Here is a 57,671-nt window from a genome sequence, read left to right on the forward strand (position 1 = left end):
AAGGAAAATCTTTTGACCTATTGAGCCAGGAAGCTATAACATTACTGCAGAATCATATCAATAGCGAAGCAAGAGACAGTCTAAATGGCTGTACGCCTTATAAACTGTCTACTCTTCTTCTGGATCAAGAACTTCATAAGTATTTAAAATTGATAGAAATAGAACCTGATGAAGTGACTTTGAAACCAGAACTACTTAAATAAAATAGATGTCGCACAGGCAGATTTCACTGTATAGAAGTTAGTCTTACACGAAGGCATGTGGAATTTAGTCTCGCACACTATTTTCAGATGCCTCTTGGTCATGCATAAAAGTCTATTGGTTAATGCCTGTAATATAAGTATAGACTAAAATTAGCCTTTTGATAAGGGTCAAAAAAGGAAGTTAATCCTGCATAAAAGAGTAACTTCCGTGTAACTGGAATTTAGTTTTTCATTCAACGCAGATTATTTAAATAATAAACATAAACTAACCTAAAATGAAAACTAAAATGAAATTTTAAACTAGGTCTACTAACACCAAGATCATAACAGCAACAGATTAATTTAACCCTTCTGTTGCTGTTATGATCCTATTCTTTTTTATTTATTCTTTTTTATTTATTCTTTTTTATTTATTCTTTTTTATTTATTCTTTTTATTTATTCTTTTTTATTTATTCTTTTTTATTTATTCTTTTTCAATAAATGCCATCTTTGGTTGATTACATGTAGGGCATTTCCAGTCATCGGGTAGTTCATCAAAACTGGTATTTGCTTTAATATCATGGGTCCAATCTCCTTTGGCTGGTCTATAAACATAACCACAAACGGTACACTTGTAATCCTTCATCTAAATGATCCTCTCCTCTATCGGTGTTATATTAGTAGTGTTTTATAACGTTTCCTACTTTAAATTGAATTATACCCAAAAAACCAGTGCTCTTACCATTTAAAAGTAATAGTACATAGTGTCTTTAACATATACTCTATGGGGATTTTAAGGAGGGTTATAAATGTTTATATTAGTTAAATTAAAGAAAATTAAATTGATCATAATGACTCTTGTTTTTTTACTTATTCTAAGTTTGGGACTTGGCTTCATTTATTGGAGAAATTATTATCTTACTGCTGAAGTCTCCATCAATGAAGATTTAAAGATGCAACTTACAAATAAAATAGAAGAAATTTTAAATATTCGAAATCAGGCCTATTTAGATATGGATATTGACACCATTAGTAATCTTTATAATAAAGAAATTAGAAATAGTCTATGGGCCTTTGAATACGAAGAAAGAAAAATGAATAACATACAAAAATGGTCTCATCAACAATCTGTGGAGTTTAAGAAGATTAACTCGCAAGTTGTTGTAAAAAGCGGAAAAGAAAAGGGCGAAGGCTATAGTGTTTATATGCTGGTAAATACAGAATACATCTATACCTATACCGATGAACCAGAAACTATTAACTCTTTTAGATTAGGTAGCTATCATACGATTGATATCTCTCCAATGAAAGAGGACTGGGTTATTATCAAGGAATGGTATGCCGATCCCTTCATGGTTACATTTAATTCCTTAAGTGAAGAAAAAATAGCCACCATCAATGGGATTATTCTAGATGGTAAAGAAAAGGACTTTTCAGAACTCAATGAAAGAAGGGTTAATGCTGTAGCCTATGCCGACAAGTATTCTGGAGCAGCAAGCCTACCTGAATATGGCTTTCAATATAACACTAAGTATCGAGATTATAACCCTCTAGGGGGTGATTGTGCTAATTTTGCATCTCAAATTTTATTTGAAGGTGGTGGCTTCAAGAAAAATCGTACTTGGAATTATGAGCGGGGAGCTGGTAGCAGATCATGGCTTAATGCCCATGCCTTTAACAATTATATGGTTAATAGTGGCAGAGCTTCGGTTATTATAAGGGGTAGCTATGAACAAGTTTTAAAAGAATCATATAAGCTATTACCGGGAGACTATGTAGCCTATGAAAAAAAAGGAGAAGTAGTTCATATCTCCGTTGTAACAGGTACAGATTCAAAAGGATTTCCCCTAGTTAATTCTCATAATGCCGACCGACACAGAACCCCCTTCGATATTGGTTGGAATACCAACGGAATTAAATTCTGGTTAGTACGGGTTCATTACTAAATAAAAAAATGTATCTAATCTAAAAAAACAGCCTACCTCTTTTTAAAATGTCCTTAACATAACTTAGGGTTCACTTAATTATAGAAAGAAGGGAAGCTGTTTTTTTATTTTCATTACTTTAGATTGCGTAATCAGTATTGGTTATTTATATACTTTGATCAACTTCATCAATGGTTTCCTCTTTAAAATTATTTAAAGATAGTTTTCTAGATAAAATATAGGTTAAGACGAAGGCGGCTACTAATCTAGTCCCTAAGAGCAGGTACCCATTGGCTCCAACTGCTACAAATAACAAGGTATCTTCGAAAACAGCATGGCAAGTAGCTAAAAATACTGTAATGAGAAAAAGATCCCGCTTATTAAGGTTTCCTTCCTTAGCACTCTGTATAATTACGCCAGCCCCATAGGATAAACCAAAAATAATCCCCACCAAAAGTGGCAAGACTGTTTCATTAGAGGTTTTAAATAGCTTTGCTAAAAAATGAAAAGGCCCAGTAATTTTATCTAAAATCTTATAGTCCTTTAAAATTTGAAGAATTAGCATGATAGGAATAATGATAATAGCGATTGAGTAAACAGATTCAATGCTACCAATTGTTGCTTCCTTTAAAATTTCTATCATATCAATGCACCAATCCTTCCTATAATCATACCCGATATAACTGCTAAACCAATTCTAATTAAAATGACCTGTAGTCCGCTAATTCCCAGCTTCTTAGACACCGCTGTTTCTACCAATAAGGAGTGGGAGAAGGAAAGCATCATTGCAATCGTTGTAATCTCTAGAGATGTTAACTCTATAGCAGTAATCGCACCTATGGCTGCATATAGATTTAAAACATTTCCTAAAACTAGTATTATAGCTGCCTCTCCCGGAAGGTTGAATATAGCCATTACAGGTCTAAAAATAACGGCAATCCCATCTATAATGGGAGTATATTTCAGAAATGTTACTACAAAATAAACTGGAATAATTATTTTTGCCAACATCCAAGTCGTCTCAAAACCTTTTTTTAAACCTGTCTTTACTGAATTGATTAGCATCATTACTGTATTCTCCCTTTCTTTAAGTCATTATTCAAGGTTATGAACATTAGGGTTAGACCTAAACCTATGGTATTTTTTACCTTTAAATAAATAGAGTGATATTAATGAAATTACTGGAGCAATATAACATAATATAGCATACGGCCCATAGGCAACTGCTGATATACCAGAGATCATTCCTATAATTAGGGCATTAACATTCCAGGGTATTATTGGAGCAATAATTGTTCCAGTATCTGAAATTGTCCTAGCAAGGGTTGTCGCTTCTACCCCAAATTCCTCATACTTTTCTTTAAACAGCCTGCCTGGGAGGATAATTCCAACGGATTGATCACAAGTAACAATAGTTAAGATACTACTAATTAGTCCTGTTTTAAAGATCAACTGCCCTTCAGTTTTAATTGAAGCTATTGTTTTACTAATCATTGGTTTGATTAATCCCGAACTTTCCAACAGACTACTTAAACAGACGGCTCCTGCCACAATTAAAACCACCTCTATCATAGAAACTACTCCACCGCTCACTAAAATATCATTTAGTTGTTGAGATTCTGTCGTTCCTTTAAATCCCCAAAACATAGCATGTAAAACCGAAGCAAAGGCCACCTTCTGCAAAAAAACACTAACCACAATTCCTCCAACTAAACCAAGGGAAATTGTTTTAATGGTTTTAAATCCTAATATTGATAAACTTAAAATGCCAACAGGTAAAAGAAATAACCACGGCGAAATATAAAACCCACCTAAAATTGCCTCTTGATATTCTCCAATACTTGGGGAATTTAAAGAAACGATATAATTTCTACCTATATAATAATATACAAGTGAAGTAACTAACATGGTTGGTATTAGGGTTATGATCATGGCCTTAAAGGCATCTTGATACTTCAGTTTTGTAGCTTCCAAAGTTAAATTTAGCAAACCAGATATTGGTGAAATTTTATCAGCAATGAAGGCTCCCGAAATAACTGCCCCTAACAAAATATGGGCTGGTATACCAAAGCCCCTTCCGATCCCCAACAAAGCCAACCCGATTGTACTAATTGTTCCGATTGCTGTTCCCATAAAAACTGCCATTAATGAGGTAATCAAAAAGGCTGCTAATAAAAAGTTCATTCCCCTCATATATTCGAGTCCATAAAAGATCATGGTCGGTACAACGCCCGAAGACAACCAGACCGATACAGTAGCCCCTATCAGCAAAATTAGTAAATAGATAGTTTTACATTCTAATATACCTTCACAAATTAGCTCCTTTAACTTTTTTACACCCATTCCCCTCTTGATTAGAATGTAAGAGGTTAATGAAATGCTCCCTAAAAATCCAAAGAGCAAAGATATATTTAATAATATACAAATTAAAATAAAAGAGACTATCATCATTAATAAAATAGGCGTATCCTTTGGCTTGATTCGTAAATGCTCCATAAGCTTCCCTACCCTTTGTTTTGATTTAAGAAAATTCAGCTCTACTAATTATTATACAGTAAACAACCACCCCTTTACAATAAAGAGGATATTTTTAAATGAAGAGATTATTCCACATTCTTCCTCCATTTGCAGTAGATAGTCAATCCTTTCGTTTTAGGATATAATGGATATAGATTAGAGGTGTTTTATTGGATTAGGGGGTGATGACTTGAAGCATTTCTCAGAAGAACTGAAGAAAATTAAAGTTTTGCAAAAGGTTGATCTTGTAGGCTTAAGGCTTTATATTAAGCATAATCACCCTGAATACGATCAAAGAAAACGGGCTATTGCCTTGGCTACTAGCATTCGGTCAATTATTAGTCAGCATCTAGAGGGCCTACCGCAAAGTCATCAGCAAGCCCTATTAAAACAGATTATTACTGGCTCACTACTAACAAAAGAAGAAGGTCTATTTTTAAGTGATGTCCTTGAAACCGCCCTCTCTCTTGACATAGAAGAAACAGATTACATAGAAGGGTTGTGTCATTGGGTAAATGGCCATATTTCTAACCCTATAGCCCTAGAAGACATGTTGGAATACCAACAAACAGTAAAGATCCTCCAAAAAGAAACTACAATAAAAGAGATCCAAACCCCTAATAAGACCGAAGAAGATGCCACTCCCGATGAAATTAAAGGTAAGATAGTTAAAGATGATTTAATTAAAAATGAGATAGTAGAAGATAAGATAATTGAAAATAAGAACAGCGATGATTTCACAGTTGTTAGGGAAGAAGTAACGGAAGATAAAACTACTAAGGATAACTTCATTAATTTAATTAAGATTGAAGAAATAAAAGAAGTGTTAGGAGTCCTTACAAGTAAATTTAAGTTAATAGTAGCAGATCTTCGAATAAAAGAAGTAATAGATCATATAAAAGATAAATGTTTACACTTAAATAAAAAATTACAGCTAACAAAACAAAAACTATTACTGATTCCGCTTCTGGCAATACTTCTTGCAGTATCCTTCTTTTTTCCTAAAGAAATGAAACCAAAAGAACCGGCAGTTATCTTTTTAGATTTACCTATATCCTACGAATATCCCGTTTTTCCTGCTGTTTTTCAGTACCGAGATATTAACGAAGATAAATTAAAGGCTTATTTAAATAGTAGAAATTCTATTCTTGAAGAAGAACCTTATTTTTCTGCAATAATAAGTACTGCTGAAGAATTTCAATTGAACCCCTTAGTTTTGTTTGCTATTGCAGGCCACGAACAAGGATTTGTTCCCAAGGATCACCCTAGAGCAACAGAAATAGCTAATAACCCCTTCAATGTTTTTTATAGCTGGCAGCATTATAATACCGACATTGTCGATACTTCTAGAATAGCTGCCCGTACTGTAATTAATCTGTCTAAAGACAGACCCGTTGGTAAAGACCCTTTTAAATGGATAAATCGACGTTATGCTGAAGACCAAAACTGGTACAAGGGTGTTGGAGCAATTTATAATCGTTTAGAATTAGAAGTAGAAGAAGGCCCTCCATAAAGTAGAGAACCTTCTTTTTTTGCCTGTGAGTTATTTTATTTAATCCTTTTTATTACTTTTTTGGATTAGCTTTTTTATTAGCTTTTTTATTAGCTTTTTTATTAGCTTTTTATTACTATGTATAATAGGTTTATTTGATAAGATTCAATAATACACTAAGTTCTTTATTAGTCAAATTTCGCCACTGTCCTGTCTTCAAACCATTTAAGTGAATATTCATAATCCTAATCCGCTTTAATTTCATTACTTGATAGCCAAAAACCTGACACATTCTCCTTATTTGTCGGTTAAGACCTTGAGTCAGAATAATATTAAAGGTCTTATCATTAATTTTCCTTACTTTACAGGGCTTAGTTTTGGTTCCGAGGATCCTAACCCCTTTAGACATTCCTTCTAAAAATGAATTGTTAATCGGCTTGTTTACAGTAACAATATATTCTTTTTCATGATTGTTCTCTGCCCGTAATATTTTATTTACTATATCTCCATCATTGGTTAGTAGTATTAGTCCTTCAGAGTCTTTATCTAAACGACCTATTGGAAAAATCCGTTCTGGATGATTAACAAAATCTACAATATTCTCCTTAACCTGTTTCTCTGTTGTTGAGGTAATACCAACCGGTTTATTAAGAGCAATGTAGACTGGCTTTTTTTTAGTACCAATAGGTTTTCCATTAACTTTAACCACATCACCTTCCTTTACAGTACTTCCTAATTCAGCCACAATTCCATTAATTGTAACACGTTTGTCGGAAATCCATTGGTCAGCTTCCCTTCGAGAACATACTCCAGTTTCACTAATAAATTTATTAATACGCATTGATAAGTCCCTTCTTTTCAAATGTTTTATGTTGTTCCTTCAAATTATTATACACTATCAGCCCTCAACTATACAGTAGAAACCATCAAGAAAGGATATCTAAAAAAAAATGACCAATACTCATATAATGAACATGGCCATTTATTACATTAAAACTGCTGATAAGTTTTGTATATAATTGTTGACTTAAAAGGGCTATACTAAAATAATTCATTGTTTATCTTTGTTTACTTTTTGATTTAGACCCTACTTTACTTGCCTTACTTTTTTTACTCTCTATATACAAGATCTCCCTTTGAAGCTTTTTGTAACTCTCAAATCTAGCTTTAGTCAAAACCCCTTCTAAGATGGCTTCTTTTACAGCACAGCCCGGCTCTTTGTCATGACTACAATCATTGAATCGGCATTCTTCTGCTAGTTCTTCAATATCACTAAAGGTTTCATGAACACCATCTTTTCCATCCCATACTTGAAACTCCCTCATTCCCGGAGTATCGATAATAATTCCCCCCTCTTTTAATGGTACCAATTGTCTATGGGTGGTAGTATGCTTCCCCTTATCATCTGCTCCTCTGATTTCCTGTACCTCTAAAATTGTTTCTTCTGACAGTTGGTTGATTAAGGTGGATTTACCAACCCCAGATGATCCTAAAATTGCTACGGTCTTACCAAAGGTTAAGTATTTTTTAACTTCATCTAACCCTGTCCCCTCCAATGAACTAATTACATGGATAGGTACCCCTACAGCAATAGCCTCTAGCTCTGCAACCTTTTCCTCTATATCTTTGCACAAATCAGCTTTACTCAAAATAATTACAGGATTTCCTCCACTTTCCCAAGCCATAGTTAAATATCTTTCTATTCTTCTAGGATTAAAATCTTTATTGAGGGAACTGACAATAAATACTGTATCAAAATTAGCCGCAATTATTTGCTCAACTAACTCCTTCCCTGCAACCTTTCTAGAAAACTTACTTTTTCTAGGTAAAATTGCTTGAATTGTTGCCTTTTGCTCATCCTCTCTAAGGGAAATCACAACCCAGTCTCCTACTGCTGGAAAATCGTCATTCCCAATAGTTTGATATCTTAGTTTTCCAGAAACTTCACCTAAAACCTCACCTACCCTTGTGATTATTCTATAGATATGTTTATGCTCAATCACAATTCTTCCAACATCATATCCTTTATTTTTATAGTTTTGAAATTCTTCTTCTAATTGATTATTCCAACCATATTTAGCTAATTCCATCAAAAGGCATTCCTTCTTTCTTTTATTTTTAATATATCAATCATTTCTTCTCTACGAATTTTTATTTACTACTCTAAATTTTATTTACTACTCTAGTCTTTAACTTGCATTTATGCTCTGAAAAAGGGCATAAAAATACCGCATAAAGAGTAACTTTCTGCGGATAACTTAAATTTGGGCATAAAAAAAACACGCTAACCTATACCGTGTATTTGCCACTTATTATTAAGGCTGAAGGTTATACTCATTAATTTTGCAAGAGATAATAATTAAGCAGTAATATCCTATCATAATATTATCTAATGCACTCTATTTAGTTAGTTTAAAATCACCTCATATACTTTTCTCATCATACAACGCTCCTTTCATCCTTAAACTTCATTAATTAGGTTCTATCAAGATTATACTGTATAATTTTGGGATAGTCAATCATAATTATGAAAATTTCTAAAACTTCTACAACTATTATACCCTTTTTTAAGAAATACATTAATTTATTAGAATTTTTTTTATCTCTTAAATTCCAATATAAAAATTAAAACTTATGCCAAATTACCATATCAAATTATATTAATTTAAAAAGAATCTTCAAAAAGTCTCAAATCAAAAATTAGACCATTGTTTAAAAGAATTTTGTATATTATAATATTGATTATACTTATTTAATCGAGTTTGATTGAGAAAATTGCATAATACCTTAACCCATGAATTTATCTTTGGCTGTTTTAATCCCAGAGTATAAAATTAATTATGTAGTTTTCATAAGTATCTATTTTACTTATTAATTAAAACAAAAGGAGAATTAATCTATGTCTAACCTAGAGAATAATTCTAAAGACCAACAATCAGAAGAGAAAAAAAAGCTCAGTCTACAAGAAGCTATGAAACAAGCCTTAGCTAATAAAAAGCAAGGGAACAAAGGTGGAAAGGCTAGTGGCGGTGCAATTGTTACTAATACTAGTAGACAGAGTCAGGCAACAAAAAAAGTTTCAAACCAACGTAGAAAAACAGGTGGTTCATAAAAAGCTGAAAAACCAGCATTTTAACGATAAGTTCCGTAAAAATGCTGGTTTTAATATGTCTAATTCCAAAGCTATTATTTTATGTTATCATGATGGTGGCATTTTCTCACGTATTTATAATAAAACCCTCACGACATTTGGGACAAGTAACTTTAAGTTTTCCTTTATTCTTAGGAATACGCATACGCCCTTTACAATTTCCACAACTAAATATTTTATAATCTAAAAGGGACTCTATACGATTAATATCCAAGCCTACAATTGTATGATCGCCAACGATAAAAGCTGGTACCCCCTGTAGTTTGCGCCTAGTAAATTCTGCCCTAGCAAAAGGGTCTTCATTAATATCCTTCGATTCAAAGCTTATACCTTTTTTGGAAAGAACCTCCTTCGCTGTATGACAATGGGGTCATGTCTTACTTGTAAACATGATCACTTTAGTCATGATGTTACCTCCCTCTTTAACTTTTATAACTCAAACTCTACCTTAACACATTTACCGATCAATTTAATTTTGTTTAAATCCATTACAGTTGCTTCTAATCCTTTAGCTCCTGTTAACAAGCTTACCTTATTATTGGCTTCTTTTCTTAATTGTCTAATAATACGCTTTTGATTTACCTCTAATAAGTAGATACTATTATTATGAATTTCATTTGTCCTACAAATCATTAGAATATCTTCTTTTTTTATTCTTAAAGCCTCTAACTCATTATTGTTAGACTTCACAAATAAGATCTTATCCCAATGATACCCATCAATCTTCTTATTTAATACTGGTAACTCTTTATATCCTACTATTTTATTTGATTCCACTTCATAAATTGGGAATTTTTTAATTATATTTGCCAGGGCATCTGCCCACTGCTCTGTTGGCTGAATTGTATAGAATTCCTCTTTCTTAGGCGCCTGTGGCTTTTCAACTTTAGATTTCGAGGTTTTTTCCTCACCAAAAGCTTCCTCCCCTAAAAACTCCACCTTTGCACCTAGCACCTTAAGTATATTTTCAGCAGCTTTTTCATTAATCACTTTTTTGCCAGATTCAACCTGAATAATGTAACCTACGGATAACCCGCATTTTTTAGCTAATTCCTTTTCAGACATTTTAGCCTTTTGTCTAGCTTCTTTGATCTTTAATGCTAAACGGTTCATACTTTCACCTCTATTTCTTTATACTGACCTAAAAAGGTTATCTCTATTATAGCAGGACTTTCTTTTCTTTCCAATAGTATACACTTCTAGCTATTTATCAAAACCAAGCTCCTTTTATAGCTGATATTTTAACAATGCTAATTTAATGATAAAATAATAGTACATCCAAATTAAAGGAGACAAATTTATGAAGAAAGTTATTTTTCTCGTAGATATGAATGCCTTTTTCATATCCTGCGAGATGACAAGATATTCCCATCTAATTGGAAAACCTGCAGCAGTTGCAGGAGATCCTAAAAAGCGTACTGGGATCATTTTGGCGGCAAATTATGAGGCAAGAAACTTTGGTGTTAAAACAGCTATGGTACTTCACAGAGCTTTAGAGCTTTGTCCTGATTTACTTTTAGTTCCCCCAGATCATCAATTCTATCAAAAGAAATCTAATGAAGTTATGGAAATTTTATCAAACTATACGCCGGTAGTCGAAAAGAATAGTATTGATGAAGCCTGGCTAGATATGACGGGCACTGAAGGTTTATTTGGCCCACCCACCAAAGCTGCAGAAAAGATTATGAATGATCTTAAAGACCAGTTAGGATTATGGTGTTCTGTAGGTATTTCTGAAAATAAATTTCTCTCTAAAATGGCATCTGAGTTTAAAAAACCTTTAGGTATTACAGAACTTTGGAGGAAGGATATGAAAAAAAAGATGTGGCCCCTCCCTATTAATATGATGTATGGCGTTGGCGAAAAGACGGCTACCCGCTTAAATAGAATGGGAATCAAAACCATAGGCGATTTAGCTTTATTTGATCGTAACTATTTAATTAAAAACTTAGGAAAAAGTGGACTAGATCTTTATGAAAAAGCTAATGGGATAGACCCATCCCCCATTGTAGCCAATTCACCTGAAGAAATAAAGTCTATTGGCAGGTCCACTACTCTTTCAGAAGACACCTCCGACTTAGAAACTTTAAAAGACATACTTATGGAACTTTCAGAAGATGTAGGAATTACAGCTAGAAAGCATCAAAAAAAAGGACGTACAGTTCAAATTACCCTCAAGTTTTCAGATTTTCAAGTAATTACAAGACAAACTCCTGTTGCTCCAACTTGCTTTACAAAGGAGATCTATCGGGCAGGATATCAACTATTAAAAAGCAATTTAAAAGACGCTAAAAAAGTAAGATTAATCGGTATTACCCTTGGTGGCTTTGATGATTATGATCAGCTTGAACAACTTTCCTTTTTTGACACTACTAAAAATACTAAACACGAAAAAATTGATGAAGTAATGGATAAAATTCGTGGAAAATATGGATTTAAGAAAATTAATCGTGCCTCTTTACTCAAAGATAGACTTAAAGACAGAGAGTAAATCTAAATTAGATAAAAAAACTAAATGATATTATTTTTCATTTACAAATCATTTTCATCGTGATAAAATAAGGCTATAAAAATTCTACCGCGGCTATTAATATTAAGTGTATAATATTAGGAGGTAAAATTTTGGCTAAAATGATGGAACCTAGATTTAAACTTAGTCGTAGATTAGGAGTCAATGTATATGGACATCCTAAGGCTATGAATCGAGCAAGTAATGAATTTTACAGAGGTAGCAGAAAACTATCTAATTACGGAATTCAATTACTGGAAAAGCAAAAACTAAGAGCTTATTATGGTGTTTTAGAAAGGCAATTTAGAGGATATGTAGCTAAAGCTATGAAATCTAACAAAATTGCTGGTGAAGCTTTAATTCAGCTGCTAGAATGTAGATTAGACAATATGGTATACCGTATGGGGTTTGGAAAATCAATTCGAGAAGCCAGACAAATGGTAAACCATGGCCACATATTGGTTAATGGTAATAAGGTAGATATCCCCTCTTATGGCATTAAGATTGGAGATATCATTTCTTTAAGAGAAAAATCTAAAAGGGTTGAAAAATTTGTCACTCAGTTTATAGATTCGGGGCAAGCTCAGTTTAGTTATATTGAGAAGAATCTTGAAACATTAACAGGGACATTAACTACCCTTCCTAATAGAGACTTGGTACCTATTGAGGTAAATGAACAATTAGTTATTGAATTTTACTCTCGTAGATAAAGAAAATCCTTAGACGGCATAGGCTGTCTAAGGATTTTTTATTACCATTATTTCTTTCTTACCTTATTTTTATATTACTATTAAGAATATTAATCTGCTTTGCTTAAGATAAAGTATTCAAGCGTTTCGAAGAGCTTTTAAAAATACTTTCTTATATTATGCAACAGACTCTAATATCTCTATATACTGTATTTCAGTAGCTTTAATATATTCTAAAATTAATTCATAAGCACCTTGGGATAGATTACCATTTCTAAATTCTCTTTCTAAATCCCTGTTAAGTTTTTCAATTGCCCGATATAAATTATTTTCATGGGCTTCTGCCGCCCTTGGATTGTTTGCTTCTTTCACCTTTTCTAAGTGGTTCTCGATGGTATTAATTTGGTTAACAATAACATTATAGGTGCTATTTTTATATATTTCCTTACTATTATGAAGTTCTACCACTACTTGCTTCACACTACCGATTACATCAACAGTTTCAGTTGGTTTAACAACATATCCAGCTGCTATTGCATCTTCTTCACTGTTAAAGAACACTCTATATTCTGGTTCAACCGTTCTCCATTCATTTGCCTCTACATAATACTTAGTTCTAATATCTCCAACTGGTCTATAAAGCTCGTCGCCTCTTTCCCTTGCCCTAAACTCGAAAGGGTATTCTAGCATTGGGTCTTCAGGGTTCCAAATTGCCAACTGATTTTGTCTAGCAATTTGAAGGGCCTCTCCATAATGTAATACTGCATCATCCTCAAAAGGCCAGATAAAATAAGTAACCGCATGACCCGCTAAAACCATCTCGTAGTTGGTGTTTATCCCATCTAGGGTAAATACTTCTGCCAATAATCTACCATATCCATCAAGAGGTTCGTCTCCTAACTTTAATATCACTTCATCTCCGTCAGAAAGCATAGTTCTTAAGTACTCCCCGGCCCTTAACCCATGCATCATTTGATTTTCGTCAAGTTCATTTCTCACGGTATGGTATGTCTCTAAAGTATCAATATTTAAGTAACGTACATTTCTAGCACCAAATACAGGATCAACTAAACGAATTGTATCTCCATCAACCACTCGTTCAACTGTTGCTCTAATCTCTTTACCACTTCCAAAAGGCTTATCTTTTTGTACTGCCGAAACAACAAAATCAGCATTGCTTCTTGGTAGAATTTGATATGTTCCTCTATATTCACTGGATATAGCCGTTATTTCGTACCACTTATTAGCTTCAATTTGAGATAAATCAATTCCCGTACTTTCCCATGCTCTAATAATTAAAACATTGAGATCTTCATCAACTATCGTAATATTTGTACCACCATAGTCGTAGCCTGGCACTGTAAAAATATATCCTTCTAAGGTAATCAACTGCCCTTCATAGGCCTCTGCTACATTACGATCTACATATTCAGCAATTGTTACTTCTTTTACTTCAACTACTTGCCCCCTCTCTTGAAGGGTTAATTCGTCTACAACAATTTGAGTAACTCCATTATATTCTCCAACTCTACCTTGAACTTTAACACTGTCACCTTCCTTTATTTCAGGGAAAATACCAGCGCTATAGTTAAATAATTGAATACCAGCATCTCCATCTTGAGTGTATACAGATAACCTTCCAGGTTGTAGTAGTCCGTTATCTACATTAACAATTCCTTCAGTAATAACGATTCGCCCAATCATGTTTCTTGCTTCTGCAATGGTAACCGTTGGTATATCTGGGGTTGGAACTTCTCCACCATCTACAAACTCGTAGGCAGATGCATTTCTTAGTCCAGGGGCAGAAAAATATGCAGATAAGTCTCCAGTAATCTTAACAAGCTTTCCAAGATTATCTGGATGGTCTACAAGATTTAAACCATTTCGAACATTACCAATTGGCAATTGTATTGGCAGGGTCTTTGCAAGATCTCTTTCAAAGGGACTATCGGCAATTTGAATGTTTGTATTAACCGTAAAGGGACCATCAAACACATTTCTGGTTCCTACAATGTACCCTAAAACGGTGGCATTACCAGTATTGTTTTCAATAGCTTCTGCAACAGTGACATAATCCCTTACTTCTTCTTGGAACTCGTAGGCAGTCAGCGTCTTTAAACCTGCAACCCCAAAATAAGCTTCAAGAGTTCCAGTAAACCTAATTTTTTTCCCAAGATGATCAGGGTGATCTACTAAATTGGTAGCAGTTCTAATTTCATTATTAGGAAGCTGAACTGGCAACACTTTCGTAATATCCCTTTCATCGGGGCTATCGGCAATAAGGAGATTGGTTCTAATTGTAAAAGGCCCATCAAAATTGCCATTACCAATAACACTTGATGTTTGGGTTGTTCCAACAATGTATCCTTCTACAACGGCATTGCCACTATTATTTAATATGGCTTCTGCAACGGTTATATAGTCTCTATCAATTGGGTCTTCATCAATTGGACCTGATGCAACAAATTGATAGCCTGTCAGGTTTCTAAGCCCTGGGACAGAAAAATATGCAGCTAAATCACCAGTAACTTTAATTTTCTTCCCAAGATTATCAGGATGATCCACTAAATTAACAGCTGTTCTAATGGCGTTATTTGGAAGTTGTACCGGCATAATTTTAGACATATCCCGCTCATCAGGGTTATCTGCTATTAGAACATTCGTTGTTACGGTAAAGGGCCCTTCAAAAATACCACTTCCCAAAACACTTTGAGTTTGAGTTGTTCCAACTATGTATCCTTCTACAGTTCCACTGCCTGTATTATTAGCAATGGCTTCAGCTACGGTAAGGGTGTTTTCTGAGTTTGCAAATACACTTCCCATCGGAATCAACAAATTAAAAACCATTAAAAAAGTAATTAAAAAGGAAAAAAACTTGTTCTTTTTAAACATAACCATCCTCCTCTTAAATTGTTTTCACTGTTAGCAACAACCTCAAAGCTTTACAATAAAAAACTTCCCTCCTTTTTCTTTTTATAGAACTTAATTTTTAATTTCTTTAATTTCTTAGTTGTTAGTATATGTTTTAACATTAGTGCATCAATAAGTGTATGTTATACAATAGAATAAAAGTCTTTATCAATGGATAAACAAACCCTATTCTAGTTATACCTAAAGATTTTTTTCTTTAATCATTCTTTCCCTCCAATATATGTACTTTCATTCTACTAATATAATTACATTTTCGATATACGACTGTAAAACACCTTCTATTTTTTTGCAAATTAACAATGATTTTACAAAATATCATCTAACTTCAAAAAAGAACAAAGTCATGGATAAAGGCTATGTTGACAGCTTAGTTTTTGAATGACATTTTAAGTAACACCAAAATATTAGGGAATACCTAAGAGAATAGAGTTCCTGCTATGAGTAAAGGAATTGGGAGTGTCAATGATGACATGCAACCTCAGAAAGATGAAATAACATATGGTTGGTTATCTAATATCAATATAGTATAATGATTTCATCAACTAACTTGAATTTGCGATTCCTTGTTTAGATTAAGGCCTCAAGCATCATTAAATAGTTAATTTTGACAAAACTTTCAACCTACCCTTTGATACTATAATAATAGAAGGAGGGATTGAATTGGATTATACAGATATTGTGAAAAAATCCATAGCATATATTCATTGCCAGTACAGCGAACCTATTACTGTCTCCGATGTTGCTAGCCATGTATATCTTTCGTCGTCGCATTTATCAACTGTGTTCAGGACACTAACCAGCTACACAATGAAAGATTATATACTTCGATATCGGTTATATCAAACAGCATTAGAACTCAAAGGAACTAATAAACGGATTATTGAGATCGCCTATGAGAAGGGATTCTCTTCTCAGCAAGCCCTCACTAAGAGCTTTTCACAATTCTATGGGATTTCGCCGGCAAAATTCCGTCAATTAAATCCAAATATCAAACCATTCCCTCTAAATCTTGAAAATTTATTAAAGGAAAGAGGTATATCTATGGAATTAAAGAAAGTGTTTGAGAAGGTTCAGTTTGTTAAGAAAGACAGTTTTTTTGTAATTGGTATAGAAACCGATATAAATTATCACAGTAGTGAGGGAACTCAAGGTATAAGTGATTTATACAAACAATGGGAAAATGAGAATCTAATAGAGAACATTCCTAATCAGGTTCACGATCAACTTTGTTATGGCATGACTCATAGTGAAACAGAGAATGATACGGCAAAATATATAGTTGCTGTTGAAGTTTCAACTCTTGAAAACATCCCGACTGGCTTAATTGGACGTCGTTTCGATGCCACTGAATATGCAGTATTTGACTGCACATTGGAAGACGAAACCAGCGGGAAATTTTTTCAATATTTCTTCAAAACTTTTTTAAAAGAAAACAACCTCAGTTTACCTGATGCAGTAATCACAAAGAATGGCAACACATACTCACGTTATCCTCTCTTTGAAGTGTATAACAGGCACTTTAAAAATAAAACTGACCCTATTCAAATCTATGCACCGATTAAAAGAAGATAATATTCAAATATTAAACCAGAAGATTGTTGCTGTGAGAATAGAAACAAGTGACAGACTAGCTAATTAAGTAGTCTGTCTTTTGCTATCTAAAGGAGACAAAAAAGCTGACACCCTTTCAAAAGAATGTCAGCTTTCATTTATTTCTATTTCTAATTCTATTTGATTATTTAATTATTTTTTTCATTTTACCGACAAGTAACCTAAGCTTCTATAATAATGGGATTCCTGCTTCTTCACAAACTGTTATCATTTCTTGAGACCAAATTGAAGCTTGTACTTCTCCGATGTGGGCCTTCTGTAGGAAGAACATACAGATTCTTGATTGACCTATCCCACCGCCTATTGTATAGGGCAGTTTTTTTTCTAATAGCATTTTATGAAAAGCCAATTCTCTTTTTTCTTCAGTATTGGATGCCACCAGCTGTCTTTCTAGGGCATCCTCATCAACACGGATTCCCATAGAAGATAATTCAAGAGCAATCCCCAATACTGGATACCAAAAGATTATATCACCATTTAGTGTCCAATCATCATAATCTGGGGCTCTACCATCGTGCTTAGTTCCAGATGCCAAGAGGTCTCCAATTTGCATAATAAATACTGCTCCTTTTTCCTTTGCAATCGCATCTTCTCTTTCTTTAGGTGTTAGAGTTGGAAAACGATCCTCTAATTCTTGTGTTGTAATAAAATAAATATCTTGTGGAAGAAATTTTTCAAAGCCAGCATGTATCTTGCTAACAAAATCTTCGGTTTCTTTAAAAACCCGATAAATTTTATTTACAATTCCTTTTAGGGTATCGGTTGTTCGCTCTTCCTTTAATAACACCCTTTCCCAATCCCACTGATCAACATAAATAGAATGGATATTATCTAAATCTTCATCCCTTCTAATGGCATTCATATCCGTATATAGACCTTCTCCTTTGCAAAATCCGTAACGTTGAAGGGCTAATCGCTTCCATTTAGCAAGAGAGTGAACAATTTCCACTTCTGACCCATCGACTCCCTTTACATCGAAGGCCACAGGACGCTCTACACCATTTAAATTATCATTTAAACCAGTTTCCCTTTGTACAAATAAAGGAGCGGATACCCTTGTTAAATTTAGCTCTTTTGCTAGTGATCCTTCAAAAAAATCTTTTAATTGTTTAATAGCTACTTCCGTTTCTCTAATTCCCAAAATTGGTCTATAACCATCTGGAATCATTAGTCCTTTTTTAATGTTTGTCATATAATAACCTCCTTTTTTCATACAAAAAAACCCTCCATCCCTTATAGAAAGGGACGAAAGGTTTAACTTCCGCGGTACCACCCAAATTAGTATACACTCACTTTAATCAGTACGGAAACATTATGCTTCGATACCTACCAATGATAACGGTTTGGCTCCGTCTAAGTCTACTCTCCTTTAAAGGATTTCAATTAGCAACTCCGAGATGTTCTTCAAAATAGGCTTCGTACTGGACTTTCACTATCACCAGCTCGCTGAAACTACTTCCTAAGTCTACTCTTCTCTTCTTCGTTTTTAAATAATTATACATAGCATATCTTTATTTTTTATAATTATAAGTTAATTTAGAAGTTACGTCAATACCTTTTTGAATATTTATTAATTTTTATGTATTATTTCCACAATGTAATAATCTAACCAAATTATAACATAAAAAAATTAATTAATATCAATTATGCAATTTCCTCAACTACTAAATTACTGGAAAATAAATTCTAGCCACATAAATGATAAATACTAGACTGATTCCACTAAATAATGTAGAAGTCATTACAACTTGGGAGGCAAAGTCTGGATAGTTATCATATTCGACTGCAATTAATGCTGAATTTACTGCTGTTGGCAATGCTGCAGCAATTACTAGTACTTGTGCCATTATTCCATCTAATCTTAATAAATATACTGCCAGTAATGCTAAAATAGGTCCAATAAAATGTCTTACCAGCACTGCCAAATAGACTTCTTTATTATTAAATTCAAATTTTGTTCTAGATAACTGAATCCCAAGGGCTAATAGGGCAATCGGTACCAATGCATTTCTTGAATAATTTAGGGCTGGCCAAATAAAAGCTTTTGTTAGGTCATAGGAGGGCACTAGCTTTAAAAGAAATGCTAAAGGAATTGCATAAATAGTTGGCATTTTAAACACCTTTATTAAACAAGTCTTCCAATGGGTTTTAGCACGCCCTGCATTTATAAACCCAATTGTATTGGTGGTGATATTCTGCACAACTAAAACCATTATTTGAGCAGTTAATGCAATACTTAGATAGGGGGTCTCTCCATTGACAACAAAGGGTGGACTACTAAAAACCAATGTTATTAAGGGAATCCCTATGTTTCCAGCATTATAAAACATAATAGAATTGGAAAAAGCACTTTGCATTCCTTGATCATAGTTTCTCATCTTAGATAGAATTATGGAAATGAATGAGTTGATAACCATGATTAAAAGAGCACCTAATATTACTTTTGTCATCTCCAAAGGTATTGTTGTGGTATAAATATTTACAAAAGTAAAAGATGGGACAAAGATATAAAAATTTAATTTTGTTAAAGTGTAAATATTCAAATCAAATTTTTTATTCATTAAATAGCCTAATAAAATCAGGGCAAAAATCGGTAGAATATTATTAGTTAAAATAAATAAAAAGACACTCATTGCTTATTCCCCCTTTCGTCCCCTATTAATTTACGCTGAAGCAAAGTCTTCCTTTGGAAGATTAATATAAGTGTAATATTAATTATGCAATTTCCTCTATTATAAATTCAACCTTTAGAAAGTCAAATTATTCACTCAACTATTATATCAGTTAATAATATGCATTTCTACTTTTGTCCATTTTGTTCATTAATATTTTCTATTATTTAATATTATTTACTGGTGAAATAGAAGATGGCTTTACGACATTAACAGGGTTCCCTGATAAATACTTCTCTAAATTATCGATGGCAATCTCCATTAACCTGCTTCTTGCCTCCTTGGGAGCCCATGCAATATGGGGGGTAATAATACAATTTTTTGACTTTAGCAGTGGATTGCTTTCTTTAATTGGTTCAGTTGTAACAACATCCACTGCTGCTCCCCCAATTTTGCCTCGATTTAAAGCCCCAGCTAAGTCTTCTTCATCAATTAAAGGTCCTCTAGAAGTGTTTATAATTAAGACGCCATCCTTCATCTTTTCAATCGTTTCCTTATTAATCATTCCCTTTGTATCTTCAAATAGAGGGCAGTGAAGGCTGATTACATCGGATTTTTTGTACAATTCATCTAAATCAACAAAAGTAACTACATCTCCATCTAGCGCTTTAGGGCGATGATTAAAGGCTATTACTTTCATACCAAATCCATGGGCAATTCTAGCAACCCGCTGGCCTATTCTACCATAACCAATAATCCCCATCGTTTTACCTTCAAGTTCTATTAAGGGATGATTCCAAAAACACCAATCTTGACTATTAGTCCATTTACCTTTATATACAGCCTCACTGTGGTTTCCAACATGGTGACATAATTCTAACAAGAGGGCAAAGGTAAATTGCGCAACTGCTGCTGTACCATAGGTGGGGATATTGGTTACCGTTATTCCTCTTTCTTTTGCTGCCTCGACATCTACTACATTATAGCCGGTAGCTAAAACCCCTATATATTTTAATTTTGGTAGGTTTTCAATTATTTCTCTATTTAAGGGGGTTTTATTAGTAAATACGATTTCAGCATCCCCTATACGTTTTATAATTTCTTCCTTGCCTGAAAGATCAAAAGCTGTACGGTCATATACAGTCAATTCTCCGATTTTTCCCAACGATTCCCACGATAGATCTCCAGGGTTTAATGTATATCCGTCTAACACAACAATTTTCATAGTAATTCCCTTCCTCTCTCTTGGCTAAGATCATAATCAAAGTGTAAATTCTTAGCCAGTTAATTTTGATATGATATTTGCATAAAACCTATATAATTTATAGTTATGTTATTATGCAATTTCCTCAAGTATATAATATACAGAACATGGTACAAGATACAATATAGGATGTCATTTATTTTTATAAATATAATTAAAGTAGAACTTTCCTATTCGTTAGAACAAAGTCTTCCTACGAAATATTTAGTGGTATGCTTGTGTTGAAATACATTACGGAAAGCTATGACGATTGTAACCTTTAAAAGAGCATAATTTCCTATATATTAAACCAAGTCTTCCTTCGGTAGATTCAAAGGATAACTTTGTTGAAACTCATTACGTAAAGTTCTCTTATTTTAATAATAATTAAAGTCAAACTTTCCTATTCGTTATAAAAAAAACCTCTCAACAGAAAATATCTGTGGGAGGTATAACATGGAATAGTTTTCTATATTCCTTTAGATCGATAGTGTCTACTATTCCTCTAACAATAGATCAATAAATTTTGATGGATTATTTAGAAAATCTTTAGTAATTTGGTAATGGTCTGTTTCATCATATTTAACCTCTCTATATCCTGCATCTACATCATAAATTTTACAATTTGGATAAGCCATAATAATTGGCGAGTGGGTGGCAATGATAAATTGAGACTTTTCCTGAATTAATTGATGCATCCTTGTTATTAATGCCAATTGCCTAGTAGGTGATAAAGCCGCCTCTGGCTCATCTAGTATATAGACTCCATTACCTCTAAACCGCTCCATCACTAGAGACATAAAGGACTCGCCGTGGGATTGCCCATGGAGAGATATTCCACCATAAGAAGCGTAAAGGTCACTTCCAAGTTCATCAACCTTTGTAGCTACATTGTAAAAACTTTCTGCTCTTAAGAAAAACCCATCTTTAGGTTGTTTCACACCTTTAATAAGCTTCATGTGTTGATGTAAAGTAGAATGGGTAGCCTTTGTAGTAAAGTTAAAATTTCTAGACCCACCTTCTGGATTAAAACCATATAAGGTAGCTATCGCTTCTAATAGGGTTGATTTTCCACTACCATTTTCTCCAATAATAAAGGTGACATTTGGATGAAACTTTAAATTTGTTAGTTTTTCTATGGACGGTATATTAAAGGGATATTGTGTTATAGGGGGAAGTTGCTCTTTCAACAACTCAACTTCCCTTATATATTGATTAAGGTTAGGTTTATCCATACTGAGGCCCCCATCTACTTCCTATCTTTATTTTCTTCTTTAATTAATCTTCTTTAATTATCTTCTTTAATTCTCTTCTTTAATTATCTTCTTTAATTATCTTCTTTTCATCCTTGAGGTAATTGCATAAGCTGCTTAGTGTTTAATGAACAATGTTAATATATAATATATTATATTATCAAAGAAATAATCCTTACTCGTTTAATATGACTTTTCTTTCCATCTATTCAATTAATCTTGTTTTAGGGACCTAACAGGTCTTGCTTCAATATATCCCCGCTCACCTAAAGGCACTAATTGAAATCTTGGTCCATCTTCATCAGCCCATTTAAAACCATACAATTCGGGGTTATATTCCTTCATAGCCTCCCATAATTCAGCTATCGCATCACCAAATTCTTCATTATTAAAAGGAGCCCCTTGAAACACCATTACTTTACAAGGAGAAAGTTCTATTATTTCAAAACCCGCTGGCACTTCTCCTTTATAATTGATTGGAACCTCTACTCCTTGAGCATATACCGATGTGCCTTTTTTTCTAAGGTTTTCTGGTAACCACATTCCGATGGGTTCATATAGAGCTTCTTTTATACTACACAAAATTCCCCAAACATCACACCCAACCTCTTCACAGTAATCAAAATAGTTGTCTGCTTTAATCCCTCTTTTTAATATAAGCTTTCTTGCTGGCCGTTCTACAACTTGAGTGAAAATAATATTATTTTTTGTTTTTTCCATTTTCTTCACTTCTCCCTTCTTTATTATGAGGTAATACTCTCGAATGGAGCTAGGCATAAATAAAGGAATGGGCGGGGTCCCCTTCTGATAATGCTTGGGTGTCATACCAAATTGCTGTGAAAAAGCCCTCGTAAATCCTTCATGGGAATTAAAGGCAAATTCTAATGCAACATCTACTACTTTAATCTTCTCATCCCTTAATTTTAAGGCTGCATGGCTTAGTCGAAGGGCCCTTATATATTCTAAAGGAGGTTTTCCCACCAATTCTTTAAAAATGCGGGATGTATACCAAGGTGAATAACCTGCAACTTGTGCCAACCCATGTAGGGTTATTTCCTCGGTAATATGCTTCACAATATAATCCTGTACCCGTTGTACTGCATTTATATTTTCCCAGTTCTCCATTTTTTCACCTCCTGAATAAAGAATAACACACCAACAATAAGCATTTCTTGACTTTCCTTGTCTAAATGAGGTTGTTATATTTCTAATATTTTTCCTATTTTATTGTTTATTCTATTGATTATTTATTCTATTGATTGTTTATTCTGTTGATTGTTTGTTTATTTTATTGATTGTCTATTCTATTGATTGCTTATCCTTTTTTTGCTTTCTCTTATTTTCCCTAAAGTTTACTTACAATCAAATTCCCCGATTCATACTTTCTAAGACCTCGCCTGAAGAAATAATAGGTAAAAATTAGCCAAGCTACTACAGCCCCTATCAATAGACTAAACCACCCCCAAGAAAAGTTATTAATTAACCTTGCAGGAACTAAAGAGATAAAAGCCGCTGGTAAAAATGTGTATATTATTAATTTCGTATATCCCCTATAAATTCCTTCTGGATAAATCGAAAAGGTAATCATAAATTCCATAAATAGGCTAGCAATCCCCTGAGAATTGCCCATATAAAAGGTTAGGGAGTTAGCAAAGATTAACAAACTGGCAAACACCATTGCACCTGTAAAGGAGAAGAAAATAAACATCCCTAAGCCTATCAAGCTAAATCTATAAACCCCCATAAATAGAATTAATCCGTAGAAGATATCTCCCCAAGCTGAAATAACTGTCCCAGAGGCAATAATATTAATTAATACATCTTTAGGTTGTAATAGGTAACTATCTAACTCCCCATTAACAATCATTTGGGAGATTCGTCTGATATTACCAAACAGAACAAAGGTTATGCCAAAGGAAGTAGAAGAAATGGCCCAGATCATCATTACCTCTCTAAAACCATAGCCTCCTATTGTTTCAATGTTTTCAAACAATATCCACCAAAAGAAGATAAAGGTGCTATTGTTTAAAATCATCCCAAAAGTTTGGGTTAAAAAGCTTGCTCTATATTCCATACTGGACGATAAATTAAATTTAAAATACATTGCAATCAAATTTAGGTGTTTCTTAACCTCCATTAACATTGAGCTCCTTTACCCCCCTTCGATATACAAAAATTGAAATAAATATAAAAACAGTTAAGTAGAAAACTTGAAAACTAATGATACTAAAGAACTCTGACAAACTGAATTTTACGCCTAATCTTGCTGGCCCATAGGTGACATAGGCAAAGGGTAAATACCTTGCAACTTTCTCTAACCAACCAGGAAACATTTCTATTGGAATAAGCATACCTCCTAATGTAAAAACTAACTTAGAATAAATCCACATAAAAGCCGTATTCTCCTCAAACCAAAAAGCGGTTAAAGCTAAATTGATATAGATGAAAAAATTCAAAAACATCCCTAGAAGAAGCGAAATCAAAATTAAGGGTAAATGTACTAAATTTAAGTTCATCAGGGGGCCTACATATACCAACCCCATAATCATCCCAATGATCATATTACTAGTGAGCTTAACCCCACTTTCACCTAGGGAGTTAGAAAAACAATAAAATATATAATGATAAGGTTTATTGATTAAATAGGCAATCTGCCCTTTCTTAACATCCTCTGAAACCTCTGTAAAAACATTTGACCTCGAAAGGGTAACCATTTCTGTGATGATTAAATACCAAATCATTTGATTTAGGGTATACCCTGCTATCATGTTCCCCTGATGGCTATAAATGTTTTGCCAAAGTAAAAGCATGACATAAACAATAAAAACAAAAAACATATTTCTTGCAATAAAATTTGAAACATATACTAAGTTGTTGGATAGACTAATTTTAAAAATATAAAAATATTTATTTAGCGCCTTCAAGAGAATCACCACCAATAGCTTTTTCTTGATAGATCCCCGAGATAATTTCTTCCAGCGGTGGATCTGAAATGGTTATATCAACCACTTTTCCTAGCTTCATAAGTTCGGCTATGATGCGGTCTAAATCGCACTTCGAACTATCAACTTCAATCTTGATAGCATAACCTTTACTCTTCAATACCTTTAACTCTGGATTTTCGATTACCACAGGTTCAGTATATTTAATATCAATTATTTTTTGATTCATATAATTATACTTTAGATTTTTTACCGATTCATTTAGAACAATTTGTCCATGGTTAATGATAATAGCCCTTTTACAGAGTTGCTCAATATCGCCAGCATCATGGGAGGTTAAGAAAATTGTTGTTTTAAACTCCTTATTAAGGGTTTTAATAAGATCCCTAATCTTCTGTTTTACGACAACATCAAGACCAATGGTAGGCTCATCTAAGAAAATAATTTCTGGTTGATGTAAAAGAGAGGCAGCAATTTCACATCTAATCCGTTGCCCCAACGAAAGCTTCCGTACAGGGGTATCCATCAGATCAGCTATTTCAAATAGCTCTGTTAAGTTGGTAATCCTTTTCTTAAGAAGACCTTCTTCTATTTCATAGATTCTTCCCAGTAAATTAAAGCTATCTAATGGCGGCAGATGAAACCATAGTTGTGACTTCTGACCAAATACTGTTCCAATTTTAAAAGACAACTTTTTTCTATCCATGATTGGGTCTAAACCTAATACATTAATTTCTCCCATTGTTGGATGTAAAATTCCTGTAAGCATTTTGATGGTGGTTGACTTACCTGCACCATTTGGACCAATAAAAGCCAATACCTCTCCTTCCTCTACCCTTAAAGATAAGTCTTTGACAGCCTGGACCTCCTTATAATTAGGGGTTACAATGGCTTTAATGCTTCCTCTAAATCCTTGTTCCTTTGTTTTTACCCTAAAGGTCTTACTTAAATGATTCACCGTTATGATACTCATTCCCAGCCCTCCTTAATTGATAAAATATAAAAAACCCGCAAGGATGATCTCTTATGAGACTCGTCCTCCGGGCTTTTTCTCCAGAAGTGTAGATTAAATCCTGTACCGCTCGGACCTGACGCACTAAGCCGGAACCCTAGGTACACTCTCAATATATTATTATATATTAATATGGAAATAATTACATGTCAAGTATTAATTAGAAAATTTTACATTTTTTCCTTTTTACCCTTTAAACTGTCTTGATCCTTGAAGTTGTAATTTTACCTTCCACTTTATTTAAGCTTTTAATCTTAAGGGTAGGGTCTGTCACACCACATTGTATCATAATATCTTCTAAAATTTTAAATTCTTTTCTTCTGATCACAACCTCTACTTTATGTCTAACATGCCCGTTGTTACCCCGTGCGATAAAGTTATTGACTGTATAACCTTCTTCTCTAAGTTGCTCTGCTAATTGCACCATCTTTTCTTTATTATTTAGAAAGACATCTACTTCTAAAATTCCTAAAGCAAGACGTTCTTCAATGATGCTCCCCATAAATACACCTAGTGTTTTTCCTAATGCAAAGGCAAAAGCAAAGTGGAGTCCATTTGAGCTGGTGATCTTTCCAAGAACTGTTGCAAATATAATTGCATCAATAAAAACTAAGAAATACACTGGATTCATGATTTTTTTTGCCATTAGTATACTCTTTAATGTACCTAAAATATTGGCGAATACTGTTACTAAAAACAACCCTATTAGGGTTAAGATTATCTCTTTTGTCATAATGACTTCTCCTTTTTTCATTACTAATTATTTTGATGAAATTCCATAGATACTCTTATAGATCTAAATTTATCTTTAAGAACTATATTTAATAGTAGGCCATATGTAATTCATCTTTATTCAAAAACAAAAAAACTAACCTAAATACGTTAGCTCGAAAGTTATTTAATCCTATAAATTTTACGTTTAATAATCATATGGAAAATTTAAGAAAAGAATAAATCTACATTCATTATATTAGGAAGGCAACTAATTTTAATAACGAGATAGAATGAAACTCATATTCACAATCTTGAAACGACTATATTATAAAGCTTTATAAAATTTGGTTATATTTTTGAAAATATACAACCATTAAACTAACTTAACAAGTATATCATATATTGAAATATTTTACAAGTACCCTGCAAAAACCTTTTATCAGTATCTTTGCAGGGTACCCTTTCATTAAACTTATTTTAATTTAATAGTACTTAGAAAATATATCATAGGTTAACTTAATGATCCCGCCACCTGCTACAACTACAACTATGGCTGGTATCAGTGGAAAACCATTATTCATATAGATACTTGAATCAATCATATATCTTGTTAGTGAAAAGGTCCCTTGGCTATAAGTATAGATTATTAAATCAATGACAACCCAAAGTAAACCTAAAGTAAATCCCTTCCATCTGGCCCTTGTTAATAATGTAAGTAAGCCACAAAATAAGTAGGCTCCACAAAGGGCAATCCATAAAAATATTGCTACGTTTAAATTACTGTAATTATTATTATATTCAATGGAGGAATAGTTAACACTAATTAACATTACAATAGTTGTTAAGACTATTACTGCAGCAATAATAGATAGATCAACAATAATCTTTGAAGCCAATACTTTCCCTTTGGATATATTTCTTGAAAGTAAGAATTCTAGTATTCCTGATTCCCTTTCTTTCCCTAAAATATTGGACCCTAAGAAAAAGACAAATACATAACCCATCTGCCAAACCGGTTGTCCCCACCAACTCCCCCATACAAAATCAGCAAAAGTAAAGTTGTTGGATAAATATAAGATCGGAAACAAGTTACGGTACATATAAGGAAGTGATAAGGCTGCTACTAATAAAAATCCACTGGGAATCACAAAATACCACCGACGTTCCTTTAATTCTTTTTTAAGCAGGGTTAACATCATAGGTACATTTCCTCCCTTAACATTTCCTTATAGACATCATTAATTCCCAAAGGAATTACATCAAAAAAATCATGGGGTATTTTCCTTAAATAATCTATGATTTCTTCTTTATCTTGATTAATTCTGACCAAAATGCTTCTTCCGTCCCTTTCCAAGCCATAAATTCCATTTAAATTAGGAATTTCAACATCAAGTTTCTTCGGTACAATTCGTACCCTACAATAATTGGCTATTGCATCATCAACACTTCCATTATAGATGAGTTTTCCTTTATTTAGCACGCCAAACCGGTCAATAATGCCTGCGATCTCGACTATTGTCCTTGAAGCTAATATTAAGCTGTTTTTTCCATCCTCCATAAAGGATAATAGTAATGACATCAGGGTTTCTTTTGTTAAATCATCTAACCCTTCCATTGGCTCATCTATTAGTAAAATTCTTGGATTTGTGGCAAGGGTTAGGGTAATGTATAACAGACTTTTTTTACTTTTAGACAGACTTCCCACTATTGATTTACCATCTATCATAATTTTGTTAAGGAGCTCTGAGAATAGACTCTGATTCCACTCTCGACTTAGTCCTTTGCACAAAGCTTCTATTTCAGAGACAGTCATCCGATCGTATAGGGCTCTAGTTTCTGATACGTACCCTAACTGGGAAGAAACAGCCTTAATACCTTCCGTAATCTGATTTAAACCCATTATTGCTTTTAATAAATTGGTCTTACCTGAACCTTCAAGCCCTAAAAGGGCAAACACTTCACCTTCATAGACCTCTAGGCTAATGTCTTTTAAAATTGTTCTACCCTTTTTTTGAATTCCTATTTCTTCTAAGGCTACTGCCACATTCCTAGCTTTCAACATCTTTTCCCTCACTTCCACCATGAGACTTCCATTTATCAAATTCTTCCTGAAAAACACGATAAAGCTCATCTTCATCATACTGTAGATGATATGCCTCTGTAAACAATTCCTTCAGGATTTTTTTGACTCTTTCCTTCTTATCTTCATTGGAAATCCTAATGGGTGTACTTGATAAAAAAGTACCTACGCCTCGGATTGTTTCAATGATTCCGTCTCGCTCTAATTCTTGATAGGCTCTGGCAATTGTATTAGGGTTAATGCCAATTTGTCGACTCAATTCCCTAACAGATAATAACTTATCACCCGGAGCCAGTAGTCCTGTTGCAGCAGCACTTTTAATCTGCTGTATAATTTGATGATATATTGGCACATGACTATTGGCGTCTACATGAACAAACAATCTAAAGTCCTCCATTACATTCTTTTTTTATATTAACCTTCCAGTTTTGCAAATTGATTTACACCCTTTGTATAAAGCAATTTATATACTAAGAGATTTAACCCGCCTGTAATACCAATTAGTACTAGCATAGTACTTAGAAGTCCCAAGTTAAATTTAAAGATGGGAAAAAGGGTTATACCGCCTAAAACTAGACTAATTAGTAGATTATATATTAAGTTGAGATTTTGCTTCACAGCTTTTTGTTCTGTATCCCAATCTAATTTAGGATTAAATAGGTCAATAAAGATTCCTGTAAAGGACAACAGTAAAATAGGAATCCAAGCAGTTGTTAATACTAGCAACAACAGATAGATTGGTGGCCTTAACAATATTCCAATGAAAACAACAGCCATTAACATTCCTAGTATGCCAATTATAAATCCAGATAGAACCTTTGCTGTAATTTGGTCCCTATAGCTTACTGGTAAATATTTTTTAACAAAAAGACCTTGACCCTCTCTAGAGATTGATGTTGATGTGATCCCACTCATACTAGAAATAAAAAACATTGCTCCAAAGACGGCTGCTACTGCTTTACCTGCCCACTGGGGGTCTTTCAAAAATTCCCCTATCTCAGCCAGCATACTAAAATCTATCGAGTTAGTGAGTAATGGAAACAGAAAAAATACGGGCCATATGAAAGTCATTAAGATACAATTCATAAAATAAATTGGTGTTCTAATAAGAAGTTTAATCTCTGATAATGTATAGGTTTTTATTACAGAACTCTTTCTCAAAGATTGATCAAAATTCTCTGGTTTTTGGCTATTCCTTTTAGAAGTACCTTCTGATATTCCAACTACTCCTTTAAAGTATAGAAGCTCTCCCAAAGAAATTAAGATCACATATACAATAATAGATATCGTAACATAGATAAGAAGTTGGTATAGACCTGTCAATGCTTGATGGTTTAGTAGTGCTTCTGTAGCATATTTAACCGTAGGAAATATCCCTGAGGTCAAAGCCACCAAAGAGTTTTCCCCCCCGCTTAGTAATGCTTCCACTTCATCTGGACTTAGGTTCATAGTAAATTTTTGAATCATAACATTAGCCCCCATAGCTAAGAAGAAAGCGATTAACCCCCCCACTAATTTAAAGGCATCTTTATTTTTGGTTACATTAGTAAACCTCATAATAACCATAACTAATATTGAAGCTGCTGCTAAGGGTAAGATAGGAATTAAGAAGAAAACCACCATACCATAAATATAATAAAGTAGCCCTGCACTACTTTTAATACCATAAACAAATAAGATCGGCAGATAGAAAAAAGCAGTTATAATATATTCATAAAATGTAACTACTAAAAATTTTGCACCTACGATCTGTTTTGGTCTTAAAGGAATATGCAAAAGATTTTCTATATCGGTGGAAAGATAAAAACTACTAATAATATAGACAATTCCAAAGACAAAAATTATTAAAGATAGCATAGCTAGACCCCAACTGATCATTGTACCCTCTTGACCTATCGTAAATAAAAGGTTATAGATATTTAATAACACTTTTGTAAATCCCACAAATAAAGGTGCCAAAGAAAGAGTTAATATAATTAGCATAACCTTTGAAGACTTACCTTTTCCTTTTCCAATTCCAAAGCCTTCACCATTTTTTACTAATATTTTTGCTAAGGTTAAAGTTTTATTCTTCATTTTCCGTCAACTCCAAGAATATTTTTTCTAAAGACTCATTATTTTTAAAGTGATCCTTCATTTCATCCATCGTACCACAAAATAAGATTTTACCTTTGTTGATTATCGCTACACGATCACAAATTTTTTCTGCTACTTCAAGAACATGGGTAGAAAAGAAAACAGTATTATTATGATCTGCATGCTCCCTCATCATTTCTTTTAAAATGAAGGAAGAACGAGGATCTAAGCCAGTTAAAGGCTCATCTAATATCCAGACCGGTGGTTGATGCACTAATACACCAATTAATACAATTTTTTGTCTCATCCCGTGGGAATAGCTTTGAATTTTATCTCCTAATACTTCTGACATACCGAATCGTTTACTTAGGGTTTCTACCCTTTCTTTCCTTACCTCTTGAGGAACGTCATACATATCTGCCATAAAATTAATGTATTCTATCCCTTTTAACCTTAAAAACATGTTTGGTGAGTCTGGTACAAAACCTATTTGTTTTTTTACTTCTATTGGATTAGTTTTTGTATCAAAACCATTGACCTTTATACTGCCGCCATCGGGATTTAAAATTCCTGTAAGCATCTTAATGGTTGTTGTTTTCCCTGCTCCATTTGGACCTAAAAACCCAAATATTTCTCCCTTTGCAATAGTAAGATTTAAGTCATCAACAGCCTTTACACTACCTCCGTAGGTTTTATTAACATTTTTAATTTCGATCATCCATTATTCCTCCTAAAATAGTCAAAGTAGTAATCTATGTCTTTTTTTAACTGAGGAGATTGCATAATTAATATTATATTTATATTAATGAAAAATGAAAAGAATATAAATTAAGAGTCATGGTATTATGCAATTTCCTCAACATTATAACTAACTTATATGTTTTCCTAATTATTGGTTTAATACTGATAAAATCTCTTCATATACGCCTTTTGTCTTTTCTGAATCCCGATAATTAATAATCAATACTTCCTTATTTGTATCAATTAAAATATATGGGCCTTCCTTTGAGTGAAGATAAAGCTTTGCCTTTTCTATATTTTCCAGTCTAAAATTCCCTTTTTGAATACTACCTAATCCAATTCCATTGGTTCTTCTTACTATTTTTGGAATTGTCTCTTCTAGACTAACAGAATTAATCTCTTCGCCTTGAATTTCTCTTCCATAAAACCCACTAATTTTTATATAGTCTTCCCTAACTACAATTGTACTTTCAGTTCTTGTAACTAAAAAAATGATACCCACTAGAACTAGCGCTACAACGACATAGATTGGAGACTGCTTTTTCTGGTTAACCTTCATCATATTTTCTCCTCCTCAAATAATAATTTAGATTTTTTAATCCAGATATATGATAAAATTGCAAAAACCGCTACATAACCTTCTATTAGCCATATTCCCCCTGGAAGGATTCCCATATAGGCAGCAGGTAGGTTCAATAGGAAGTGACCTAAAAAGGCATAAAAAACATAACGAAAATCTTTCATTTTAATTCCGTAAACAACTAAAACAGAAAAACCGATATGAACAATTAGTGTTAGTAATCGTTCTATTCCCGCCACTAAGAATAAAACAGGAGGGGTATCTATTAACAGGATCAAAGCAGATCCCAATTGTAGATTAATATCAGTTGGAATGAACTGCAGATTTTCAGTATAGATAAAAATCATCAATAATGTATTAACTACATAATTAATTCCTACTAATAAAATAGCTTCGATACCCCCGTGGCCAATCCCAAAGGCAACAGCATTTTTCCAATCCAAATATTTTCTTAAAAATCCTCTATAAAAAATGAAGCGCCCTCCCTCTTCAAAAAGGGCAGCTGTAATAGATAAAAATAGGGCATAGGTAAAGAGGTATATTCCCCCTGAAAGAGCCTTAGTCCCCCATGGGTAGTAGGCTTCTAACAACTGTAAAAGGGGGATTCTAATAATAATTTGTGTGACAAAAAAGGTCAAAGCTCCTATTAAAACAGGTTTTGCCGATACATTGTATCGTCTACAAAACCCTATAGCCAAAACAACAGGTAGAACTAAAGCTAATAGCACAGTAATAATAGAAAAAATAATAGACCATAAAGAAATCATTGACCCTTGAAGCATTTCCCCCACCCCTTTTTAATTTATTTCGTAATTAATTAAGTCAAATCTAACATCTTGCTGAGCATATCGAACCATAATTTGATCTTCATCAGCTGAATACCACACATAAATATCTGGTGCCTTCCCTCTACCTTCATACCTTAAAACAACCCTATAACAGTCTACTTTACCAAAGGGAACATCGATTGTTTCGATTGCTTCGACATCGACACTGTAGGGTGCAACAGCCCCTGTTGCAATTATTGCTATATTAATGTCTTTGGAGTATCCTACTTCTAATGGAAAATTTCTAATCATCATCAAACTAGCTTCATTATCTATAATATAACGAGGAACTGCAGCAGACATTTTTTGTTCTTTATCGCCTCTACTGATCTTAATATTAAACTTGTTGTCTTCATAGGTTCCTACCATTTCTCGTGAATCATAATTTGTACCAACAGGCGGAATTTGTCTATTAAAAGAACTAATGGATTCAAAAGTTTCGCCATCAACTACTGCCCCTGTTGTGTTAACCCCATCTTCAAGTTCTATATCAAATTCTATACTAAATAATTTACTATTTGATTCACTGTTCCTTTCAATTGTATAATGAACTGGTGCTAACTTGTCATCTCCATTATAAAAATCATAGGTAGCCTTTTCATAGTCCTTCCAAATTAAGCTTAAATCATCTAGACTATCCCCTACCTTCACCGCCCCACTGCAGGCTGTCAGTAATGTTAAAGTTATTACCACCCCAATTATCATAAACCTTCTATAAGACATTATATTTCCCTCCGTTTTAAGTGTACTAGTGTACTATTGTTATAGTACACCTTTAAAATATCACAACTCCATTTTATTGTCAACTGTTTTTTCTGGGATTATCCCAATGGACAGCGTAATAAAAGGCCATTAACCAGCGGGCGTATTGCAGGAGAACATGCTGCTCAAAATCTAAAATAATAAAATAACTTACTAAAAAAGCTAGCAGGCATCCCAGTTTTAATTGGGGTAGTCTGTTAGCTTTAATCTTTTGTTTATTAATAGGGAATTGCATTGCATAATTAATATTAGATTTTCTTCTTTGATTTTCTTAGGAAATTTCCTCGTTTATTTCTTAGTAACTCTTCTATTAAAGGTAATTCGATATCCCTCTTCATTACTTTCTGGATAAAGATAAAAACGATAAAAGGTTTTTGGGCTACTTTTGCTATCTTTACTTACCTGCTCTTTGCCAATATTCATCAGAGAATAAGTAAACTGTTCCTCATCCAGATTATTATTTTTAAGAGAGAAGTTAATATTGTCATGTTCTCCTTCTGCTCCTTCACGGTATTCGATATTAAAATTAAATATTTGCCCCTTGATGACGGTATCATCTTCATTATTTAAAACCTCTATTGCCATTTCTTTTTTCATTGTCATGATTAAATAACGAATAAAAGATGCATATTCTGAAGAAGCAATTGAATTACTATATGTATACTTTAAGCACTCATTTAAATCCTGTGAAGATATTGTTTTCATGTTACCTTACATCCTTCCTAGTTCTAAATCTCCATCTTTTTTACTTCATACTAGCTATGGTTGAAGTATTTCATCCCATTTGGCTATCTCATTTTTATTACCACTGATATCTTGAATTAAAATAATCGGATCAAACCTTCTAAGCTCATCTCTAGTAATTCTAGATATTTTTAAAACATCTTTGTTCTTCGTTTGAGTTGTTCCTTTAATTTGTTCATTAATTGCTGCATCATTCATAATAACTGTAATCTCTTCCCCTCGGTACTTTTCTAGTTCCTTAAGTAAAGATAATAACGCTACTTGATTTACGATTGCAGGTTTAACAAACTCATGAAAAGTTGTTCTTTTCTCAATCAATTCTTCATCTCTATAAATGCTATATCTAATTTCTATATCTTCTCCCTCATAGTGGGTTGAAATTCCTACTAAATATGCCTTAATCATTTTACTCCTCCATATCATTTATTTTCTAATGTTATACTAGTAATACTAGTAATACTACTAGTGTTCCATTTTTTAGTTTTATTGATTATTTTATTGATTGTTTTTTGTTAATCCCTAATAGTATTATTTAATTGCTTGTACTATGTTTCTAGAAGCCCTTAATTACTGGAAATAGTAAAATTTCAATCGTAATTAGCTTAGACTATATCATATTATAACCTTCTCCTACACTAAATACAACTTATAACCATAAGAAGATCTAAAAAAGAAAAAGAAACTTCCTTCTAGTCATTAATAAGATAACCAGAAGGAAGCCTATTATAATGGGAGTTCGACAATAAAAGTAGAACCTTCCTTAAGGTTGCTTTCTACAGTAATTCTTCCACCTACTAAATCTATGATCCGCTTAACTAAAGATAAGCCTAACCCATTCCCTTCGTGGGAACGGGCCTTATCCCCTTGATAGAATTTTTCAAAGATACGATGGATTGTCTCCTCCGACATCCCAATCCCATCATCTTTAATGCTGACCCTAACCATATTTGAAAAGGCTTCAAGATGAATTCCAATTATACCATTTACTTCAGAGAATTTAATCGCATTCCCTATTAAGTTAATCCATACCTGTTGAAGTAATTCTTCATCTCCGAAATAATAAATTTTATTAAGTTCTATATCAAATTCTATGTTCTTTTTTCCCCATTGATGTTCTAAAAGAAGAATACTTCTTCTTATTTGTTCGTCTAATGAAAACTTAACCTTCTTCTCAATTATTTCTTGATTTTCTAATTTGGACAACTTCAGTACATTAGATGAAAGATTCGATAGTCTGACGGATTCTTCAACAATAATATGGGCATATTCCTGTTTCTCATCCTCTGATAAATTTCCTTTTTGAAGAAGCTTTGCAAAGCCTTGTATTGAAGCAATGGGAGTTTTGAATTCATGGGAAACATTAGTGATAAAATCCTTTCTAAGGTACTCAATATTTTTAAGTTCTTTTGTCATTTTATTAAAACTTTTTGTTAGTTGCCCTATTTCATCTTTACTTTTATTTTCAACTTGTATATCAAAATTTCCCTTAGCTACCTCCTCCATGGCAGAAGACAAAATAGACAAAGGCTTAACTGCCCACTTTACAAATAAAATAATTAGTATTGCTCCCGCTAATAAATAGGTAAATATTGGGAACTTCACCCTAGCCGCTACAATTCTATACATATTATGCTGTGGCTGTAGACTGATATAAAAATATTCATCCTCTATAAAAAATATTGTAGCAGTTCCTTGGTATCTGCGATTAGGCAAAAATATAATTTCGCCTTCATGAATTCTTTCAATTTCTTCTCTGGTAATATTAATGTTTTCTAAAGAACCTAACCTTCCAACTTCATACATAAAGCCAGGTATAACTTCAGTGATCTCTTCTATACTTAAATCTGTCTTTTGATTTAACTCCTCTATCATGACTGCAAACCCCTGTTGAGATAACTCAATTTCCTTTTCAATGGTATTTGTAAAGATTGCCGACATGAAAAAGGAAATAATTGAAGATACACAAATCAATGAAATAAAGAAAAGGGCCAACTTCACAGAAACATTCTTCATATTTTTTTCTCCACCTTATAGCCTAATCCCCTAACCGTGACAATTTCAAACTCTGTAAAGTGGCCAAATTTTTCCCTTAACCGCTTAACATGAACATCCACCGTTCTTTCATCGGTTTCTGCTTCCATTCCCCATATTTCATCCATTAATTGTTGTCTTGTAAAAATTTGCTTAGGGTAACTTAACAATTTAAATAACAACATAAACTCCTTCTTCGGTAATAAAATTGAATCTTTTCCCTTTGTAACTGTAAGGGTGTCATAATTCAGTTCAACTTCACCAACTGTTAGTCGATGCTCATTTATTATTCTTGATCTTCTCAATAATGCTGCCACTCTTAAAATCATTTCATCCATATCAATTGGCTTTACCATATAATCATCGGTCCCTACTAAAAATCCCTTCTTTTTATCCTCTAGGGTTTCTTTTGCTGTTACCATCAATATTGGCAAATTATAATCTGACTTTCTAAGGGCATCTGTTAAGGTATAACCATCCATATTTGGCATCATAATATCACTAATTATTAAATCTACATGGGAAGTGTCCAATATCTGCAAGGCTTCCATACCATCTTTAGCACAAAGTACGTGATAGCCATTTTGTTTTAAAACAGCTGACATCAGTTTTTGTAGGTTTTTTTCATCCTCTACTACTAAAACATTAAACATCTATAACACCCCTTTACACTTCATTGCATCCTTCTAATTTTACATTTCATCCTTCTAATTTTAGTTTGCAACACTAGACTCAAAAATACAAGTTATTGTCTTAACATTAATCATTTCACATCAAATAATTTCTCTAGAAGTTTCACTATATCTAGATAAAGATAAAAACTATGCAGAGCTAAAGCACCCCTGCATAGTTTTTATTTATTAAATTTCTCTATTTATATTATTACCACCCTTTACCACTACTTCATCTTTTCTGTGGAAACTATCATATAAAACCGGAATCAATACTAGGGTTAACAATGTAGCATAGATTAGTCCACCGGTTGCTGTGATCGCTAAAGGCTGCATCATTTCTGTTCCTTCTCCAGCCCCTACTGACATAGTAGATAGGGCGAAGATCGTCGTTAATGCGGTCATTAAAATAGGTCTGATACGGTCATTCCCTGCTTTCACAATTGCATCCCGCTTACTCATTCCTTCTTCTCTCATCTTGTTGATGTAGTCAACAAATACAATACCATTGTTTACCACTACACCTGCCAATACAATTAAACCTATCATGGCTACAATACTTATAGGGCTTCTGGTAACCATTAATCCGATAAATCCACCTGTAAAGGCCAGAGGGATTGTAAACATAACAATGAATGGTGACAATAATGATTGGAATTGAGCAACCATGATCAGGTAAATAAAGGCTACCCCTAAAATTAACATTAAGAATAAATCTTTAAAGGACTCCCTAATCATTTCACTTTCTCCACCCATATCAATAATATATCCTTCAGGAGGGTTATAATCACTCAGCTTATCACTAATCTCATTGTTAACTAATCCAACATTATATCCATCAGCTAATGCAGCTGTTACTGTAATATACCTTTGTTGATTAGTTCTTCTTATGGAAGCAAAGCCTCTTGCTTCTTCAACATTTACAATTTCTTTAATTTGAACACTTTCACCCTGTGGTGTTGTAATACTTAATTCTAGAATATCCTCTATACTAATATTTTCTCTTCCTGCTTCGTCTTTAACAAATAGCTCGTAATCTTTACTTCCTAATGTTAGGGTTGTTGTAGCTGTTTCGTTAGCTAGCACACTGTTAATTTCCATAAAGACTTGGGCTACGGTTAAACCTTTTGCAATACTCTTATCCTTATCTACAATAAATCGCATTTCTGGCGCAGTTTCTTGCACTCCACTATCAATATCTATTGTTCCTTCAACGGATGCAACAATTTCAGCAATATCTTTCGCTATTGTTTCTAATGTATCAAATTCTCTACCTCTAATTTGTATCTCTACAGCAGCTCCTGCCATAGCAGCCATATCCATACCAGAATTATCAACTGTTAATTCGTAGTCATCACTTTGAGCTTGATCTCTTATTACCTGAATTACTTCGTCGGTAGATCGATTACGATCTTGACTTAAGGTAATATTAAAGGAAATAGATTCACCACCAGAACCACCCATTCCTAAAGCTCCCATACCCATCATACCACCGCCAATAGAAGCACCTACAGTCTCAACTTCTTCTATCTCCATAATAATCTTAGTTACTTCATCGGCTACTTTTGTCATATCATCAAACATAGTACCGCTTGGCATCGAAAGCCTAACAGATATTTGACCTGAATCGGCAGAAGGGAATAACTCTGTTCCCATTCTAACAGATCCTGCAATACTACCTACAAACAATATTAAAACAGTTAAGATTACAAGCCATTTATGGTTAAGGGAGAAGTTAAGAAGTTTTGTATAGGTTCCCTTAAATTTATCGAAGAACTTATGCTCCTTTTGAATGTTCTTAACTAACATATTTGAAGCCATCATAGGCACAAGGGTTAGGGCAACAATTAAACTTGCAAATAATGAGAAGGCTATTGTTAGTCCCATATCTGAGAAAATTTGTCGTGTAAACCCTTGGGTAAAGAGAATTGGCACAAATACTGCAACTGTAGTTAAAGTAGAAGCCATAATTGCTCCTGCCACCTGCTTAGCTCCTTCAATAGCAGCTTCTTTTGGTTCTTTTCCTTCATTTCTCATTCGATAGATGTTTTCGATTACTACAATTGAATTATCTACTAACATCCCGACTCCGAGGGCTAGCCCTCCCATTGAAATAATATTTAATGTGATGTTACCAAAATACATCATAACAAATGCGGTAACTAAACTCACAGGAATTGCAAATCCAACAATTATAGTAGGTTTGAAGTCCCTTAAGAATATTAGTAAAATTAGAATAGCCAATACTGCACCAATAATTAAGTTCAGGGAGATTGAGTTCACCACGATGCCGATATATTCTCCTTGATCCATTAAGGTAACAAACTGAAGACCTTCATTTTTAGCCATTACATCATCAAATTTATCTCGAAGACTCTTAGCTACATCTGCAGTTGTATATTCTGTTTGTTTCTGAAATGTTATTGTAACTGCATCATTTCCATTTACTTTTGAATAACTATCGCCAGAACTATTAATCATTAATACTTCTGCAACATCTTGTAGCTTAATTGGTTCTATTCCTGGTAAAGGTAATGTCATCACTGTTAGTGAATTAAGCTCATCTAAATCCCTTATTTTGTCGCCAGTTCTTATTAAGTAATCTACGTCATTTTCAATAATGTAACCTGCTGGCATACTAAAGTTTTGTCCCTTTAGAATCCCTGATACCATCTCTTTTGTAATCTGTATTTCGGGAACCTGAGGACCTTGCCCTGGGGGAAGCATAGCTAATTGTTCTGGTGTTAATCCCATAGATGCCAACATTGCCACTTTAATTTGTTCATTTACTTCATTAATTTTCTCGTCTCTAAGAATTACATGGATCTGCTCTTCTATTAATCCTGATGTAGAAACGGATGCAACGCCTTCAACACTTTCTAATTCTGGAATAATGGTATTTTCTAAGAAAGGTGAAAATTCACTGATACTCTGTCCTTCAACAGCAGCAGAGGCCACCATTAAGGGCATCATGTCTGGATTTAATTTCATGATCATAGGAGAGGACACCTGATCTGGCATATAGCCCTTGATCATGTCTAAATTTTCCCTCATCTCAATTACTGCTGAATCCATATTTGTTGTTTCGCCAAATTCTAGAATTACGATGGACATATGTTCCTGAGAAACAGAGCTTACATTTTTTATATTACTAATGGAGGCCATACTCTGTTCGATTGGTCTTGTTACTGCCATCTCTACCTCTTCTGGACTAGCTCCACCGTAGGTTGTAATCACCACAGCATAGGGTAGATTCATACTGGGCAGCAGGTCTGTAGACATGTTTGTAAGGGATACAACCCCCAAAATGGCTATAATAATTACAGCGACCACTACTGTATATGGTTTTTTAACACTAAAACTTGAAAACATTATTTTTACTCCTCCTTATAGATTGTTGCACTATTTATTTAGCTCATGTTGGTTATTATAGAAGGCTAATATGAACTCAGTATGAATTATCGTAATTATTATTGTACCCGCTTCAATCATCTCCAATAATAAATGGCCAATTGGGTTCGATCTCTTAATTGTAATTTATCTAAAATAATAGATAGGTTGTTCCTAACTGTTCCTTCGCTAATGAACAAAGCCTCTGCAATTTCTTTATTTGACATACCTTGTACCACCAGCTTAACAATATCCTGCTCTCTTGGTGTTAGCTGATTAAGTTCTTTTTTTTCTGGTTGTGTTAGTTGTTTTAGTACATCTGGGTCTAATATAGAAATACCTGAATTCAAAGCTCTTAATTGTTGAGCCATTTTAGATACTTCTGTAGATTTAATTAGGTAACCTTCTGCACCTGCCAAAAGGGCCCTTCGAATATTCACTTCATCTTGAAAGGTTGTTAGCATCATCACTTTAATAGAGGGCCAGTCCTGTTTTATTTGACGTGTAGCCTGTATGCCATCCATAATCGGCATTTGTATATCCATTAATATGATGTCTGGTAATAGATTTTTACAACATTCGATGGCTTCTGCTCCGTTATTAGCCGTCGACAACACTTCTATATCCTTTTCCCTAGAAAGTAGCACCTGAAGACTTTGGCAGACTAACGGATCATCATCAACGATTATAATTTTCATCTCTATTGCCTCCTTATTAATGTTTTTCTAGGGGTAATACGCAAATTAACCTAAATCCATCACTGGCATCAATTGATATATTCCCACCAACGGCTCTAGCCCTTTGTCGAAGATTCCTTAGCCCTACACCATATTCAACTTTAGGCTCCTTTTGCCTAATTCCGTCATTATATACCGATAAACGTACAATATATGGACTAACATCTAAATTAATCATAATTTTTGTTGCCTCTGCATGTCTAATAACATTGGTTAGGGCCTCTTTAAGACAAGGTTCTAAAATACTCCACAAATAAACTGGCACACTAGACGTATCTCCATAAACACTAAATTCTAAAGGATATCCATCCATTCTATTAGAAATATCCTTTAATCGGTCTATACCAATAGCTTGTACAGGTTTCATATTATATACTGTCTCTCTTAATTGCTTTGCACTATTGGTTAATCTCTTTTGGGCTTGCAGAAACATTTCTTCAGCAAAGGGGTCTTTATCCCTCCATAGTTGTTCGAAGGCTTGAAAAGCCAATACTGCGGCGGTTATTTCATGGCCCACATCATCATGTAATTCTTGAGCGATTCGATTTCGTTCTGCCAGTTCTGCCATTTGTATCCCTTGAACATTTGCTAAAAGAAGTTCACTCTTTAGATTTTCTAGCTCATATCTCTGTCTTCGTTGTTGATCTGCTTCATGTCTATATAAACTTGTTTCTTTTGTCCAGCCCCTTATTATCCAACCAGTAAAGCCAGCTTGTAGAAATGTTGCTATTAAAGGAATGGAAGCACCTGAGTAAAAGAGAAAAACAACGGCGGGTAGTGCATACCAAGGTTTACCCACTAGGCTCCCTTCAAATAAAGCCAATGCTAAGGCAAAAATACTATAGGGCCAAAAGGGAATTACAATCATACAGGCTACTTGATCTAGGAGTATTACCCACCCAGGTAGAGGAAATCTCCAACGGATTAATGCCATTATGATTAAAAACAGTAGAAGGACTATTCCTACCTCACTGCCTTGCCCTGTTAGCCAGAGCAGGCACAGTAGAAATAATCCTATTGATCTGCAAAGTATTTTACTATTTTCTGGTGTCCATATATTCCAATCTTTTATCATATTTATTAACACCTTCTTATTAACTTATTCTCTATATTATGGAATTAGTATACCATCTATTTAAATTTGTAACAAATCATTAAAGTCTCCTTCTACTCCCCAGTATGATAAATGCTATACTAAACATAAGCAACAGACTAAGAGGTAGTATCAAATCAACAAAGTTACCTCCCCTAACAACGACTATAATACCCTCCATTAACCAATAGGTGGGCAATAACATTGCAAATCTTTGTAGTAATTGAGGCATAATCTGGATAGGCCACATAACTCCCCCTAGCATAACCATAAGCATGATGACTCCACCTAATAAACTAAAGGCAGTTTCTTTATCTCTAAACAAAGAATACCATGCCAAGGCGAATCCTATAGAGGTCATAGAAAAAATAGAAAATATGATAAAAAGTAATATAGGTGAAATTAACGTATTCCCATGTACTAATAGGCCGATTATCATTACAACTACATTTACCCCCATTAAGATTAAGGAAAATGCAAGTAAGTTTTGCCATAGGTATTGGAGGTGGGTCATTGGTGCCACCCCAATACGAAGTACAGTTTTATTTATGCGGTCCTCCAGAATTACCCCTGCTAACCTTGCTGCAATTAATAATAATATAATACCATAATACTGAAAGCCTAAAGGCAGGGGAATCCATTCTGGGGTTCCCCCTATTGGTAAAAAGGCTGCAACGATAGGAAGTAGCAATAAAAAGATGACATTTGGTAAGTCTCTAAAATATCTTTTGAAAACAAATTTAAATACGGTCACGCCAACTTCCTCCTTCCAAGATAAGTTGCCACGATTCCCATTAAAAGAGATGAAGCTATTAGAATAACAACACTTACAATTCCTCTACTAATCCCATCTCCGGTTATGATTGCATATACAGCATTCTGGCTTAGTGACAATGGATTTCCATAGGTTGAGATCACACTTAAAATCCCTGTCTCTGGCATTGGAAACCAAACCCCTGCCAGTACAATTGAGATTAACCCTAACCACGTGGATACATTTCCAGCAGTCTTATGATTTTTCATCCATAGCACTAACACAACAAATGCTAGATGGGATAATGTTGATAGGGCCAATAGTACCACTATTACTAGCCCGATATTTCCCCAATTAACCCCGTAGACCCATTGGGTGAATAATACGATTACTAATCCTTGTAAAGCTGTAAATATAGTACAGCTTAGAACAATTGCAAAGGCATGGATAGAGGAATTATAGGGTAATGAGTTCATTCTCCATTTATTTGATGAAAGAAGATCACTTATTATATATTCCATTGAATAATTCCCTCCAAAAAGCTGGGTAGCAAAAACCATAGTTATTGCAATTCCATCCATAATAGGAATCCCTAGTTTCTCATCTACCCCATTCCCTGCAATCAATCCTAAGACAGTAATTAAGGCTAAAGGAAGAACTGTTAACATCACTAATCCAACATATCCCCTTAGCATTCTTTTTAGCATAAAGTAACTAGATCTTAAAATCATTACTATTCCTCCCCTCCATCCCTAAGACTTTTTCCAGTAAGGGTTAAAAATACGTCTTCAAGCGTGGGTTTTTCAGCATTTACCGAACGTACACCTCCAGCCTCTTTTGCTACCGAAAGGGCTCTATCTAAATTTCCTGCACCTACACGGGAAATAATTAAGATTTCTTTTCCCCTTAAACTTACATCTTTAACACCATCAATTCTACGTAGTTTCTCTAGTAGGGCTTCGGTGGGCTCCATAACCTCCAGCTTAATCTTTTCTTCATGTTGTATTTTCTCTACTAACTCTTCAATGGTTCCTTGAGCAATTACGTGACCTTGGTCCATAATAACAACCCGTGATGCAATGGCTTGTACTTCCTCCATGTAGTGGGTTGTATAGAGGATTGTTGTCCCTTGACGATTTAATTTTCTTACTGTTTCTAAGATATGATTACGGGATTGGGGGTCTATTCCAACTGTAGGTTCATCCATAATTAAAAATTTTGGTCTATGGACAAGGGCACAAGCGATATTTAATCTTCTCATCATTCCTCCAGAAAATTTGGTTGGAAGTTTTCCACTATACTCCGTTAAGCCTACAAATCTTAAAGTTTCATCTACCCGTTCCTTTAGTTCCTTTCCTCTTAATCCATAGATCCCACCGAAAAATTCTAAATTTTCTCTAGCTGTTAAGTCTCCAAAAATCGTTATATCCTGCGTAACTAAGCCTATTTGTCGTTTAATATCCATCAGGTTACTTTTTTGCTGTTTATTAAAAATTTGTATGTCCCCTGTATCAATACTAATGAGTCCTGCTAGTGCATGAATTAAAGTTGTTTTTCCTGCACCATTAGGCCCTAATAGACCTAGTATTTCACCTTCAGCAATATCTAAATCAACATGGTCTAAAACTAAATTTGCACCATAACGTTTAACTATATTTTTCATATGTGCTATTGCCATCTCATTACCTCCTATTAAAAGCAAATTATTAAGAATTAATATTATCATATCAGGTGACTGCCATACCTAATAGTTACAAATGTAATGATTTTTATTTAAACAATAAAAAAAGCGCATGATCTCCATACACTTTTTTTACTTTCCACTAGATTTTAAATTGATCAACTTGCTCCTGCATATTGTCAACTAACTCCATCATTCTTTTTGCAGAAGTTGCAACCTCTTCCGAAGAGGCCGCCATCTCTTCACTGGCAGCGGAGATCTCTTCTGACGAAGCCGCTACCTCCTCTGCTACTCCTGAAGCGTCTTCTAGTTTATTTAAAATATTAGTTTTATCATTGTTAATTTCAACTGCAACGATATTTGTATTTTGAATCTTACCACCAATATCTTGAATTGCCTCCACAATAAGTTTGTAGGAGTCAATTGCCCTCTCAGTTACCTTCGCTTGACTATGTAGTTCATCGTTCATATCATTTGTTGTTTCTATAATGAACTCAGCATCGGTGGTAATATTGTTGATTAACTGATTAATGGCCTGTAATGAACCTTGGGATTGCTCTGCCAACTTTCTTATTTCATCTGCAACTACCGCAAAGCCTTTTCCAGCTTCTCCAGCTCTAGCTGCTTCAATTGCAGCATTTAAGGAAAGCAAATTTGTCTGCTCTGCAATTCCATCTATTAACTTAGTTATTTCTGTTACCTTATTAATATTAATATTAAAGCCTTGAATTTTATTAATGAAATCACTAAAGGTTTCACCCATTTTTTTGATAGATTCTATTAATAACTGCATGTCCTCATTGCCTTTTGTAGACATTCGATTAATACCTTGAGCATTTACATCTATATCTTCAATATTTTTGACAATCCCTCCAAGTTTTCTATCAAAATTAAACATGGCTTCATTAATACTCTCAAGTCCCTTTGCCTGCTGATTAACAGCATCGGATGTTTCACTAATGGCTCCTGCAACATGATCTGAGGTTAATGACATTTGTTGGGCAACAGCATTTAAGCTTTGTGCGTCTTTATTAATAGTTAAAGATGCCTCTTTGATAGATTTAATCATGTTACCCACCGATTCCCTCATAATAGCCATAGATTTATAGGTATCTGCAATTTCATCTTTACCCTTTTTAGCTTTTATACCTTCTTCTTTCCTAAAGTCTCCATTAGAAATTATACTTAAATCATCAGCAATTCCTTTTATTTGCTTAGCAAAAAAACTAGTTACAATCTGAATTATGATTAGACCTAATATTAAAAACAGAAATGATCCTATTACAATACCTCTTTTTAAGGAATCTAAAGATGATAAAATTTCATCCTTAGGTACAGTTACGGCAAGAAACCAGTTGCTATTGTTTACAGGTGTAAAGGCAGCAAATTGTTCTATCCCTTCGTAAGAAAACTCCCCAAATCCTGTTTCTCCACCTATCATTCTAGTAATTACATCAGCTAAAGTTTTTAAAGAATTATCTCCTTCAAGATTATCTAAAATATTATCTGCTGATCTTATTGCTTCTTCGTTTTCATGGGCTACTGTCATACCTATTTGATTTACCATAAAAGCCCTACCGGTTTCACCTAGGACAATATCATTAGTAATGGCACTTAACTCGTCACCATGTCTAGCACCTATAAGAACTCCAATAACCCTTCTTCCACTATCATGGATAGGTACTGCATAATTAACAATTAATGTTTTATTATCTTCTCTACTGATAATTGGATCTGTAACAACACTTTTTCCGCTTAATGCTTCTTGATAATAATCTCTTTCCTTTAAACTGATCATTGTCCTTGCCATAGTAAGGGTATTTCCCTCAGTATCACCTATTCCTAGGGACATATAACCGCCTCTAGCAGCTTCTTTTTCCAAAAAATCCATCTTTTCTTCAAAAGAAATATTTGGATCAGATATTAGTTCACTATTGGCTATTGCAAGTAACTCTCTAAATCTAGTATTAATTCGTTCCTCCACGACTCTTGCTGATTCAACAGCTGTTTTCGTTGATAATTCTTTAGCGGTGGTATATACTGCATTGGTGGCGGTGTAATAGGATACTAAGCCTAAACCTATACAGACAACAATTAATAAGGCGCCCAGCATTATAGAAAATTTTGTTTTTATACTCTTCATTAAAATCCTCCTAAGTCAAGTTTTTAACAATAATATAGCCTAAGTTTTAGGACTTTGCAACATAAATTATTATTTTTTGTCATTTTATGTCCTTTTTTATCTAAAATAGGTATTTATCCCTATAACTTTTAGTAATTTTAACCAAATTAAGATGTAAAATGTAAAGAAAAATATAGATAATTCCTGTTTTTTAATTAACGTAGATATGTAAAATATTTAATATTTTAATGAAGATATTGGTTCAAGTGGAGAATATACATATGAAAGAATACAAATAAGGCTTTTAAAAGAAATACCCCATCAAATATGAAACGTTGATGAAGAGAGAATATATTTCTAGCGGACAAAAAACAAAGTGTTGCTATTGCCCGGGCTATATTACGGAAAACACCCATCATTATTTTAGACAAAACAACAGCTTCAGTAGAAATTAAAAAGCCTTCCCTTACAACCTGAACCATAGGATCATCATTAATTGTCTATTTATTATCAATTGACATCACTAATCATCAGTCATCAATTATTAATATCAATGAACAACCATAGAAAAAAGGACATTCTTAAAGTTTAAATGTTCTTTTTTTATTTATTAATGGAAATACATCATTTATTAATGTAAATATATAGTTTATATAAATAATTAATATAAATACTAGTTATGCAAAGCTGTGAGATTTTTTATACCATGATAATATAAGTTCTCTTATTTTAAAATAGTTAAGTAGTACTTTCTTATTGGTTATAAATATAACATTAAAACATGCAATTACCTAAGGCGAATTCACTTTTTAGTTTAATTTATAATTTCATTTAACATAACTGGTTTGCTGAAATAATAACCCTGACAATAATCTACGCCTAATTTTGTTAAGGTTATTAATATATCTTCATTTTCAACATACTCGGCAACTGTTTCTATCCCTAACTTGTGGGCAAGATTATTAATACTCTCTACTATAGCTAATTTAGTTGGACTAGTGTTTATATCTTTAATAAAAGCACCATCAATTTTTAGATAATCTATTGGTAGATCATTTAAATAAATATAAGATGAAAATCCACTTCCAAAATCATCGAGGGCAAAGGCACAACCTAGCTTTTTTAGCACCATCATCCACCGATATACTACTTCTACGTTCTTTATTGCAGTTGTTTCTGTTATTTCAAATCCTAACCGTCTTGGATCAATATCACTTGCCTTAACAGTTTCTTCTATAAGACTTAAAAATTTTTCTGAGCTCAGACTTGATCCCGAGATGTTTACAAAAAGATTAATTCCTTCATACTTCTGCAACACTTTAATAGCTTCATGTATCACCCAATAATCTATTTGAGGCATCAATCCTGACTGTTCTGCTACAGGTAAAAATTCTCCTGGATATAATAGATTACCTTGTTGATCTTTCATTCTTATCAAGCATTCATAATGGCTAATCCCCCCTTCAACCTTATGAACAGGATGATAAAGCAAGATAAACTGGTTGTTCCTTAAATTCTTATCAATTAAATTAAACAATGGAACATTATCAGTTACCAATCTTAAGTTTTCTAAATCAAACAAAAGATGGATACCTTTTTCTTTTATTTCTTGCAATAAAGACATTACAATACCCCTTTTCAAATTTTCTTAGTTTTATTATTTAATTCATTTAACTTTACCCTTCCTGGTTTTGTATCAATATTAAGCAAAAAAATAGTCCATAATAAGGGTTCACAAAAAACACTTATTATGGACTATCATATTGCAAACATAAATATATATTTGATATTAACAGCTATTCCATATAAATATTAAATTATCATTGCACTTTACTTTTAAACATAATTTTAGTCAAAATCAGCTTATATTTTACAACATATCTAATTTTTCTCTGCTAAAATTATTTCCTAATATTTCTATGTATTATTTTATCATTATTTGACTAAATATGTCAAATAGGACTTTAGTCCTATTTTAATACTACTTTATTATCATTTTTACTGAATCTTTAGAACTATTTTTTCATAGGCTTCTTTAGGATGAATTTCCAGATTTATCATCGCTACCCTTCTACCGATTAATGTTTCTATTTGATCTTCCACTTCTTTTATGGTATTTTCATATATTGTCTTACGAATAATTTCTATACTTTTAAAATGATTACCAGCCTTTAAAAAACTCTCTTCGATTATTGTGAGGTTTTCTTTAGCAATAATTTCAATTTCTTTTCCCCTTATAAAAACTTCGATTAACTTGGCTCCCTTTCCAGTTGTTTTTTTCAAAAAACTAGAATATAGGTTCCTTATTTTAAACTCTAGTTCATTTTTTTTATCATCAGATAGTATAAATTCATGATTTATTACTAAAAGATCATTTTTATTTTCTACTTTATCTATAGCAATTTGAATCAGCCTATCCATTAAAACATTTATATCGATGGGTTTTATCAGATACTGCTCTATTCTAAGATCAACGGTCTCTAAAATGATTTTTGAATCTGATAAAGCTGATGTAATGATAAAAGGACATCGATACCCATCGCCCCTTATTTTTTTCATCATTTCAATTCCATTCATATCTGGCATAATTAAATCTGTAATAATTACATCTGGCTGATGCTCTAGAAATTTTCTAATTCCATCACATCCATTTTCAGCAACAACAATCTTCCCAATCTTTTTTTTCAAAAATCTTGAGACTTGATTTCTTGTTATTGGTTCATCTTCTACATATAAAACCTTTATATTTTTTAATACATTTTCTTCGAGCATGTTGAACTACCCCCAATATCTAATGGAAAAGTGACTATGACTTTTTTTTCTAAATCCTTATTTATAAATTTAATTGTTCCTTGCATCTTTTTTCTTATGATATTATCTAACATCACTAGACTTAACTTTAACTGTTTGTCCACATAGGACAGATCATCACTATATTGCCTAATATCTTCTATGATGACAAATGTTAAAGCGATACCTTCTTGATCAGTTGAAATTTCCACATCAATAATTCTATTCTCCCTATCCAACACTTCCTTACAATACTCTATAATATAATAGAATACATAATACATAAACTGTACAAATTCATTTGGTGATCCATATTTGCTTATTTCCTCACTAATCATTATATTAAATTTAATGCTTTCTTTACTTATTTTTTCTTCCATTATTTCCAAAACCAACTCTAGATACTTTTTAATTTCAAAGTATTCCTTCACATGATTCACTTCAAAGAACTTCTTGTATGTCTCAATCTTAGTAGATAAATTATTAATGATTTGCCATATTTGTTGATAATAGGATTCTATAACCTCAGGGTTTTTTGACTCATCTGCAATTTCTTCAATTAAATTAAGTATTGAGAAGTTTAAGCTATTAAGGGGTTGTCGCCAAGCATGGGATATATTTGTGATCATGTCAGACATATTAATAATTTTATCATTATAAATTTCAATATCCTGTATAATTCTTCTCTCTCTTATATTATCTAGCTCTTTGTTGGTATCTTTAATGATAATAAGAACTTTATAAATGTCTTCATGGCTTAGGGGATAAGCCTTAATTCTCCAAATTTTATCATTTCCATCACCTATATCCTCTAAATCTACTATTTCATAATTTTGATCTACCTCTTTTACATAAACGCTTATATTTTCATCTATTTTATTTCGATAAAGATAATCAACAATTTCATAATTAATGTCTCTTAAGCCATCCTTTAGTGTCAACAAGTTGTGTCCTTTAATTACCTCTTTGCTCATATTTAAATATTCTGCATAGTTACTGTTAATATTCAGAATATAATATTGCATCCTATTACCTTCTCTTTTACCTTCTATTTCAAGGGTTAATTCAAGACATTGATCAACCTTATTTAATAAATATCCCCTGTGACTTGTAAATCTTTTCTCTTCTCTCATTAAATGCCTCCTCAATCATCTAGCCCCATATTCAATTTTATAACATGAGTAGCAGAATTTCTAACTTAGAAAAGCTATACCCCATATTTTTATTATTAAATAAAAGAACAACCTAATTTTTTCAGCGACATTAATCCCTCTATGTTATCTACGGTCATATTCTTAACTGGGTCTTTCCTTACTCTGAAGTTAAGCCTTTTGGGATTAATACCGCTGACAATAATGCTTTTTTCTATATCGGTAATTATTGTTGCAAAACTTAAACTACCAATGGAGACATTTACAAATAAACTAATATTTTTTCTTACCATCAACATATCAATTGCCTGTTGAATTGTCCAGTAGTCTATTTGACTTATTATATTAGTATCCTTTATTATCTGTGTAATATCTCCTAGATCATCTATATTTCCTTCAGAATCTGCCCTTTGAAGTAAAAACTCATAGCAGCAGATTCCCTCTCTAGTCTCATAAATAGGATAGTAATTCAACTTAAAGTAGTTTTGCTTACCTTCTGTATCATTTGAAGCTAATCTTGATCCATTTTTTAAAATCAAAGTGAAATCATCAAAATAAATCAATAGGTCGTTATTTTTATTCTGTTTAATTGCCATACTAGACCTCTTTATAGGAAGCTACTAATTATACTTTAAACTTATTAGTTAAGTTATTAAGATTCTCGGCCATTTGAGATAATTTTATTGAGGCTTGATTCACTTCATTTAAAGATAAACTGGTATGTTCAGTCCCCTTGGCTACTTCTTGTACTCCAGAAGAACTCTGAGTAATGCTAATAGTTACTTCTTCTATGGCTTGTGCCACTTGTGAAACAATTTCATTTACCTGTGATCCATTAGTTGCTGCTTCGTTAGTAAGGTTATAGAAGCCTAATGCATCATCCTTATAGGCATTGGCAGTTTCTAAAAATGCTTTATAGTCCTTTTCCACATCATTGTTCATAAAGGTTAAAAGCTCATTTGTATCTTCTGTTAGTCCATTTATTGCAAGTTGCACCTGCTGAGTTACATTTTGTATGTTGATTACTGCACTAGAGGATTCTTCGGCTAATTTTCTAACTTCTTCGGCAACTACGGCAAAACCTCTCCCCTGTTCACCTGCCCTTGCTGCTTCAATTGCGGCATTTAATGCTAATAGATTCGTCTGGGCACTAATGTCAGAAATCATACCCGCCATATGGGATATCTCATTAATAATTTTGGATTTTTCGATAGCCTCCAATAAACGTCCTTCTAAATTACTTAATTTAGTTTGGGCAATCTTTTGGTTTTTCACTACTTCTTCATATACAGCCATTGCTTTTTCTTCTATTTCCATAGCTCTTTGATTACCTGAGTGCATTTGGTCATTTAATGAATTTACTGAGGCTCGCATCTCTTCGCTGGAGGCATTTATTTCTTCAGCAGCAGCAGAAACTTGTTGTAACGTAGCAGCGATCTCTTCGGTAGAAGCAGAAACCTCCTCCATATCGTAGGTTGAATTATTACTGATTTGGGTTAATTGATCACTAGAAGCAGCAACCTCCTCTGATAAGGCTACAATACCACCAATTAATTCTCTATAATTATTTACCATAACCTGATAAGACCTCGCTAAAACGCCAAATTCATCTTTACGAAGCTGATAGACTTCGGGCACTTCGCAACTTAAGTCTCCATCTGCCAGTATTTTAGTAAACTCAGTAGCTGAAATTAATGGTTTACTTATGTTTCTAGCAATAAAGAACATAATAATAGCCCCTATTATACTGAAAATTGCTCCAGCTACAAAAAAAACATATCTCAAAATCAGTATCTGGGCCATCACTTCTCTTTCTTGTGCTACCACAGCAATTGACCATGGAGTCCCTACAACAGGGGCGTATCCGATATAACGTGTTTCCCCTTCAAATTTAAACGCATCAAAACCTCTTTTACCGGAAACCATTTGACCTTTAATATTAGCTATAGGAATCTTGGTGGGATCTTCCTTTGCTTCTTCTATAAAATTCGTTCTATTAAGTACTAATTCTTCGTTCATATGGGCAATAAAGGTTCCATCGGATCCTAATACAAAACCATAGCCTGTTTCTCCAAAGGATATTTCATTGGTAATGGCATTTAAACTATTACCATCTTCAATCATTGCTAAAACCCCTATGATCTGTCCATTGCTTCTAATGGGTGTTGAATAGTTAAGGATTAAATTATCATCTACTAAGCTAACCATTGGCTCTGTTACAAAAGATTTACCCTTCATCGCTTCGATAAAATATTCACGACCACTAATATCCAGTACGCCTCCATCAGCCGCCATTGCTAACCCCGATGCATCTGCCATAATTAAAGGAACCCCTAAACTTTCAGCAAATTCATTATTAATGGCTTCAATTTTTTCTGCATTACTTAAACTCTCATCCTTAAAAATGCTATTATCTGCTATTACTTCAAGTAATCTAATATGTCCATCTAATTCCTTTCTAATAATTAATGATCCTTTAAAAGCCATTTCTTGCAGGGATTTCTCCACCTCTCCCTCAACTGATTCGGCTGCAAAATAATATCCCAGCAAGCCTAAACCTCCACTAAGAACTAATAATAGCGTACATACAATACCAATAAGCTTAACAGAAAACTTTCTTACTCTCATAGCTAAATTCCTCCACTTCATTTTCATTTTTCGACATATTTCTGCATATTTTTCAATTTTGTTACTACAATTATAATCTAGAATTGAATTTGTGGATATTATCTTTAACAACTAAAAAAAAGAGTAAGCTATTATCCATAGGAGATAATAGTCTACTCTTCTTTTTGACTTCTTTCTTGATTTAGTTTATGAAGTTTTATGGCTATTCCAAGATTTAATCTAGTTTCGTAGTCCTCTAATGAGATCTCCAATAGCTCTTCTATCCGTTTTCTTCGGAATACAATCGTCTTGGGATGTATAAAAAGGCTTGAAGCAGCTTCTTTAAGACTTTGATTTTTTAAAAGGGCATGTAGGGTATTTATAAGTTCCGTTCCTTTCTTCTGATCATAATCGATTAGCTTTCCAATATAATCTTCTAAAAAATTTCTACAATACTCTTCATCCTTAATAATGGTTAATAATTGAAATACTCCTATGTCCTTAAAATAAGATATATGATTGACATTCTTATTTTCAATATTTTCAACCATTAGAGCTTGCTGGGCCTCATGATAGCATTTTTTAATGGCATTAATTCCTTTGTGTATTTTACTGACTCCCATTACATAAGAAAGCTTTGGAGAATATTTAGTCAAGACCTCTTTTATGTGCTGTACAGTATTAACAAGTATGTCCTTTTCTTCTAAGCTTACCTCTTGATGGATAATTCCTATAAATTTCTCCCTATCCCATAGGATATAGTTAGACATTAATTTGGCTAGTTTTTCAAACTCAATAGATTCTTCTCCTGTACTCGTCAATAAGCAACAAAACATTGGAGCCTGTAAATCGATATCTAACAGGGTAGCCTCTCTAATATGCTTTTCTGTAATATTAATGTCCCCTTCAATCAACTTGCTAAGGAAAATACTTCTTTGAGCTTGCTTCTTCTCATTAATCATATTCACTTCATGATCATTTTTTAATAAAAAATTAAATAATTGATCCTGTTGAGCTTTTTGATCTAGTGCGTCATAAATTACATTAACAAGTTTTTCATTTTCCCAAGGTTTAGAGATATATCGAAAAATGATTCCGTTATTAATTGCAGAGATAAATACTTCTATGTCAGAGTGGCTTGACATTAATATCCTTATCGTTTTAGGAGATATATTTTTAACTTCTGCCAATAGTTGAATCCCCTCCATTAATGGCATTCTTTGGTCACTAATAATTACATCAATGTCCTTATCTTTAATAATCGCCAACCCTTCCACTGGTGATGTTGTCGAATAAACCTCAAGCTTATACTGCATAAGCAAACGTTTTATCGCCCGCAAAATGTTAACTTCGTCATCAACAATTAAAACACTTGGCATTCTATCCATTTTTCCACCCCTTTACTTAGGGTAATTTACTCCCTTTGTAGCTCTTTATAAATTCTTTCTTCTAATACTTCCCTTTTAATATTTAGAAAATCAAAAACCTCTAAATTAACCTTCTCTCCCCAAGGAAAATTTAGTAATTTTGCTGCATAATAATCTGCTAAATGTATGACGGAAGCTAATTCCTTATTAATCACATTTTCTTTTAATGGGACATGATGAAAAAGAATTGCTTCCACTAGGTTATAGGGTAACCCCCACCAGTTTAAAAGATATCCACTTATTTCTTGATGGGTTACTCCAAAAACACCTTTTTCTATTTCATGAAGGGAAATTTGATCTTTTTCAGCTATGGCAATTACACCCTCATATTCCTTTGGGCAATTATTCAACAATACAATTCTACCAATTTCATTCAATAGACCTATACAAGAGCTATCGGGTGGTATTTCTTTAAATAAGAACTTAGAATAGATCAAACTACAGATTTGATTAGTTAGTAATGAGTGTTTTGAAAATAGTTCGTTGATCTTTGAGAGTCTAATATTAAGATTGCTTTTATAAGATATACTTGCAACAAGAGCAATGTTTTTTACATTAGTTAATCCAATATAGGTAATTGCCTTCTTTAAAGAGGCGGTTTTGATATTTAAAAAGGCAGAGTTAACAAGACGTAATATAGACGCCACAATAGCAGGATCCTTCATTAATAGCTCTTCAATTTCTCTAATATTAACCTCTTCATCAATTAAATTGCATAGCTTGGTATAAATAGAGTTAAAGGTGGGTAATTCCTCAAGATATTTAATTGTTTTCAACATTTCATGGCTGGTTAAAATATGGTTCAACTCAAAAACCTGATGAATATTCTTTAACAATTCATCATTATTCCATGGTTTACGAACATACATTTTTGCTAAATTATTCTGTATTAATTGAAAAATTTTCTTTTCATCTGTAAATCCGCTCAAAACTAACCGAATCACTTCTGGATAATTACGTTTAACCGCTTCTAATAACTGAAAGCCATCCATCTCTGGCATTCTAATATCGGTGATTATTAAATCAATTTTTTCTTTTTCCAAAAGTTCAAGGGCAGACATTCCATCTACAGCAATAAATATTTCATAATCACTTTTTAGAAATACCCGCTTTAAACTCTTCAAAATTTGTTCTTCGTCATCTACTAAGAGTATCTTTTTTTTCATTTAATACCCCCTTCTGTACCTATATCGAAATTTTATACTTATTCGCTAACAATAGGAAATTTGAGAGTAAATTTTGTTCCAACATGTAAAGTACTTTCTACATCTATTTCTCCATGATGTTTATTAACCATAATATCATAGACAATACTTAATCCTAGTCCGGTACCTTCACCTACTGGTTTAGTAGTAAAGAAAGGATTAAATATTTTTCTAATATTTTCTTCTGCAATACCAATCCCGTTGTCTTCTATTTCACAGTACACAAAATCCCTATCGTGATAGGTAGTTACTTTAATTAATCCTTTTTTGCTTTCATTTTGATATTTAGCTTTTATTGCATAGGCTGCATTTAATATAAGGTTTAGAATTATTTGGTTGATTTGGCCTGGCATCCCCTTAATTTTAGGAATAGGATTTAAGCAACTGCTAATCACTGTGTGATACTTATATTCATTAATTGCCACATTTAAAGTGCTTTTGATTCCTTCATGGAGATCAAAATCTTTTAATTCTAAAAATTCGTCAACCCTTGCAAAAATACTTAATCCTTTTACAATATCTTCAACCCTTTGTAGTCCCTCCTGTATATCCTTTAAAATTTCAGGCAGATCTTCCATGATATACTCAATGGCATTCTGCTTTTCCAAATCTTCTATTTCATCAAGTCTAACCCTTACATCCTTCGTTAAATCCAATGCTTTTAGGTATACCATAACTTCTTTTTGTTTATGAATATTAATGGATAATGTTTCTAAAAAGTTTTGTAAAGTACTACAATTACTTATGATAAACCCTAAGGGATTATTAATTTCATGAGCTACACCTGCAGCTAACTGCCCGATGGCAGCTAATTGTTCCTGTTGTATTAACCTACTTTGAGTTTCCTTAAGCTTTATGATCGTCTCCTGTAAAATCTCATTCTTTTGCTTTATAGCCTTATCCATAAGTACCCGTTCCGATATATCTCTTCCCAAAGTCATAACTACAGCCTCATTCCCTAAATTCAACAAATGAGAATTCATTTCGAGGGTTATTTTTGAACCACCTTTAATAATTATATCCATCTCATAGGTGATGTGACCACATTCCTTAATGATATTTTGTAGGCTAGGGATCTTATCAACAAAGTCTGGCCCACAAATTAACTTAGGATCTATAGCTAGAGCTTCTTCCCTTGTATAACCTGTCTTCTTACAGGCAAAGTCATTAACTTCAATAAAGCGCATTTGGTCTTCTTCATTAAATGTATGTACACAAATAAAATCATTGGCATTATGGAATAGTTCCCTAAATTTCTCTTCACTCTTCTTTAATGCCGCTTCTACTTCAATCCGCTCAAAAGCACTACTAAAGATTTCAGAAATGACTTTTAATAGGGAAATATCCTCTTGATGCCAGCCCGAATTTTCAAAGCTAGTTTCAAATTCAATGAAACCATAAAGTTCTCTCTGTACAA

At 33.3% G+C, this 57,671-nt stretch carries 50 protein-coding genes, 2 pseudogenes and 1 other annotated feature (1 of these 53 running past the window's edge); of the genes and pseudogenes, 7 read left to right on the plus strand and 45 right to left on the minus strand.

Annotation, left to right across the window (positions count from 1 at the left end):
• Positions 1–203 (plus strand): annotated as a pseudogene (locus T335_RS22560) (IS30 family transposase); the annotation flags it as partial.
• A 465-nt stretch (positions 204–668) separates the two neighbouring features.
• Here T335_RS22560 and T335_RS21975 read toward each other — a convergent pair.
• Positions 669–830 (minus strand): rubredoxin, encoded by a 162-nt coding sequence (locus tag T335_RS21975; protein ID WP_084281151.1) that lies wholly within the window; start codon positions 828–830, stop codon positions 669–671.
• A 163-nt stretch (positions 831–993) separates the two neighbouring features.
• Between T335_RS21975 and T335_RS0109730 the strand changes: the two genes are divergently transcribed.
• Complete coding sequence (locus T335_RS0109730) at positions 994–2,130, plus strand: amidase domain-containing protein (RefSeq protein ID WP_026477377.1); 1,137 nt, start codon at positions 994–996, stop codon at positions 2,128–2,130.
• 145 nt (positions 2,131–2,275) lie between these two features.
• Here the strand turns inward: T335_RS0109730 and T335_RS0109735 are convergent, their stop codons facing one another.
• The 3 genes from T335_RS0109735 to T335_RS0109745 are packed head-to-tail and all read right to left on the minus strand — an operon-like array spanning position 2,276 to position 4,605.
• A complete protein-coding gene (locus T335_RS0109735; RefSeq protein ID WP_026477378.1) occupies positions 2,276–2,752 on the minus strand; it encodes a nucleoside recognition domain-containing protein in 477 nt (158 codons plus the stop codon).
• A complete protein-coding gene (locus T335_RS0109740; RefSeq protein ID WP_242837278.1) occupies positions 2,749–3,177 on the minus strand; it encodes a nucleoside recognition domain-containing protein in 429 nt (142 codons plus the stop codon). The genes T335_RS0109735 and T335_RS0109740 overlap by 4 nt, the downstream gene beginning before the upstream one ends.
• 27 nt (positions 3,178–3,204) lie before the next feature.
• Positions 3,205–4,605 carry a Na+/H+ antiporter NhaC family protein gene (locus tag T335_RS0109745; protein ID WP_026477380.1) on the minus strand — a complete coding sequence of 467 codons (1,401 nt, stop codon included), beginning with the start codon at positions 4,603–4,605 and terminating at the stop codon, positions 3,205–3,207.
• A gap of 211 nt (positions 4,606–4,816) precedes the next feature.
• Here T335_RS0109745 and T335_RS21630 point away from each other — a divergent pair, with 211 nt between their 5' ends.
• Positions 4,817–6,139 (plus strand): glucosaminidase domain-containing protein, encoded by a 1,323-nt coding sequence (locus tag T335_RS21630; RefSeq protein WP_051569245.1) that lies wholly within the window; start codon positions 4,817–4,819, stop codon positions 6,137–6,139.
• A 130-nt stretch (positions 6,140–6,269) separates the two neighbouring features.
• Here T335_RS21630 and rluF read toward each other — a convergent pair whose 3' ends face one another.
• Together rluF and rsgA are read right to left on the minus strand one after the other, a co-directional pair.
• A complete protein-coding gene (gene rluF, locus T335_RS0109755; RefSeq protein ID WP_026477381.1) occupies positions 6,270–6,959 on the minus strand; it encodes a 23S rRNA pseudouridine(2604) synthase RluF in 690 nt (229 codons plus the stop codon).
• Between the two features lie 217 nt (positions 6,960–7,176).
• Positions 7,177–8,208, minus strand: a complete 1,032-nt coding sequence (rsgA, locus tag T335_RS0109760; protein ID WP_026477382.1) for a ribosome small subunit-dependent GTPase A — start codon at positions 8,206–8,208, stop codon at positions 7,177–7,179.
• A gap of 809 nt (positions 8,209–9,017) precedes the next feature.
• Between rsgA and T335_RS0109765 the strand changes: the two genes are divergently transcribed.
• Entirely contained in the window at positions 9,018–9,230 is a 213-nt protein-coding gene (locus tag T335_RS0109765) for a hypothetical protein (protein ID WP_026477383.1), read from the plus strand.
• A gap of 106 nt (positions 9,231–9,336) precedes the next feature.
• Here T335_RS0109765 and T335_RS21980 read toward each other — a convergent pair.
• A pseudogene (locus T335_RS21980) lies at positions 9,337–9,627 on the minus strand (glutaredoxin family protein); the annotation flags it as partial.
• A 71-nt stretch (positions 9,628–9,698) separates the two neighbouring features.
• Positions 9,699–10,382, minus strand: coding sequence for an XRE family transcriptional regulator (locus T335_RS0109770; RefSeq protein WP_026477384.1), 684 nt, complete (start codon positions 10,380–10,382; stop codon positions 9,699–9,701).
• A gap of 187 nt (positions 10,383–10,569) precedes the next feature.
• Between T335_RS0109770 and dinB the strand changes: the two genes are divergently transcribed.
• Entirely contained in the window at positions 10,570–11,760 is a 1,191-nt protein-coding gene (dinB, locus tag T335_RS0109775; protein WP_026477385.1) for a DNA polymerase IV, read from the plus strand.
• 131 nt (positions 11,761–11,891) lie between these two features.
• A complete protein-coding gene (gene rpsD / locus T335_RS0109780; RefSeq protein WP_026477386.1) occupies positions 11,892–12,488 on the plus strand; it encodes a 30S ribosomal protein S4 in 597 nt (198 codons plus the stop codon).
• A 156-nt stretch (positions 12,489–12,644) separates the two neighbouring features.
• Here the strand turns inward: rpsD and T335_RS21635 are convergent, their stop codons facing one another.
• The gene (locus T335_RS21635) at positions 12,645–15,359 is read right to left on the minus strand and encodes a DUF6359 domain-containing protein (protein WP_051569246.1); all 2,715 of its coding nucleotides are present in this window, start codon (positions 15,357–15,359) and stop codon (positions 12,645–12,647) included.
• A 699-nt stretch (positions 15,360–16,058) separates the two neighbouring features.
• Between T335_RS21635 and T335_RS0109790 the strand changes: the two genes are divergently transcribed.
• On the plus strand, positions 16,059–16,970 hold the full coding sequence (locus T335_RS0109790) for an AraC family transcriptional regulator (RefSeq protein WP_026477387.1): 912 nt from the start codon (positions 16,059–16,061) through the stop codon (positions 16,968–16,970).
• A 208-nt stretch (positions 16,971–17,178) separates the two neighbouring features.
• Here T335_RS0109790 and asnA read toward each other — a convergent pair whose 3' ends face one another.
• The 36 genes from asnA to T335_RS21640 all read right to left on the minus strand — a co-directional run.
• Positions 17,179–18,201 carry an aspartate--ammonia ligase gene (gene asnA / locus T335_RS0109795; protein ID WP_026477388.1) on the minus strand — a complete coding sequence of 341 codons (1,023 nt, stop codon included), beginning with the start codon at positions 18,199–18,201 and terminating at the stop codon, positions 17,179–17,181.
• A 46-nt stretch (positions 18,202–18,247) separates the two neighbouring features.
• Positions 18,248–18,499, minus strand: a binding site (T-box leader).
• Positions 18,500–18,673: 174 nt separating this feature from the next.
• Entirely contained in the window at positions 18,674–19,642 is a 969-nt protein-coding gene (locus tag T335_RS0109800; protein WP_026477389.1) for an AEC family transporter, read from the minus strand.
• 202 nt (positions 19,643–19,844) lie between these two features.
• Positions 19,845–20,846 carry a D-2-hydroxyacid dehydrogenase gene (locus T335_RS0109805; RefSeq protein WP_026477390.1) on the minus strand — a complete coding sequence of 334 codons (1,002 nt, stop codon included), beginning with the start codon at positions 20,844–20,846 and terminating at the stop codon, positions 19,845–19,847.
• 515 nt (positions 20,847–21,361) lie between these two features.
• Entirely contained in the window at positions 21,362–22,099 is a 738-nt protein-coding gene (locus T335_RS0109810; protein WP_026477391.1) for an AAA family ATPase, read from the minus strand.
• Between the two features lie 231 nt (positions 22,100–22,330).
• On the minus strand, positions 22,331–23,242 hold the full coding sequence (locus T335_RS0109815) for a helix-turn-helix transcriptional regulator (protein WP_026477392.1): 912 nt from the start codon (positions 23,240–23,242) through the stop codon (positions 22,331–22,333).
• Between the two features lie 220 nt (positions 23,243–23,462).
• Complete coding sequence (locus T335_RS0109820; protein WP_242837279.1) at positions 23,463–24,254, minus strand: ABC transporter permease; 792 nt, start codon at positions 24,252–24,254, stop codon at positions 23,463–23,465.
• Positions 24,244–25,041 (minus strand): ABC transporter permease, encoded by a 798-nt coding sequence (locus T335_RS0109825; protein ID WP_026477394.1) that lies wholly within the window; start codon positions 25,039–25,041, stop codon positions 24,244–24,246. Before T335_RS0109825 ends, T335_RS0109820 begins: the two co-directional genes overlap by 11 nt.
• Entirely contained in the window at positions 25,025–26,032 is a 1,008-nt protein-coding gene (locus tag T335_RS0109830) for an ABC transporter ATP-binding protein (protein WP_026477395.1), read from the minus strand. Before T335_RS0109830 ends, T335_RS0109825 begins: the two co-directional genes overlap by 17 nt.
• Before the next feature lie 232 nt (positions 26,033–26,264).
• Positions 26,265–26,804, minus strand: coding sequence for a DUF5698 domain-containing protein (locus T335_RS0109835; RefSeq protein WP_026477396.1), 540 nt, complete (start codon positions 26,802–26,804; stop codon positions 26,265–26,267).
• A 463-nt stretch (positions 26,805–27,267) separates the two neighbouring features.
• A complete protein-coding gene (locus tag T335_RS0109840; protein ID WP_026477397.1) occupies positions 27,268–27,984 on the minus strand; it encodes an ABC transporter permease subunit in 717 nt (238 codons plus the stop codon).
• A complete protein-coding gene (locus T335_RS0109845) occupies positions 27,981–28,847 on the minus strand; it encodes an ATP-binding cassette domain-containing protein (RefSeq protein WP_026477398.1) in 867 nt (288 codons plus the stop codon). Before T335_RS0109845 ends, T335_RS0109840 begins: the two co-directional genes overlap by 4 nt.
• The gene (locus tag T335_RS22835) at positions 28,834–29,247 is read right to left on the minus strand and encodes a GntR family transcriptional regulator (protein ID WP_026477399.1); all 414 of its coding nucleotides are present in this window, start codon (positions 29,245–29,247) and stop codon (positions 28,834–28,836) included. The genes T335_RS0109845 and T335_RS22835 overlap by 14 nt, the downstream gene beginning before the upstream one ends.
• 32 nt (positions 29,248–29,279) lie before the next feature.
• On the minus strand, positions 29,280–30,941 hold the full coding sequence (locus T335_RS0109855; protein ID WP_026477400.1) for a putative ABC transporter permease subunit: 1,662 nt from the start codon (positions 30,939–30,941) through the stop codon (positions 29,280–29,282).
• A complete protein-coding gene (locus tag T335_RS0109860; RefSeq protein ID WP_026477401.1) occupies positions 30,931–31,659 on the minus strand; it encodes an ABC transporter ATP-binding protein in 729 nt (242 codons plus the stop codon). The genes T335_RS0109855 and T335_RS0109860 overlap by 11 nt, the downstream gene beginning before the upstream one ends.
• A 171-nt stretch (positions 31,660–31,830) precedes the next feature.
• Positions 31,831–32,244 (minus strand): hypothetical protein, encoded by a 414-nt coding sequence (locus T335_RS0109865; protein WP_026477402.1) that lies wholly within the window; start codon positions 32,242–32,244, stop codon positions 31,831–31,833.
• Positions 32,241–33,044, minus strand: coding sequence for a YhfC family intramembrane metalloprotease (locus T335_RS0109870; RefSeq protein ID WP_051569247.1), 804 nt, complete (start codon positions 33,042–33,044; stop codon positions 32,241–32,243). The genes T335_RS0109865 and T335_RS0109870 overlap by 4 nt, the downstream gene beginning before the upstream one ends.
• A 15-nt stretch (positions 33,045–33,059) precedes the next feature.
• On the minus strand, positions 33,060–33,812 hold the full coding sequence (locus tag T335_RS0109875) for a DUF3108 domain-containing protein (RefSeq protein WP_026477404.1): 753 nt from the start codon (positions 33,810–33,812) through the stop codon (positions 33,060–33,062).
• A gap of 327 nt (positions 33,813–34,139) precedes the next feature.
• The gene (locus tag T335_RS0109880) at positions 34,140–34,556 is read right to left on the minus strand and encodes a hypothetical protein (RefSeq protein ID WP_026477405.1); all 417 of its coding nucleotides are present in this window, start codon (positions 34,554–34,556) and stop codon (positions 34,140–34,142) included.
• Positions 34,557–34,610: 54 nt separating this feature from the next.
• Complete coding sequence (locus tag T335_RS0109885) at positions 34,611–35,000, minus strand: hypothetical protein (protein ID WP_026477406.1); 390 nt, start codon at positions 34,998–35,000, stop codon at positions 34,611–34,613.
• A gap of 318 nt (positions 35,001–35,318) precedes the next feature.
• The gene (locus T335_RS0109890; protein WP_026477407.1) at positions 35,319–36,608 is read right to left on the minus strand and encodes a HAMP domain-containing sensor histidine kinase; all 1,290 of its coding nucleotides are present in this window, start codon (positions 36,606–36,608) and stop codon (positions 35,319–35,321) included.
• Positions 36,605–37,279, minus strand: a complete 675-nt coding sequence (locus T335_RS0109895; protein ID WP_026477408.1) for a response regulator transcription factor — start codon at positions 37,277–37,279, stop codon at positions 36,605–36,607. The genes T335_RS0109890 and T335_RS0109895 overlap by 4 nt, the downstream gene beginning before the upstream one ends.
• Positions 37,280–37,486: 207 nt before the next feature.
• Complete coding sequence (locus tag T335_RS0109900; protein ID WP_026477409.1) at positions 37,487–40,669, minus strand: efflux RND transporter permease subunit; 3,183 nt, start codon at positions 40,667–40,669, stop codon at positions 37,487–37,489.
• 116 nt (positions 40,670–40,785) lie between these two features.
• Positions 40,786–41,385 (minus strand): response regulator, encoded by a 600-nt coding sequence (locus tag T335_RS0109905; protein WP_026477410.1) that lies wholly within the window; start codon positions 41,383–41,385, stop codon positions 40,786–40,788.
• A gap of 16 nt (positions 41,386–41,401) precedes the next feature.
• Positions 41,402–42,499, minus strand: coding sequence for a sensor histidine kinase (locus T335_RS0109910; protein ID WP_026477411.1), 1,098 nt, complete (start codon positions 42,497–42,499; stop codon positions 41,402–41,404).
• Positions 42,500–42,578: 79 nt separating this feature from the next.
• Positions 42,579–43,271, minus strand: a complete 693-nt coding sequence (locus tag T335_RS0109915; RefSeq protein ID WP_026477412.1) for an ABC transporter permease — start codon at positions 43,269–43,271, stop codon at positions 42,579–42,581.
• Positions 43,268–44,002, minus strand: a complete 735-nt coding sequence (locus T335_RS0109920) for an ABC transporter permease (protein WP_026477413.1) — start codon at positions 44,000–44,002, stop codon at positions 43,268–43,270. The genes T335_RS0109915 and T335_RS0109920 overlap by 4 nt, the downstream gene beginning before the upstream one ends.
• Positions 44,003–44,004: 2 nt before the next feature.
• The gene (locus T335_RS0109925; RefSeq protein WP_026477414.1) at positions 44,005–44,949 is read right to left on the minus strand and encodes an ABC transporter ATP-binding protein; all 945 of its coding nucleotides are present in this window, start codon (positions 44,947–44,949) and stop codon (positions 44,005–44,007) included.
• 145 nt (positions 44,950–45,094) lie between these two features.
• Complete coding sequence (locus T335_RS0109930) at positions 45,095–47,095, minus strand: methyl-accepting chemotaxis protein (protein WP_026477415.1); 2,001 nt, start codon at positions 47,093–47,095, stop codon at positions 45,095–45,097.
• A 793-nt stretch (positions 47,096–47,888) separates the two neighbouring features.
• Positions 47,889–48,698, minus strand: a complete 810-nt coding sequence (locus T335_RS20360; protein WP_051569248.1) for an EAL domain-containing protein — start codon at positions 48,696–48,698, stop codon at positions 47,889–47,891.
• 374 nt (positions 48,699–49,072) lie between these two features.
• Positions 49,073–49,846 carry a response regulator gene (locus T335_RS0109940; protein WP_026477416.1) on the minus strand — a complete coding sequence of 258 codons (774 nt, stop codon included), beginning with the start codon at positions 49,844–49,846 and terminating at the stop codon, positions 49,073–49,075.
• On the minus strand, positions 49,825–50,997 hold the full coding sequence (locus T335_RS0109945; RefSeq protein WP_026477417.1) for an ATP-binding protein: 1,173 nt from the start codon (positions 50,995–50,997) through the stop codon (positions 49,825–49,827). The genes T335_RS0109940 and T335_RS0109945 overlap by 22 nt, the downstream gene beginning before the upstream one ends.
• A 95-nt stretch (positions 50,998–51,092) precedes the next feature.
• Positions 51,093–51,611 carry an EAL domain-containing protein gene (locus tag T335_RS0109950; RefSeq protein ID WP_026477418.1) on the minus strand — a complete coding sequence of 173 codons (519 nt, stop codon included), beginning with the start codon at positions 51,609–51,611 and terminating at the stop codon, positions 51,093–51,095.
• Between the two features lie 28 nt (positions 51,612–51,639).
• Positions 51,640–53,643 (minus strand): methyl-accepting chemotaxis protein, encoded by a 2,004-nt coding sequence (locus T335_RS0109955; protein WP_026477419.1) that lies wholly within the window; start codon positions 53,641–53,643, stop codon positions 51,640–51,642.
• A 152-nt stretch (positions 53,644–53,795) separates the two neighbouring features.
• Complete coding sequence (locus tag T335_RS0109960; protein ID WP_026477420.1) at positions 53,796–55,010, minus strand: response regulator; 1,215 nt, start codon at positions 55,008–55,010, stop codon at positions 53,796–53,798.
• A gap of 26 nt (positions 55,011–55,036) precedes the next feature.
• Positions 55,037–56,215 carry an HDOD domain-containing protein gene (locus tag T335_RS0109965; RefSeq protein WP_026477421.1) on the minus strand — a complete coding sequence of 393 codons (1,179 nt, stop codon included), beginning with the start codon at positions 56,213–56,215 and terminating at the stop codon, positions 55,037–55,039.
• 38 nt (positions 56,216–56,253) lie between these two features.
• A protein-coding gene (locus T335_RS21640) for an ATP-binding protein (RefSeq protein ID WP_051569249.1) crosses the window boundary here: on the minus strand, positions 56,254–57,671 show its 3' portion. The gene runs 709 nt beyond the window's last position; the window shows 1,418 of its 2,127 coding nt (coding positions 710–2,127); the start codon falls outside the window, past its right edge — the gene reads right to left on this strand; it ends in the stop codon at positions 56,254–56,256.

Origin of the sequence: Alkaliphilus transvaalensis ATCC 700919, assembly GCF_000621485.1 — a bacterium.
GTDB lineage: Bacteria > Bacillota > Clostridia > Peptostreptococcales > Natronincolaceae > Alkaliphilus > Alkaliphilus transvaalensis.

Excerpts from the sequence above, each read along its gene's own strand:
- rluF (WP_026477381.1), bottom strand. The coding sequence starts at position 6,959 with ATGCGTATTAATAAATTTATTAGTGAAACTGGAGTATGTTCTCGAAGG.
- T335_RS0109735 (WP_026477378.1), bottom strand. The coding sequence starts at position 2,752 with ATGATAGAAATTTTAAAGGAAGCAACAATTGGTAGCATTGAATCTGTT.
- dinB (WP_026477385.1), top strand. The coding sequence starts at position 10,570 with ATGAAGAAAGTTATTTTTCTCGTAGATATGAATGCCTTTTTCATATCC.
- T335_RS0109830 (WP_026477395.1), bottom strand. The coding sequence starts at position 26,032 with ATGAGTATCATAACGGTGAATCATTTAAGTAAGACCTTTAGGGTAAAA.
- T335_RS0109730 (WP_026477377.1), top strand. The coding sequence starts at position 994 with ATGTTTATATTAGTTAAATTAAAGAAAATTAAATTGATCATAATGACT.
- T335_RS0109930 (WP_026477415.1), bottom strand. The coding sequence starts at position 47,095 with ATGAAGAGTATAAAAACAAAATTTTCTATAATGCTGGGCGCCTTATTA.
- T335_RS0109740 (WP_242837278.1), bottom strand. The coding sequence starts at position 3,177 with ATGATGCTAATCAATTCAGTAAAGACAGGTTTAAAAAAAGGTTTTGAG.
- T335_RS0109765 (WP_026477383.1), top strand. The coding sequence starts at position 9,018 with ATGTCTAACCTAGAGAATAATTCTAAAGACCAACAATCAGAAGAGAAA.
- rsgA (WP_026477382.1), bottom strand. The coding sequence starts at position 8,208 with ATGGAATTAGCTAAATATGGTTGGAATAATCAATTAGAAGAAGAATTT.
- T335_RS0109860 (WP_026477401.1), bottom strand. The coding sequence starts at position 31,659 with ATGATCGAAATTAAAAATGTTAATAAAACCTACGGAGGTAGTGTAAAG.
- T335_RS0109840 (WP_026477397.1), bottom strand. The coding sequence starts at position 27,984 with ATGATGTTAACCCTGCTTAAAAAAGAATTAAAGGAACGTCGGTGGTAT.
- T335_RS0109950 (WP_026477418.1), bottom strand. The coding sequence starts at position 51,611 with ATGGCAATTAAACAGAATAAAAATAACGACCTATTGATTTATTTTGAT.
- T335_RS0109870 (WP_051569247.1), bottom strand. The coding sequence starts at position 33,044 with ATGCTTCAAGGGTCAATGATTTCTTTATGGTCTATTATTTTTTCTATT.
- T335_RS21635 (WP_051569246.1), bottom strand. The coding sequence starts at position 15,359 with ATGTTTAAAAAGAACAAGTTTTTTTCCTTTTTAATTACTTTTTTAATG.
- T335_RS0109855 (WP_026477400.1), bottom strand. The coding sequence starts at position 30,941 with ATGAAGAATAAAACTTTAACCTTAGCAAAAATATTAGTAAAAAATGGT.
- T335_RS0109770 (WP_026477384.1), bottom strand. The coding sequence starts at position 10,382 with ATGAACCGTTTAGCATTAAAGATCAAAGAAGCTAGACAAAAGGCTAAA.
- T335_RS0109835 (WP_026477396.1), bottom strand. The coding sequence starts at position 26,804 with ATGACAAAAGAGATAATCTTAACCCTAATAGGGTTGTTTTTAGTAACA.
- T335_RS0109905 (WP_026477410.1), bottom strand. The coding sequence starts at position 41,385 with ATGAAAATTATAATCGTTGATGATGATCCGTTAGTCTGCCAAAGTCTT.
- T335_RS0109910 (WP_026477411.1), bottom strand. The coding sequence starts at position 42,499 with ATGATAAAAGATTGGAATATATGGACACCAGAAAATAGTAAAATACTT.
- T335_RS0109895 (WP_026477408.1), bottom strand. The coding sequence starts at position 37,279 with ATGTTTAATGTTTTAGTAGTAGAGGATGAAAAAAACCTACAAAAACTG.
- T335_RS0109945 (WP_026477417.1), bottom strand. The coding sequence starts at position 50,997 with ATGAGAGAAGAGAAAAGATTTACAAGTCACAGGGGATATTTATTAAAT.
- T335_RS0109865 (WP_026477402.1), bottom strand. The coding sequence starts at position 32,244 with ATGATGAAGGTTAACCAGAAAAAGCAGTCTCCAATCTATGTCGTTGTA.
- T335_RS0109815 (WP_026477392.1), bottom strand. The coding sequence starts at position 23,242 with ATGGAGAACTGGGAAAATATAAATGCAGTACAACGGGTACAGGATTAT.
- T335_RS0109800 (WP_026477389.1), bottom strand. The coding sequence starts at position 19,642 with ATGAGTGTCTTTTTATTTATTTTAACTAATAATATTCTACCGATTTTT.
- T335_RS0109960 (WP_026477420.1), bottom strand. The coding sequence starts at position 55,010 with ATGGATAGAATGCCAAGTGTTTTAATTGTTGATGACGAAGTTAACATT.
- T335_RS0109845 (WP_026477398.1), bottom strand. The coding sequence starts at position 28,847 with ATGTTGAAAGCTAGGAATGTGGCAGTAGCCTTAGAAGAAATAGGAATT.
- T335_RS0109920 (WP_026477413.1), bottom strand. The coding sequence starts at position 44,002 with ATGATTTTAAGATCTAGTTACTTTATGCTAAAAAGAATGCTAAGGGGA.
- T335_RS0109875 (WP_026477404.1), bottom strand. The coding sequence starts at position 33,812 with ATGTCTTATAGAAGGTTTATGATAATTGGGGTGGTAATAACTTTAACA.
- T335_RS0109965 (WP_026477421.1), bottom strand. The coding sequence starts at position 56,215 with ATGAAAAAAAAGATACTCTTAGTAGATGACGAAGAACAAATTTTGAAG.
- T335_RS0109890 (WP_026477407.1), bottom strand. The coding sequence starts at position 36,608 with ATGAAGAATGTTTCTGTGAAGTTGGCCCTTTTCTTTATTTCATTGATT.
- asnA (WP_026477388.1), bottom strand. The coding sequence starts at position 18,201 with ATGACAAACATTAAAAAAGGACTAATGATTCCAGATGGTTATAGACCA.
- T335_RS0109745 (WP_026477380.1), bottom strand. The coding sequence starts at position 4,605 with ATGGAGCATTTACGAATCAAGCCAAAGGATACGCCTATTTTATTAATG.
- T335_RS0109940 (WP_026477416.1), bottom strand. The coding sequence starts at position 49,846 with ATGCTCGAAGAAAATGTATTAAAAAATATAAAGGTTTTATATGTAGAA.
- T335_RS21975 (WP_084281151.1), bottom strand. The coding sequence starts at position 830 with ATGAAGGATTACAAGTGTACCGTTTGTGGTTATGTTTATAGACCAGCC.
- T335_RS0109925 (WP_026477414.1), bottom strand. The coding sequence starts at position 44,949 with ATGGCAATAGCACATATGAAAAATATAGTTAAACGTTATGGTGCAAAT.
- T335_RS0109900 (WP_026477409.1), bottom strand. The coding sequence starts at position 40,669 with ATGTTTTCAAGTTTTAGTGTTAAAAAACCATATACAGTAGTGGTCGCT.
- T335_RS0109885 (WP_026477406.1), bottom strand. The coding sequence starts at position 35,000 with ATGATTAAGGCATATTTAGTAGGAATTTCAACCCACTATGAGGGAGAA.
- T335_RS0109955 (WP_026477419.1), bottom strand. The coding sequence starts at position 53,643 with ATGAGAGTAAGAAAGTTTTCTGTTAAGCTTATTGGTATTGTATGTACG.
- T335_RS0109880 (WP_026477405.1), bottom strand. The coding sequence starts at position 34,556 with ATGAAAACAATATCTTCACAGGATTTAAATGAGTGCTTAAAGTATACA.
- T335_RS0109810 (WP_026477391.1), bottom strand. The coding sequence starts at position 22,099 with ATGGATAAACCTAACCTTAATCAATATATAAGGGAAGTTGAGTTGTTG.
- T335_RS0109820 (WP_242837279.1), bottom strand. The coding sequence starts at position 24,254 with ATGGAGGTTAAGAAACACCTAAATTTGATTGCAATGTATTTTAAATTT.
- T335_RS0109805 (WP_026477390.1), bottom strand. The coding sequence starts at position 20,846 with ATGAAAATTGTTGTGTTAGACGGATATACATTAAACCCTGGAGATCTA.
- T335_RS20360 (WP_051569248.1), bottom strand. The coding sequence starts at position 48,698 with ATGTCTTTATTGCAAGAAATAAAAGAAAAAGGTATCCATCTTTTGTTT.